General features: G+C 66.4%; 44 protein-coding genes, 1 tRNA gene and 6 pseudogenes (2 of these 51 cut by a window edge). 30 read left to right on the plus strand and 21 right to left on the minus strand.

The window, feature by feature from the left end:
• The 3 genes and pseudogenes from RGU41_RS20760 to RGU41_RS06125 all read left to right on the plus strand — a co-directional run.
• Window positions 1-448, plus strand: a pseudogene (locus RGU41_RS20760) (glycoside hydrolase); its annotated part reaches 290 nt to the left of the window's first position; the annotation flags it as partial.
• Between the two features lie 5 nt (window positions 449-453).
• A complete protein-coding gene (locus RGU41_RS06120; RefSeq protein WP_322135791.1) occupies window positions 454-1,947 on the plus strand; it encodes a glycoside hydrolase domain-containing protein in 1,494 nt (497 codons plus the stop codon).
• Window positions 1,944-3,233, plus strand: coding sequence for a glycosyltransferase (locus RGU41_RS06125; RefSeq protein WP_134561145.1), 1,290 nt, complete (start codon window positions 1,944-1,946; stop codon window positions 3,231-3,233). The genes RGU41_RS06120 and RGU41_RS06125 overlap by 4 nt, the downstream gene beginning before the upstream one ends.
• A 232-nt stretch (window positions 3,234-3,465) precedes the next feature.
• Here the strand turns inward: RGU41_RS06125 and RGU41_RS06130 are convergent, their stop codons facing one another.
• The 7 genes from RGU41_RS06130 to RGU41_RS06160 all read right to left on the minus strand — a co-directional run bounded on the left by RGU41_RS06130 (window position 3,466) and on the right by RGU41_RS06160 (window position 10,918).
• Window positions 3,466-5,223: an HNH endonuclease signature motif containing protein gene (locus RGU41_RS06130; RefSeq protein ID WP_322135792.1), complete on the minus strand. Its 1,758-nt coding sequence runs from the start codon at window positions 5,221-5,223 to the stop codon at window positions 3,466-3,468.
• A gap of 93 nt (window positions 5,224-5,316) precedes the next feature.
• A complete protein-coding gene (locus RGU41_RS06135) occupies window positions 5,317-6,939 on the minus strand; it encodes a CDP-alcohol phosphatidyltransferase (RefSeq protein WP_322135793.1) in 1,623 nt (540 codons plus the stop codon).
• The gene (locus RGU41_RS06140; RefSeq protein WP_322135794.1) at window positions 6,936-7,682 is read right to left on the minus strand and encodes a RibD family protein; all 747 of its coding nucleotides are present in this window, start codon (window positions 7,680-7,682) and stop codon (window positions 6,936-6,938) included. The genes RGU41_RS06135 and RGU41_RS06140 overlap by 4 nt, the downstream gene beginning before the upstream one ends.
• A complete protein-coding gene (locus RGU41_RS06145; RefSeq protein WP_322135795.1) occupies window positions 7,679-8,668 on the minus strand; it encodes a lysylphosphatidylglycerol synthase transmembrane domain-containing protein in 990 nt (329 codons plus the stop codon). Before RGU41_RS06145 ends, RGU41_RS06140 begins: the two co-directional genes overlap by 4 nt.
• Window positions 8,665-9,486, minus strand: coding sequence for an SAM-dependent methyltransferase (locus RGU41_RS06150; protein ID WP_134448712.1), 822 nt, complete (start codon window positions 9,484-9,486; stop codon window positions 8,665-8,667). Before RGU41_RS06150 ends, RGU41_RS06145 begins: the two co-directional genes overlap by 4 nt.
• On the minus strand, window positions 9,483-10,517 hold the full coding sequence (locus RGU41_RS06155) for a glycosyltransferase family 4 protein (protein ID WP_166791015.1): 1,035 nt from the start codon (window positions 10,515-10,517) through the stop codon (window positions 9,483-9,485). The genes RGU41_RS06150 and RGU41_RS06155 overlap by 4 nt, the downstream gene beginning before the upstream one ends.
• A 2-nt stretch (window positions 10,518-10,519) precedes the next feature.
• A complete protein-coding gene (locus RGU41_RS06160) occupies window positions 10,520-10,918 on the minus strand; it encodes a 6-pyruvoyl trahydropterin synthase family protein (protein ID WP_134448710.1) in 399 nt (132 codons plus the stop codon).
• A gap of 232 nt (window positions 10,919-11,150) precedes the next feature.
• On the opposite strand from RGU41_RS06160, the gene RGU41_RS06165 reads away from it, so the two are divergent.
• The 3 genes from RGU41_RS06165 to RGU41_RS06175 all read left to right on the plus strand — a co-directional run bounded on the left by RGU41_RS06165 (window position 11,151) and on the right by RGU41_RS06175 (window position 14,093).
• Window positions 11,151-11,588: a hypothetical protein gene (locus tag RGU41_RS06165; protein WP_322135796.1), complete on the plus strand. Its 438-nt coding sequence runs from the start codon at window positions 11,151-11,153 to the stop codon at window positions 11,586-11,588.
• A 381-nt stretch (window positions 11,589-11,969) separates the two neighbouring features.
• A complete protein-coding gene (locus RGU41_RS06170) occupies window positions 11,970-12,692 on the plus strand; it encodes a CDP-alcohol phosphatidyltransferase family protein (RefSeq protein ID WP_134448708.1) in 723 nt (240 codons plus the stop codon).
• A gap of 180 nt (window positions 12,693-12,872) precedes the next feature.
• A complete protein-coding gene (locus tag RGU41_RS06175; RefSeq protein ID WP_322135797.1) occupies window positions 12,873-14,093 on the plus strand; it encodes a DUF2235 domain-containing protein in 1,221 nt (406 codons plus the stop codon).
• Here the strand turns inward: RGU41_RS06175 and RGU41_RS06180 are convergent.
• From RGU41_RS06180 to RGU41_RS06205, 6 genes are all read right to left on the minus strand, one after another.
• Window positions 14,083-14,754 (minus strand): hypothetical protein, encoded by a 672-nt coding sequence (locus tag RGU41_RS06180; protein WP_322135798.1) that lies wholly within the window; start codon window positions 14,752-14,754, stop codon window positions 14,083-14,085. The genes RGU41_RS06175 and RGU41_RS06180 overlap by 11 nt on opposite strands.
• Entirely contained in the window at window positions 14,751-15,053 is a 303-nt protein-coding gene (locus RGU41_RS06185; RefSeq protein WP_322135799.1) for a hypothetical protein, read from the minus strand. The genes RGU41_RS06180 and RGU41_RS06185 overlap by 4 nt, the downstream gene beginning before the upstream one ends.
• A gap of 306 nt (window positions 15,054-15,359) precedes the next feature.
• Window positions 15,360-16,544: a hypothetical protein gene (locus RGU41_RS06190; RefSeq protein ID WP_322135800.1), complete on the minus strand. Its 1,185-nt coding sequence runs from the start codon at window positions 16,542-16,544 to the stop codon at window positions 15,360-15,362.
• Entirely contained in the window at window positions 16,505-17,425 is a 921-nt protein-coding gene (locus tag RGU41_RS06195; protein WP_322135801.1) for a hypothetical protein, read from the minus strand. Before RGU41_RS06195 ends, RGU41_RS06190 begins: the two co-directional genes overlap by 40 nt.
• Before the next feature lie 125 nt (window positions 17,426-17,550).
• Window positions 17,551-18,966, minus strand: a complete 1,416-nt coding sequence (locus RGU41_RS06200) for a glucose-6-phosphate dehydrogenase (protein WP_322137309.1) — start codon at window positions 18,964-18,966, stop codon at window positions 17,551-17,553.
• Window positions 18,967-19,103: 137 nt separating this feature from the next.
• Window positions 19,104-19,189, minus strand: a tRNA-Leu gene (locus tag RGU41_RS06205).
• A gap of 38 nt (window positions 19,190-19,227) precedes the next feature.
• On the opposite strand from RGU41_RS06205, the gene RGU41_RS06210 reads away from it, so the two are divergent.
• Complete coding sequence (locus RGU41_RS06210) at window positions 19,228-19,833, plus strand: ANTAR domain-containing response regulator (protein WP_134366651.1); 606 nt, start codon at window positions 19,228-19,230, stop codon at window positions 19,831-19,833.
• An 81-nt stretch (window positions 19,834-19,914) separates the two neighbouring features.
• Here the strand turns inward: RGU41_RS06210 and RGU41_RS06215 are convergent, their stop codons facing one another.
• On the minus strand, window positions 19,915-20,340 hold the full coding sequence (locus RGU41_RS06215; protein ID WP_134448704.1) for a hotdog fold thioesterase: 426 nt from the start codon (window positions 20,338-20,340) through the stop codon (window positions 19,915-19,917).
• Between the two features lie 53 nt (window positions 20,341-20,393).
• On the opposite strand from RGU41_RS06215, the gene polA reads away from it, so the two are divergent.
• From polA to RGU41_RS06290, 15 genes and pseudogenes are all read left to right on the plus strand, one after another.
• Window positions 20,394-23,066: a DNA polymerase I gene (gene polA / locus RGU41_RS06220; RefSeq protein WP_134448703.1), complete on the plus strand. Its 2,673-nt coding sequence runs from the start codon at window positions 20,394-20,396 to the stop codon at window positions 23,064-23,066.
• 53 nt (window positions 23,067-23,119) lie between these two features.
• On the plus strand, window positions 23,120-24,796 hold the full coding sequence (locus tag RGU41_RS06225; protein ID WP_322135802.1) for a DUF885 domain-containing protein: 1,677 nt from the start codon (window positions 23,120-23,122) through the stop codon (window positions 24,794-24,796).
• Window positions 24,797-24,965: 169 nt separating this feature from the next.
• Complete coding sequence (rpsA, locus tag RGU41_RS06230) at window positions 24,966-26,423, plus strand: 30S ribosomal protein S1 (RefSeq protein ID WP_134448701.1); 1,458 nt, start codon at window positions 24,966-24,968, stop codon at window positions 26,421-26,423.
• A 91-nt stretch (window positions 26,424-26,514) separates the two neighbouring features.
• On the plus strand, window positions 26,515-27,153 hold the full coding sequence (gene coaE, locus RGU41_RS06235; protein WP_322135803.1) for a dephospho-CoA kinase: 639 nt from the start codon (window positions 26,515-26,517) through the stop codon (window positions 27,151-27,153).
• A 9-nt stretch (window positions 27,154-27,162) separates the two neighbouring features.
• Window positions 27,163-29,223: an excinuclease ABC subunit UvrB gene (gene uvrB / locus RGU41_RS06240; RefSeq protein ID WP_134448699.1), complete on the plus strand. Its 2,061-nt coding sequence runs from the start codon at window positions 27,163-27,165 to the stop codon at window positions 29,221-29,223.
• 101 nt (window positions 29,224-29,324) lie between these two features.
• A pseudogene (gene uvrA, locus RGU41_RS06245) lies at window positions 29,325-32,191 on the plus strand (excinuclease ABC subunit UvrA).
• Window positions 32,192-32,242: 51 nt separating this feature from the next.
• Window positions 32,243-34,143, plus strand: a pseudogene (gene uvrC / locus RGU41_RS06250) (excinuclease ABC subunit UvrC).
• A gap of 63 nt (window positions 34,144-34,206) precedes the next feature.
• On the plus strand, window positions 34,207-35,079 hold the full coding sequence (gene rapZ, locus RGU41_RS06255) for an RNase adapter RapZ (RefSeq protein ID WP_134448696.1): 873 nt from the start codon (window positions 34,207-34,209) through the stop codon (window positions 35,077-35,079).
• Between the two features lie 95 nt (window positions 35,080-35,174).
• A pseudogene (whiA, locus tag RGU41_RS06260) lies at window positions 35,175-36,154 on the plus strand (DNA-binding protein WhiA).
• 101 nt (window positions 36,155-36,255) lie between these two features.
• Complete coding sequence (locus tag RGU41_RS06265) at window positions 36,256-36,882, plus strand: superoxide dismutase (protein WP_134561132.1); 627 nt, start codon at window positions 36,256-36,258, stop codon at window positions 36,880-36,882.
• 93 nt (window positions 36,883-36,975) lie between these two features.
• Window positions 36,976-37,983 carry a type I glyceraldehyde-3-phosphate dehydrogenase gene (gene gap / locus RGU41_RS06270; RefSeq protein WP_322135804.1) on the plus strand — a complete coding sequence of 336 codons (1,008 nt, stop codon included), beginning with the start codon at window positions 36,976-36,978 and terminating at the stop codon, window positions 37,981-37,983.
• A 12-nt stretch (window positions 37,984-37,995) separates the two neighbouring features.
• On the plus strand, window positions 37,996-39,210 hold the full coding sequence (locus RGU41_RS06275; protein WP_134448693.1) for a phosphoglycerate kinase: 1,215 nt from the start codon (window positions 37,996-37,998) through the stop codon (window positions 39,208-39,210).
• The gene (gene tpiA, locus RGU41_RS06280) at window positions 39,201-39,995 is read left to right on the plus strand and encodes a triose-phosphate isomerase (RefSeq protein ID WP_134448692.1); all 795 of its coding nucleotides are present in this window, start codon (window positions 39,201-39,203) and stop codon (window positions 39,993-39,995) included. The genes RGU41_RS06275 and tpiA overlap by 10 nt, the downstream gene beginning before the upstream one ends.
• 129 nt (window positions 39,996-40,124) lie before the next feature.
• On the plus strand, window positions 40,125-40,376 hold the full coding sequence (secG, locus tag RGU41_RS06285) for a preprotein translocase subunit SecG (protein WP_134448691.1): 252 nt from the start codon (window positions 40,125-40,127) through the stop codon (window positions 40,374-40,376).
• A gap of 77 nt (window positions 40,377-40,453) precedes the next feature.
• Window positions 40,454-40,822 carry an RNA polymerase-binding protein RbpA gene (locus RGU41_RS06290; protein ID WP_134560126.1) on the plus strand — a complete coding sequence of 123 codons (369 nt, stop codon included), beginning with the start codon at window positions 40,454-40,456 and terminating at the stop codon, window positions 40,820-40,822.
• Window positions 40,823-40,894: 72 nt separating this feature from the next.
• On the opposite strand, the gene pgl is transcribed toward RGU41_RS06290, so the two are convergent.
• The 6 genes and pseudogenes from pgl to tkt all read right to left on the minus strand — a co-directional run bounded on the left by pgl (window position 40,895) and on the right by tkt (window position 49,154).
• The gene (gene pgl, locus RGU41_RS06295; RefSeq protein WP_134448689.1) at window positions 40,895-41,665 is read right to left on the minus strand and encodes a 6-phosphogluconolactonase; all 771 of its coding nucleotides are present in this window, start codon (window positions 41,663-41,665) and stop codon (window positions 40,895-40,897) included.
• On the minus strand, window positions 41,662-42,627 hold the full coding sequence (locus tag RGU41_RS06300) for a glucose-6-phosphate dehydrogenase assembly protein OpcA (protein WP_134448688.1): 966 nt from the start codon (window positions 42,625-42,627) through the stop codon (window positions 41,662-41,664). Before RGU41_RS06300 ends, pgl begins: the two co-directional genes overlap by 4 nt.
• Window positions 42,624-44,164 (minus strand): annotated as a pseudogene (zwf, locus tag RGU41_RS06305) (glucose-6-phosphate dehydrogenase). The gene RGU41_RS06300 and the pseudogene zwf overlap by 4 nt, the downstream one beginning before the upstream one ends.
• Before the next feature lie 61 nt (window positions 44,165-44,225).
• The gene (locus tag RGU41_RS06310; protein ID WP_134448686.1) at window positions 44,226-45,830 is read right to left on the minus strand and encodes a glucose-6-phosphate isomerase; all 1,605 of its coding nucleotides are present in this window, start codon (window positions 45,828-45,830) and stop codon (window positions 44,226-44,228) included.
• Window positions 45,827-46,966 carry a transaldolase gene (tal, locus tag RGU41_RS06315; protein ID WP_134448685.1) on the minus strand — a complete coding sequence of 380 codons (1,140 nt, stop codon included), beginning with the start codon at window positions 46,964-46,966 and terminating at the stop codon, window positions 45,827-45,829. Before tal ends, RGU41_RS06310 begins: the two co-directional genes overlap by 4 nt.
• A 94-nt stretch (window positions 46,967-47,060) precedes the next feature.
• Entirely contained in the window at window positions 47,061-49,154 is a 2,094-nt protein-coding gene (tkt, locus tag RGU41_RS06320; protein ID WP_134448684.1) for a transketolase, read from the minus strand.
• Window positions 49,155-49,410: 256 nt separating this feature from the next.
• Here tkt and RGU41_RS06325 point away from each other — a divergent pair, with 256 nt between their 5' ends.
• On the plus strand, window positions 49,411-50,352 hold the full coding sequence (locus tag RGU41_RS06325; RefSeq protein WP_134448683.1) for a heme o synthase: 942 nt from the start codon (window positions 49,411-49,413) through the stop codon (window positions 50,350-50,352).
• 34 nt (window positions 50,353-50,386) lie between these two features.
• Here RGU41_RS06325 and RGU41_RS06330 read toward each other — a convergent pair whose 3' ends face one another.
• A complete protein-coding gene (locus RGU41_RS06330; protein WP_134560127.1) occupies window positions 50,387-51,328 on the minus strand; it encodes a COX15/CtaA family protein in 942 nt (313 codons plus the stop codon).
• A gap of 263 nt (window positions 51,329-51,591) precedes the next feature.
• On the opposite strand from RGU41_RS06330, the gene sufB reads away from it, so the two are divergent.
• The 7 genes and pseudogenes from sufB to RGU41_RS06365 form a co-directional block, all read left to right on the plus strand.
• Window positions 51,592-53,010: a Fe-S cluster assembly protein SufB gene (sufB, locus tag RGU41_RS06335; protein ID WP_134448681.1), complete on the plus strand. Its 1,419-nt coding sequence runs from the start codon at window positions 51,592-51,594 to the stop codon at window positions 53,008-53,010.
• Entirely contained in the window at window positions 53,011-54,240 is a 1,230-nt protein-coding gene (gene sufD, locus RGU41_RS06340) for a Fe-S cluster assembly protein SufD (protein ID WP_134560129.1), read from the plus strand.
• A 2-nt stretch (window positions 54,241-54,242) separates the two neighbouring features.
• Window positions 54,243-54,572 carry a non-heme iron oxygenase ferredoxin subunit gene (locus tag RGU41_RS06345; protein WP_134448679.1) on the plus strand — a complete coding sequence of 110 codons (330 nt, stop codon included), beginning with the start codon at window positions 54,243-54,245 and terminating at the stop codon, window positions 54,570-54,572.
• A 54-nt stretch (window positions 54,573-54,626) separates the two neighbouring features.
• Window positions 54,627-55,392, plus strand: a pseudogene (sufC, locus tag RGU41_RS06350) (Fe-S cluster assembly ATPase SufC).
• A 4-nt stretch (window positions 55,393-55,396) separates the two neighbouring features.
• On the plus strand, window positions 55,397-55,726 hold the full coding sequence (locus tag RGU41_RS06355; protein WP_134448677.1) for a metal-sulfur cluster assembly factor: 330 nt from the start codon (window positions 55,397-55,399) through the stop codon (window positions 55,724-55,726).
• Window positions 55,727-55,943: 217 nt separating this feature from the next.
• Complete coding sequence (locus RGU41_RS06360) at window positions 55,944-56,519, plus strand: TetR family transcriptional regulator (RefSeq protein ID WP_322137310.1); 576 nt, start codon at window positions 55,944-55,946, stop codon at window positions 56,517-56,519.
• A gap of 92 nt (window positions 56,520-56,611) precedes the next feature.
• Window positions 56,612-57,671 carry the 5' portion of an ABC-F family ATP-binding cassette domain-containing protein gene (locus tag RGU41_RS06365; protein ID WP_322135805.1) on the plus strand. Its footprint extends 539 nt past the window's final position, so 1,060 of the gene's 1,599 nt are visible here — the first part of the coding sequence; it begins with the start codon at window positions 56,612-56,614; its stop codon lies beyond the right edge, outside the window.

A 57,671-nucleotide genomic window follows, 5' to 3' on the forward strand; every position in this document is an offset into this window, starting at 1 on the left:
CTACAACTACTTCCGCGTCACGCCGATGATCGAACCACTCGACGTGCTCGGTCGGACCTGGGAGCTGACCGACGAACAAGCCGAGCCGGGCTGGTATTCAGGAACCCTCGACTCCGGCATCACCGCAGAGCTCACCGTCGGGCCGAAGAGTGCGGTGCACCGGTATACCTTTCCGGCACATTCCAAGGCGCGGGTGGTCATCGACTTCTCGCACGGTGGCCTGTCGATTCCGTACGGCGCCACGATCCCGGTGCGGGCCCATCTCGAGTGCCTCGAGCCCGGAGTCGCCAGCGGGGAGATCGTGGTGGAGGGCGCCCCTCTTTCGGTGTACATCGAGTGCGACAACCCCCAGTGGCGTCAGATGCTCTGGTACGACAGACGCCTGATGCCGGGTGGGACCCGGCTCGACTTCGACCACATCCGCCCGACGACCTTGCGCCCGTTCGGCCTGATGTGGGCCGGTCCGAGCGAGGAGGGCCAGACGATCGAGCTGCGGATCGGATTCTCCTGCGGGGCGTCGACCAGGCCAAGCGCAACCTCGAGGCGGATTGCGGAACCGGACCGGCGCAGTTCACGCCCCGCCGGGAGCGGACCCAGAAGGTCTGGCGCAAAAAGCTCAAGGGCATCACGGTCAGGACACCGTCTGCCGCTCGCCAGACGGTGTTCTCGACGGCGCTCTACCACGCCCTGATCAAGCCCTGCCTGGCCCCCTCGGAGAGCCCGTTCTGGCCGACGGACGGACCGTTCGTCTTCGACATCAGCACCATGTGGGACATCTACCGCACCCAGCTTCCCCTGATCACTGCGCTGATGCCGGAACGAGCGGTCGAGCTCGCGAACGCGATGATCACCATCTCGGAGGAGGAGGGCAACTTCCCCATCGGGTACCGGATGGCCCGCGGAAGCGACCGTTTCTCACGGCAGGCGAGTGCTCTCGCCCATACCTTCCTCGCCGACCTGTGCCAGCTCGGCCTCCCCGGAATCGACTGGGACTGGGCCCTCGTGCACATGTCCGACGACCTGCGCCGCACCTACGGCGAGGAGTTCCTGGTTCACGGGGAGGCGCATCCGATCAGCCACACCCTCGACCTGGCATTCGGATACTGGTGCACCGCGAAGGTCGCCGGGCACGTCGGCGACAGGGCCCTCGTCGAGCAGTTCGTCGCCCTCGCTGAACGCTGGGTGAATGCGTACGACCCGGTCACCGGTCTCCTGAAGGACTCCACGTACTATGAGGGCACCCGGCACAACTACTCGTTCCGGCTGGTTCAGGACATGGATGCCCGCATCGCTCTGAGTGGAGGGGCCGAGCGGTTCATCGCCCAGCTCGACGAGTTCTTCGGCTACGGCGCCGAGCCGGTGAAGCAGCTCGTCCGGGGCTCCGGCCCGGAGGAAGTCATCGCCGGCTACCGACTCGGCCGATTCGAGGGACTCAACAACGAGCCCGACATGGAAGCGCCGTGGTCGTACCATTACGTGGGCCGGCCGGACCGCACGGCCGAGATCGTGCACAACATCGTGCATCAGCAGTTCGGCACCGGCCGGGGAGGGCTGCCAGGAAACGACGACTCCGGCGGGCTCAGTTCCTGGTTCGTCTGGGCGTCACTCGGGCTGTTCCCGGTGGCCGGCCAGAACATCTTCCTCGTCAACGCACCCTCCTTCGAGAAGTCGACGTTTTCTGTCGGTAAGCACTCGTTCACCATCCGTACTCGTGGATTCATTGAACCGACACCGGGCGGACCCGTACAGTATGTGCAGGCTATGGAATTCAACGGGGAACCGCTCGGGCGCACCTGGCTCAGTGGAAATGAATTCCACGCCGGTGGCGAACTCGTCGTGGAGTTGGGGCCTGAGCCGGGCAGCTGGGGAACGACGGACTTCCCACCCTCGACGCCATCATCCTTGTCACCATCACGAGCGTCACGATCCACGGGAGAGACACCATGAATTCTGTTGAGAACCGGCTTGTCATCGTGGTCCGGGCCGATCCGGTCATCTGCGGCCACTCCGTCGAAGCGCGTAATCTCGCTGAGACCGCGCTCGAGCGCGGCTTCGACGAGGTGCGCATCGTGACGTGGCCGATCGACAAGCTCCAGGCCTCCGGACTGCCGCTCAAACCGCTCGATTCCGTGCTGCCATACAGTCCCGGGATCTTCGTCGACCGCCCCGCACCGGTCGGGGACTACAAGGTGCTCGACGGGCGCCACCTCGCCGGGGTCACCGGCCGGCTGATCGAGCTCTTCACCGATGGCGTGCCCACGGTCTGCCTCTCGCTCTACCTCACGCCGCACACGCTCGCGGTCTCCGACGCCGTGCGCGCTGCCTGGGGGACCGGGCTGCCCGTCAACGTGACCACGATCGCGGAAGCCGTGGGTTCGGACGTCACGAATGTCGTGCGCACCGCGGTCAACGAGGGACGATTCGGCGCCGCTGCGCACATCCTGTCGAGCTATCTCAGCCAGGATTACTGCGTCGCTGTGTCCGAGTACACCCGGCAGCTCATCATCACCGAGGCCGAACTCGTCGACCAGCACCACGGCACCCGCTACGCGGCCCAGTGCCGCGAACGGATCACGATCTCCTACCCGGCGATCGACGCAGACTCCTACCTGCACCTCGACGAGAGCGTGACGGACGACGTTCTCACCGCCCGCGGCCTCGAACGGGACGGGTACATCCTGTTCCTCTCCCGGCTCACCGCGGCGAAGGGCGTTGACGATCTCATCGCCGGTTACGCGATCAGCGCAGCCAGCCAGGACAAGATCCTCGTGATCGCAGGCCGCGGCCCGCAGTCCGAGGCACTCCGGGCCATCGCCGCGGCCTCGCCGCTCGCCGATCGCATCCGGTTCCTCGACGACGTCGGCGATGCGGAGAAGCCGTACCTGATGGCCGGATGCGCCGCCTTCGTGCTTCCGAGCAAGCCGCGGCCGGAGTTCGTGGAGACGTTCGGCATCGCACTGGCCGAGAAGATGCTCGCCGGCGGCGGTCCCGTGATCACCACCGTCACCGGTGGCATCGGCGAAGCCGTGGGCGACCACGCCCTGATCATCCCCGTCGAAGACCCGCAGGCGATCGCCGAGGCGATCGACCGCGCAATTCTCGAGACCACGGCGGAGGAGCGCAGGGACTGGGCTGACCGTGCGCGCGAGTACGCGATGCAGTTCGACCGGCGCAACGTCTTCGACCGGATGTTCGCCCCGCTGCGGGACACCGCCGAGGTCCCGCACCAGTAGGAGCGGATCCGGCGGTCGGACCCGCCGCGGGCAAGACGGTTGGTCTGAAACCGTGAAGTGTGAAGCGGTGAGGTCTGAAGCGGTGAGGTCTGAAGCGGTGAGGTCTGAAGCGCCGATGTCTGAACTGCCGGGTCCGAAACGTCCAGTTTCGAACACCATTAGTACGGAACAAGGAGACTCGGCGGTCGGTGCCGCTGCCGTCCCCGCTACACCGCCGATCTTCCTCGCCGACTCAGTCGTCGTCCCGGAGGATCGGGCTTTTGCTGGTAAGGACGATGGGTCTCTGTTCGGGGTCGAGTCCCGGGGGTGGTGTGAGCCAGTAGTGGCCGGTGTCGTCGCGTGTGATGCGCCAGTGTTCGTTGTGGAGTCTGAGGTGGTCGGCCCGGCAGAGCAGGATCCCGTCGGCGAGGTTGGTTGCGCCGGTGTCGTCTTTCCAGTGCTGGATGTGGTGGGTTTCGGTCCAGGAGGGTGGTCGGTCGCAGCCGGGCCACATGCAGCCGCCGTCGCGAAGGGCGAGGGCGTCGCGTTGGGCGGGGCTGAAGGTGCGTTGTTCGCGGCCGAGGTCGACGCCGCTGCCGTGGTCGTCGAAGGTGACGTCGAGGAGTCCGGTGTCGCACCGGTTCCGTTCTAGAGTCTCGGTGGAGACCGTAACCGCGGTTCCCTCGATCACGCCCGGCTGGAGCGCGGGTGCCTCGTCTCTGCGGCCTGCCTCGGCATCGGACGTGGGTCCGGTCACCGCGTCGGGAGTCGGCCAGCTCGGTTCAGTCCTGCCGGCTGCGGTCTCGATCGACGCGGTCCGGACCGGCGCGTTCCCGTGCGGTGCGACGCCGATGAGTGCGGTGCCGGTGGATGCGGTCCCCGTCGGTGTGGTGCTGGTCGGTGTGGTGCTCCTGGGGCGGATGGTGATCATGCGGACGGCGGGGCTTCGGCTTCCGGCGATGCGCTTGGGGTCGGCTTTGACGCCGAGTTTGGTCAGGGCCAGGAACGCGTCCGCGGTGAGCTGTTCGGTGGTGCACGGGTCGTCCTGCACGCGCTTCGCCCACGCGGCCTGCTCCTTGTCCACGAAGCGGACCCCGCCCCGGCGGGGGCTGGTGATGGCGTCGTAGGTACTCATCAGGTATTCGCCGTCTTCGGGTGCGAACAGGCCGACCATGCGCACCTGTCCCGTGTGGAGTCGCCAGAACCGTAGGGACCGGTCGTCGTAGGCGGCTTTCTCGCGGGCGGCGATGCCGGCTTCATCGAGCACGTCCCGTACCCTTCGGGCGCGCTTGAACAGCTGGTCAGCGTTCAGGGTTCGTGCTTCGGTGAGGAGCCGGGCCAGGGCGGTCGCGAGTTTCTCCGCGGTGATCGCCCGGTCCAGATCGCCCAGGCCCTTCCGGAGCGCGTCCGCCTTCTCGACACTGAGCCAGCCCTCGGCGAGGGCGCGGCCGATCGGGGCGTGCCACGGTGGTACCGCTGCCGACGGAACCGGCTGGTCGACCGGCGGCAGATCTGGAGCGGCCCCGTCGAGGGGCGGGGTGCCGTCGAGCAGCTTCTGGGCCTCGGCGGCGTCGCGGGCGGCCTTCTCAGCGGCGTCGATCTCGGCCACCAGCCGGCCCACCCCGAGGAGCTTGACCGCATCGCCCTTGCTCGACCCGGAGATCGACTGCAGCAGGTCCTCCGGGGAGCGGAACCCCTTCCGGGCCGCAAGACCCTTCCCGCCGAGGTCGGGCCGGGACCTGCGGGCCAGGGTCGCTGCGAACCATGCTGCCTGGGTGTCGAGGGCCCGCCGGGCTTTCGCGATCAGTGCGTGTCCCTCGAGCACCGCCTCGTCACTAAGCGTGTCGACGGCGGCGGACGAACCGCCCAACCCGGTGACGACATTTGCCATCGAGCGCAACCCGCCGAGCACTCCGCCGCCGAGCACTCCGCCGCCGAGCACCGGGTCGTCATGCTCCCGGTCGCCGTGCGGCTTTTCGGGTGAGGCGGGCGACTCCGGGAGGTTGGTCATGCCCCCACGTTACGACCGACCACCGACATTCTGTGAGCATGGCTCAGGTGTGTGGAAACTTACTCTGACCAGCACACTATTGAGGACAGGTCGTCACTCAAATGCCGCGAAAAACCGGTCACGGAACTCGTCCATCCGCCATTCGGGTGCCGCGCGATCCGGCAGCATTCCCGGTTGCCACTGCCAGGAAGCGATCCGACTCATGACCTCGGGATCCCGGGAGATGATGCTGATCGGCACGGTGTGGTTCGCGCCTTCGCCACTGACCACGGTCGCCGGTTGGTGGTCGCCGAGAACGACGAGGACGAGGTTCGGGTTGTCGTAGGTGGTGAGGAACGAGATGAGCGTGCTGAGCGAGTATTCAACGGATTGTCCGTAGAGCTGCTGTACCAGATGCGGGTTCTGCCACACCTCGCTCGGAGACAGTCCCTGGTCCGGCTGGGGGTCGTAGAGTGAGCCGTCCCCGACAGCGGTCCACGGCACCTCGTGGGGCAGGGGAGTCCACGGGGTGTGCGAGGACACCAGGTCGATCTCCGCCATCAGCGGACGGTGTGGTCCGGCCAGTTCGTGCTTCTGGAAGTATTCCCAGGTGTACTGGTCGGGTATCAGGGCATAGCTGAACGGAGGACCCTGATATCCGACGTTCTGGGAGGTGAGTTCTGTCCCGAAATGATAGAACGATCGGCCGATCGGCCACGACCCGGTGTCGGAGGGCACGTCACTGATGGTGTGCCAGCCCGCCCCGGCGAATGCCTTGCTGAGGGTGAGCCGGTTTCCGGCGGTCACCTGATCGTATTTCTGTTGTGAGTCGATCCAGAGCCCGGTTTGCAGGGTGGAGTGGGCGAGCCAGCTGATTCCGCCGAACGTCGGCGAGGTGAGAAAGGCGCTGCGTTCCTGGTAGCCCGTGGCCGCGAGCTCCGCGTTTCCCCTGCGCAGGACGTCGTCGACGCCGACGGAAAAGAACGTGTTCTGGACGGCGACCTGGCCATAGCTTTCGATGAACGCGACGACGACGTCCTTTCCCTTCAGCCCGGTGAGGAGAGAGGATGCCGGCAGTCGGGCGTATTCGTCGGTTGCGCTTGCGCGTGCGAATCTGGCCTGGTCGGCATCCGCGATCCTGACCTGCTCGGCTTTCACGACGACCGTGTGGATCGTGTCCGCAGCGGCGACGGATTCGCCGGGTACGACCTGGGCGCCGCTGAATCCGAGCGCGATCCAACTCGCTGCGATCACGAAGCCACCGATCGCTGCGGGGCGGCGGTGCCGACCCACTGCGTCCGTGATCCGAAGGAATGCACCAGCGAGAATGAGAGTGACAGCCGAAAACGATAGCGGCATCAGGATGAGCAGTGTGACCGATGCGACCGGGCCGGCAGAATCCCGGAGGACACCGTAGGCGTCCCGCACCTCCGGCCAGCCGGTCACCACGTTGAACGGCTGACCGACCGTGCTTCTGAACCCCCGATCGAGAGCCGCGAGAGCGATGGTTGCGACGAAGACCGTGGCGGCGAGGATCGAGACGGTCCGGCGCGGGAACGGACGCCGAAGTCCCGCCAGGATCAGGACGACGACGACCGATTCCAGGGGTACGCGCACCAGGGCCAGCAGCGACCCCGTGCTGATCCATCCAGGCGCGAGGACAGAGACGAATGCCAGGACGAGGGCGGCGGCCAAACCCACCCGTCGTCGAACCATCGGCGGACGGTTGGCGCTCACCGCATTCCCACCATGAGAGGCGCCGTGATCACAGCCGGGTGGGCTTCCGCGTCGTGCTCGGTGAACCGATCTGAGAGCGCGTAGCGCATCAGAACCATGTCACCGATCGGCCTGGCTTCTGCGAGGTGAGCCCGCCGGTCACTCGTCCAGGGAAACAGGGCGTCGCCGACGAAGCGGGCGCCCCCGGCTGAGCCGACAAAGAAGGGTGCCACGCATAGCTGGAGCTCGTCGACAAGATCGGCCGCCAGAAACTGCGTGTGGACTATCGCTCCTCCCTCGACCATGAGCGTGCCGATCCCACGCTGACCCAGGTCGGCGACGAGGTCGGCCATTCTCACTCCACCGTCCAGACCGACGACAACGGCGGCGGGTCCGAGTCGTCGCCGGAGGCCGCCGGCCAGCGGTGCGGGGCAGTACACGAGCCGTGTGGTGTCGCCGGATGTGAAGAATGCCGCGTTCGGATCGAGGTCGCCCGTTGCCGTCACCGTGACCTTCCACGGTGAGCGCGGCAGGCCGGCTGCCTCTCGACGGTTCTGGCAGGCAGCGCTCCTCACCAGCAATCGCGGGTTGTCGGCTCGCACGGTTCGTGCACCGACCAGGATTGCGTCGTTCCTTGCCCGCACGGCGTCAACACGATCGAGGTCGGCTGCATTCGACAGGGTGAGCCGCGGTGGACGCGCTGTGTCGAGATACCCGTCGAGGGAGATGGCGCAGCTCAGGGTGACGTATGGCGTGAGTGTCACGATGTCTCCTCTTGGTCGAGAGCGTGTGGAACGAGAATGGACTCCGGTCGGCGCAGACGAACGGCGACAGCGGCGGCGACGAGCGCGCCCGGCGTGATCGAGAGCATCGTGAGCACGCCGAACAGGGTGGATGCCGCCACCCCCGCCGGCGCGCCCGATCCCGCAACTGCGAATGCCCAGCCGGCGATGCCCTCGCGAGGTCCCCAGCCGCCGATGTTCAGCGGGATCGAGGCGCCGAGCAGGATGACGAGAGCGAGAGTGAGCATCCGCAGCCCCGGCATCCTCGCGCCAACGGCCGTAGTTGCGAGCGTGAGAGTGGCGACATGGCAGCCGACGACGATGACCGACGCGATCGCGACCTGCAGGGAGGTGCGCAGTGATCCGAGGCCGGCCCGGAGTTCGCGCGCCTCGCTGAGCAGCACCGCATGGGCGCGTGTGCTCAGCGCTATCGTCGCGGCAAGCCCGGCGACGACGACGCCGAATCCGATCCCGAGCGCCGGCAGCAGGTAGCCCTCGAACTCGGTTCCGAAGCACGCCAGCACTATCAGCGCCAGGCCGAGCTGCACGACCTGCCCCGACAGGCGCTCGACCGCGACAGCGCGCGCGGCGGGCCTGACGCTTGTGCCGCGCGGGCCGCTGTCGACTGCCCGGCGGATGTCCCCGACGATTCCGCCCGGAAGGATCGTGTTCAAGAACTGGGACTGGTAGTACATTCCGACGGCGGTCGACAAGCGGAGCGGAACTCCCAGGCGGGTCGCGATGAGCTGCCACCGCCACGAGGCAGCTACCGTTGCAACGGCCGAAAGAAGCAGCGCCGCGCCGATCGTCGGTCCGTCCAGGCTGACGATGCCCTGCAGGAACGGGCCCGTGCCCACCTGCCCGATGACGCTGATGAGGACCCCGGCGCCGAGGACCGGACGGATGGCACGGCGGAATCCCGCCGACCGCAAGACCTGGCGAATCAGGGCTCGGCTGCGGTGGGTCATCCGCGCGGCCAGGCCAGCAGGTCGACGTGGCGGATGCGCGCTGCCAGCTCCCCGCATCGGATCTGGGACATCCGAAGTCGCCGGAAGCGCGCGGCCTCAGCGCCCAGCCGGGGATCCTGCTCGACGGCGGCGTCCACCCATCCGCAGAACCAGTCGAGGAGCAGGCGGTGCCTGCTGTGGTCGAGCAGCCATTCCGTGGCGGTCTGGCGCACCTCCCAGCCGGCCTGTGTGAACAGTCCGCGCGCAATCGGCGCGCCATACGGACCGAGCTGCCTGCGATTGTCTGCCAGTCGAAGTTGATGTGCGTTGAAGGCTTCCTCGAATGCCGCGTCGAGGTGGTCCCGTGGGCTCAGGCGAACCCGGCCTGTCACGCTGAGGGTGAGAAGAGCGGGGCAGCTGGCGTCAACGCAGGCGTCCACGATGGTGTGGGTCTCGTGGGAGGTCAGCACATCGAGCAGGGCGGATGCCGTCACGAGGGACGCACCCTCAAGGTCGGATGCCCGCAGGTCGGCGAGGTTCCCCGGTCGGGCGAGAACGGAAATCGCTGCCGAGTTCCCGTCCCGCGGACGCATCCTGCCGATGGCCGATTCGATCAGGTCCGGATTCCAGTCGTGCAGGATCCAGGTCTGCGGACCGGGGAGGAGGGGAGCGAGCCAGCGCATCATCGAACCGGTCCCGCTGCCGAGATCGTGAACGATCACCGGTCCATCCGGGATTTTGGCGGCGGCGGTGAGCGCAAGATCGCGTGAGCGCGCAGCTGCGTCCTCCGGTTCACGCAGCGCCAGCCAGTCCGGACTGACCAGGGGAATGCCGGTCATGGGGAAACCGCCGTTTCACGGAATGCCACCTCGATGAGCGTTGACGCAATGGCGGCTACCGTCGCACTCCACGGCCTGGCCCGTCTGCTGGCCGCCACGGCGGCTGCCTTGAGCTGCGACCGCTGTGCCGGACTGGCTAACCAGTGGCGCAGCGCGACCTCGAGCGCCCGCGGATCCTCCGGCGCGACGAGGATCCCCGCCGACTCGTTCGAGAGCGCTTCCGGAATGCCACCGATACGGGAGGCCAGGACGGGGATGCCGCGGGCCTGGGCCTCTGCGACGACCATTCCGAAGCTCTCGTACCGGGATGGCACGACGACAAGGTCGGTCCTGGCGTATGCGCTGTCCAACCGTGTTCCGACCAGCGCACCCCTGAACGGTGCCCTGGCGGTGAGGCGTGCCCGGTGACGGGCGCGCGTCAGCTCGTCGACAAAACCTGGTGCACCGTCGAGTGATCCGACGAAGGTGCACGTCCAGCCGTCAACGTCGGTGAGGTGCGCCAAGGCGCCGATCAGCAGGTCCTGGCCCTTGTGCGGGGCAACCACGCCAATGCAGAGCAGCCGGTCGCCTGCTGGTGAAGCGTTCGTCGTGGCGGCGGGATCCGTTCCCGGGTAAGCGACGATGACGTCGTGGGCCGCGTGGGAGTGACGCGTGATGATCTCAGACCGGGTCCATCCGCTCGTGGCGATGATGCGTTTCGCAGCCCGGAATGCGTCTCGTTCACGGCTGTCGGCCGTGACCATGTGCGCGAGGACGATCAACCGGAGCCGGGTGGCCTGGAGGCCCAATGCCACCGATTCGCGTGCGGCGATCAGGCCGTCGACCAGGGCGAGGGCACCGTCCGGCAGCCTCGACAGGGTCAGGCCCGTGAGCATGCCGTCATCCGGCGGGATCGGAACCATGTGCACCTCCCAGCCGCTGCGTCGGAGCCCGTCGCGAACGTGCTGGTCGTAGACGTTGCCACCGCTGACCCTGGCGGGGTCGTCGATCGCTGCGGGCACGAAGAAGGAGACCCGACGTTCGGCGGACATGCTCATGCCGTCCTCGTGTAGCTTGCCCACGCGATGTGTGACTCATGAAGCGTGACCGTGATGGAGTCCAGCTGCTGAACGGGGCCGAGTGACCCTGCCTTCACCCCTTCGGCCAGCAGATCGGCGATCGCTGTGCAGAGCACTTCGGTGGTTGTGTTCCGGCCCCGGAACCGCGGGTCTTCGTCGAGGTTGCGATACGTGAGCGCCCCCGTGATCTCCGCGAGCGCGCTCGCCAGTCTGCCGATGTCCACGACCACACCGTTGGCGTCGAGGCCGCCCGACGCGACGGTCGCGTCGACGATGAATGTGGCTCCGTGGAGTCGCTGGGCAGCACCGAAGGCGTCGCCCGTGAGACTGTGGGCGATCATCAGATGATCGCGGACCGTGACCGTGTACGTCATTTTGGTTCTCCCCACGTGATGGTGTGACACAGGACTTCCGGAGCCCCCTGGCGAGGCTCGCCATCACCTCGGGAAGGTCGCGCCACGAGGATTCACCGGTCAGCACGGCGTCGAAGGCCGGGTCGTGCAGGAGCCGCATGGCCAGCTCCAGGCGTTCACGCCTCGACCGGTTACCCCGGCGACTCGCCGCCACCGCTCCGACCTGGCTCGACCGGATCGTCAATCGTCGCGAGTGGAAATCGGCGCCCAGCATGAGCGTGACCGGGCGATCGCCGTACCAGCTCGCCTCGAGGACCTCACCGTCGGTGACCACTGTTTCGAGGGCGAGCTGCAACCCGGCGGCCGAACCGCTCGTGTTGATTACGATGTCCCGGTCACCCGGCGGCCGCGCGACGTCGGCGAAACCAACGCCCAGTCGATCCGCAACCACCTGGCGCGCCGGGTTGACGTCGATCAGAGTGACCTCGACCCCGGGGATGCCGCGGAGCAGTCGTGCGACACAACACCCGATCATGCCGGCGCCGATGACGGACACCCGGTCGCCGATAAGTGGACGAGCATCCCAGAGCACATTGATAGCTGTTTCGACCGCGCCCGTGAGCACGGCGCGACGTGCCGGTATCCCGGCGGGAACCGGCACGACCGCATCGGCGGGGACGACGAACGCTGACTGGTGGGGGAACAGCGTGAACACGATCCGGCCCTCGAGGGATTCGGGTCCCTGGTCTACGACGCCGACATTCAGATAACCGTATTTGACCGGGCCCGGAAGCTCACCGTCCTGGTGGGGGGCACGCATCCGGTCGAACTCGCTCTGCGGGACGTGTCCGCTGAAGACCGAAATCTCCGTGCCTCGGCTGACCCCGGTGTAGAGGGTCCTTACGAGCACCTCTCCATCGCCGGGTTTCGGCACGGTTTCCCGGCGGAGCACCCCGACGTGGGGCGACTCCACCCAGAATGCGGATGACTCGACCACAGTCCCTCCCGTTCGTGAACGATTTATGCCGGAGTGCCGTCTTAACAGATGAGTTAACAAAGAAACGAGACAGGGATGCGCAGAGTTCAATTCGCGCCGATTTCCTCAGCAATCGCGGGGACGGCAGCCGCGACGGTCCTCGGCCTTGCCGCTGGGTCCTGGGACCGGTCGTGGGCGCCCGCTGTCGGCTGGCTGGTGGCCCTCAGCTACCTGGTCGTGTCGAATGCCCTGCTCGTGCGCGGGCTACGGAGCAGAAACTCGACACGATTTGGACCAGCAAACCGTGTCACGGCCGTGCGGTCGACGCTCGTCGGGATGATCAGCGGGATCGTCGTTGCATCGTTCGTCGCGCCGGTTCCCACCACCCTGATGATGGCCCTCGTCGTGCCTGCCCTCGTCCTGGACGCCGTCGACGGCTGGGTCGCGCGGCACACGAACTCCACGAGCGAGCTGGGCGCGCGGTTCGACATGGAAGTCGATGCGTTCCTGTTGCTCGTGCTGAGCGTTTATGTGTCGAAGAACCTGGGGACCTGGGTCCTCGCGATCGGCACCATGCGGTACCTCTTCGTCATCGCCGGGTGGATCTTTCCCTGGCTCCGCCGGCAGCTGCCATCCCGGTATTGGCGGAAGGTCGTCACGGCCGTGCAGGGCATCGCCCTGGCGACGGCCGCGACACGGCTTCTCCCCGGTCTTGATGCCCTGCTCGTCGCGCTGGCGCTCGTCCTGCTCCTCGAATCCTTTGGCCGCGACGTGCTCTGGCTCGCTGCACGACGGTCAGAGCCGGTCAGGTTCCGTTGATCCCGATCAGGAATGGCGAGCGGCGGAGGCGAACATTCACACGGAGGGGAATGCCGGGCACTTCGAAGCACGGTCCCGCTGCACCCATCCCGCGTGATCGCTCTGGTAACTGCGCTCAAACCACGGCTATCTTGTTACCCGTCCGGTTGATACCGCTACGCGAGCCAGGGGAGGAACTTCATGGCTAGGAATCTGGTCATCTGTCTTGATGGCACGGGCGCCCAGCCGCGAGCACGGGGTGACTCGAACGTCATCAAGGTGTTCGGGATGCTCGACCTCACCGACCCGACGAAACAGATCGCCTACTACGACCCGGGGGTGGGCACATTCTCGTCGTCGGCCTCGTGGGGTCCGCTCGCGCGTTGGCTCTCGCGCGTCGGCGGGCTTGCGTTCGGCAATGGGCTTCGCCAGAACCTGGGCGAGGCATACACATGGTTGATGCGGGAGTGGAATCCGGGTGACCGCATCTTCGTGTTCGGATTCAGCCGCGGCGCATACACCGCCCGCGCTCTATCAGGCATGCTGCGCACGATCGGCCTTCTTCATGCCGGCTCGGAGAACCTCGTGCCCTATGCAGTTTCCGAGTTCACCAAGCGCAGCAAGGATGACCGTCCCCAGGGACAGGACGGCGTCACCACCCCGAGCGGGAAGACCCCCACCAGCGCCGCACCTCGCACCCCGCAGACTGTCGCGTCGAGGGCATTCTGGGCAGGAATCGACGAGTTCTCCGAGAACTTCGCCCGCAAAGTCAACGGGCGGAGTACCGTGCGCGTCGCGTACCTCGGCGCATTCGACACGGTGAAGGCGGCTGGATTCCTCAAATGGGATATCAAATGGCCCTATACGCGCAAGCTGGACAATGATGTGCGCGTGCGTCATGCCGTGTCGATCGATGAGAAGCGCCGACCCTTCCGCGAATACCTCGTCACGCCGTCCCCTCAGTCCCAGCTTGAGGAGGTCTGGTTCGCGGGTGTGCACACGGATGTCGGGGGCACTTTCGAGGACGACCCGCGCCTCTCGAACGTCACCCTCAAGTGGATCGTCGAGGGCGCCCTTGAGGAGGGAATGCTCGTTGAACCTGGTCCGTACGCGAAAGCGTGCACCGTCACTGAGCTGAGCGCCGACGGAACCGTGCACGCGAATAGCTGGATGTGGAAGATCTTTATCGACCGAACACGCCCGATCCCGGCGAACGCGTTCATCCACTCCAGCGTCAGGCCCCGTATGGAGGCCCCGGGCCTCTATGAAACGCGGATCCCATCGGGCGTGCAGTGGGCTGACCCGAATTGGATCGACCTCGCGCCCGTCCCGGTCCGAGCCGCCAATCCGATCGAGTCCGCTCCGGCGCCTACGGAGCATCCCGCGCCAGTGGCCGTAGCGACCCGACCTACTACACCGTGAAGGTCACCTGACTCCACAGCAGTCCCGGGTCCACCACTACAGCCGGTGGCGCGGCGACTGGCGCATCCGCTCGAACCACATGCGTGTTGAGTTGAGCCAGGGCCGTGAGAAGTTCTGCCTTGGGAATGGTGTTCTCCCACTGTTTGACCAGTCCCCAGGGCAGCATCGCATAGGCCCCCTGCCCGAGCACGGACTCAACGAACGGCTTCGGAGTCGCGTTGTGCGATCCATGGTGCCCGATCTTGTAGAACGCGACACTGCTGCCCAGAGCCTTCGACACGGGGTCGTCGAGCACGTGCTCCCAGGCGCCTTCCTGCGAGTCGCCCACGAACAGCAACCGCGTCCCGGACACGTCGAGCACGAAGTACACGCTCGTGTTGTTGACGGAGCGTTCGAGAACGGCCGCTGCGTCGAGCAGCGCGTCGTCGTCGGTGCCGAGCTGGGTCAGGCGCAGGGAGGCGCGCGCGTCCCTCAGCTCCGAAGGGATCGACTGGACGTCCTCGTCCGCCACTACATAGATCGGATCGAAGATGGTCGGTGTTTCGTCGTCGTCGTCGGGGTGCTGGTCGGGATCGAGTTGCAGCCACTGTGCTGACACCGGCGGGTCCATCAACGCGAGCTGCTTCGGATCGCGCGACGGGCCGAGCAGGTGGATGCTCACCCCTCGATGGGCACGGCGATCACGTTCTTCGCGGGGTCCCGGCTGGGAACGAACATGACCGGCGGCGTGTTCTTGAACTGGGTGCCGTTGCGGCTGAGCAGCCGGTCGGTTGCTTTCGCGTTGCCCATCGAGTTGGCTGCCAGGGCGCTGGCCAATGCTAGCGGAGCCGGCAGATCCCCTGAGTTCGTCTGGGCCTTCGCCTCGATGAAACCGTGGATCTGGGTCGCTGTGGACACGAGTGAATTGCGCAGCGCCTGGGCAGCCGGATCGCTCGTGTCCTCCACGAACGGGACCAGCACCTGGCCGACATCGACGCTGGTCCACTCGTCGACCGCGAAGCCGCTGATGTGGTCCTGGTGGTGGTGGGTGGCGACGACAACGTCGAGGTGCGGGGAGAGCCGGCAGCGGCAACCGCTGTGAGGTCCGCGATGACCGTGTGGACCACATCGGAAATGTCCCGGGTGACACCGTTGATCGTCGCGCGGCCCTGACTGTGCACACCGCAATCGACGAGCATCCGCCACACCTGTAGACCTCGTGTGATCGTGACCAGGAAGCAGTCACCAAAGCCAACGTTGTACATCCGCACGGCAACGGTCGTCTGGTCAGGCATGGGGCACGACTTTCGGCATCGGGACCTCCTCTGCGGCGTGGAGAGACGCGAACGTCATGCGAAGCAGCGAGGGCTGGTCGGTCCAGGCCGCGAGCGCATCCGCCGACGTCACGTGGTCGCTCCACGTCTGCAGCGCTTTCGCCCGCTTCGCACCGATCGCAGCACTCGATTCCGCGAACGCTCGCACCGCGTCCGGTTTCCCGGTGAATGTCTCCGGCTTCGTCAACGCATCGGGGTTCGACAAGGGAAGTGGCTTGGCCACCACGTGCACGACTTGCCCGTCGACGCGGGCGATGACCGTCGTTCCCGCTCGGATCGCCATGCGTTTACCCGCGGGCAGGGACTGGTCTTCGAGCTCCTGATGGCGTTGCGCGAACTGCGCCACCACGATCGGCCGGGGCTGCAGGTCGGATGCTTGCACGAACACCGCGTGCACGCCCACCAATTCCAGAGGGAGGTCCGGATCCAGGCCGAGTTCGTACGCGTGATACCTGCCCCACTCGATGAGCGCCACGACCGTCGCGGAATTCGCTGTCGTCGCCGACGCCGGTTTCAGGGCTCCCGACTGTGCCGCCGGAACCGCCGGAACCGCCGGAACCGCCGGAACCGCGGGTCGCGCACGAGTGGATACCCGTGGCCGTGCATCCGACTTGTCCGGCCCCTCGATCTCCGGGTCCGCGTCCGCTCCGGTGATGGTCGTCGACGCCTCGCCGCCCAAGTCGAGGTTCTGCGTCGCCTCCAGGATGAGGGGCGCCAAGTCGACACTGTGTGCCCCGCGGGTCAGGCTGAGTGCCGGATCCGCCGGCCCCGGCCAGGTCAATGCTTCTTCTGTCAGCGAGGACACCGACGGCGGATAGATCCCGCGCCGCCGCAGAGCTTCCACGAGGTTCGTCCTCAAACGCATCGCATCATCCGGGTAGAGCGCCCGGTCGGCCGTCACGATACCGCGGACCACGTCCCCGAACGTCACGTCGACCACCGGCAGGTATTGGAAAGCCCGCACGACCATCCCGAGGATACGGTCTGCGTTCCGGATCGCCTCGACCGTCACCCGTTTCACCAGGTCGGTTGGCAAGGCCCCTGGTGGGAGGACTCCGGTTCCGCCGGTTGCCAGCCGGCGCAGATCGTTGATCTGTTTCAAATAGGTGTCGAGGTAGGCGTCGAAGACCGCCGCCACGAAGCACGCCCCCGCGCGTGCGGCTCGGTCGCCGCCAGGAACGCGTCCGGCGTGCGCGGCGACCCGATGGCCGACCGCAGCGCCGCACCGCGGCCTGTCGACTCCCCGAATTCGAGCGCCAGGTCGAGCAATGCCGACCCTTCCCGAAGGTCTGTGCTCGAGTTGGCCACCGCCTCAGCCACCACGTCCGGGAAGAGAAAGTGGTGAAACAGCGCCACCAGGTCGGCGAATGCCTCGTGCCACGCGAACACATCCGGATTCGATGCCTCCGAGAAGTACTTGCGGATGCGATGGACGATCGCATGCGTCACTTCGTGCGCCACAACATCGACGCTCAAGCACGTGAACATCACCTGGCCGGGCAGATTCGATCCCGGATCGCGTTCGTCGGCCTTGTAGTAGCCGAAGAGCACCGCACGCCGCGTTGGATCAAAGAACGCATTGCGGCCTTCAAACGCGTGCGGCACGATCCGCAACTCCCGCCCGCCCCGCCAGCGGAAACGCTGCCCACCGAAACGTTCGAACCGTTCGATCACGCTCATCGCGACGGCGTAGACAACCTGCTGGTGGGTGCGCGGATCGCTTTCGGACGGACGAAGCCCGCCCTGGGCCAGGATCGCCGGATCATTCAGATCGACCGGCCGATACCAGACATCGCGAGCCGCGTCGTAGTCGACGACCTGCACCAGCCGGCCCGATGGTCCCGGCTCCAAATCGCGCTCGAACGGAACATCGACCGTCAAAAATCGGCCGCTCAGTCGAGTTGACATCGGATCGAACGCGTAGACCGGCAACGGCCGCCGAGCGGGCAGCCGCACCGGCGGATCGTTACGCGGTCCCAGGCGCGCTGGCGGCTGGTCTCCTGGTGTGGCGACCCCCATCGGTGCCTTCTTCCTCCGCGACAATGTCAAACGGTGAGTGTTCGCGCTCGAGGTGTTGGCTCGATCATCCCCCGTGCGGTTCGGATTGGGAACCCCGGACGAGGCCGACCACGGGAGGAGTTCTTCTAGCGCCAGGTGGTTGGCCCCGCGGAGCCGGCTCGATAGTTGTCGAGAGGTACGGAGCTTTTGCGCCAGGCGGAGAGGATCGGAGTGACAATGCGCCAGCACTCTTCCACCGCGTCTGCACGCACCGAAAGGGTGGGGTCGTCGGAGAGGATTCCGTGCAGTACTTCGCCGTACGGGCCTAGTTCTCCCTGGGCGAATTGCACCTGAAGATTGACCCGGTCGAGAGCGAAAGGATCATCTTCGCCGTTGATGTTGAGGTCGAGATCGATACTGTCCGGGGTGAGCGAGATAGTGAGCCGCGCGGGACCGGGGTTGCCGGTGAAGCCGTAGGGCCGGTGCGGTACGTCCTTGAAAGTTACGACGATCTGTTGGCGGCGGTCGGCCATGGCTTTTCCCGACCGAAGTCGGAATGGAACGCCGGCCCAACGCCAGTTCTCGATCCCGACGGTCACTTCCGCGAGTGTTTCGGTGTCGAGTTCGGGAGTCACGCCGGTCTCTTTCACGTAAGCGGGAAGTCTTCGCCCGTCAATTGTGCCGGCGGTGTATCGGGCACGGCGGCTGCTGGCTACCGGGTCGCCCTTCCACGCGCGGGTGGCGCGGAGTACCTGGGCCATTGATCCGCGCAGATCGTCGGCGTCCAGACTCGACGGGGGCTCCATCGCAGTGAGCGCCATCACGAGAAGCAGGTGGCTCTGGATCATGTCAACGAGGGCGCCCGCCTTGTCGTAATACCCGGCGCGACCCTCGAGGCCAAGGGTCTCGTCGAAGACGATATCCACTCGCTCGATGTGCTCTGCGCTCCAGACCTGCTCGAACAAGCGGTTGGTGAAACGGAGGCCGAGCAGGTTGAGCACCGTGGACTTTCCCAGAAAGTGGTCCACCCGGTGGATGTGGTTCTCTGGCAGAAGCCTCACGAGCTGCCTATTGAGCGCCTGGGCGCTGCGCAAGTCGGTGCCGAACGGTTTCTCCATCCCGAGAACGGTGTTCTTAGGCAGCCTGACCTTCCCCAGTGCAGCGATCGAGAGAATCGTCACGTTCGGCGGCAGAGCGAAGTAGAGCGCCGGTGTGCCCGTTGCGGCAGCAAGCACGCGAGCGAGGTCAGCTGGTTTCGTCACGTCGGCCTGGAGGTATATCGAGTTGTTCGCCACCCTGGCAGACCGGGCGCTCTCGGATCCCCCTGCGGCGAAGGACTCGACGACACGGGAACGCCACTGCGCACTCGTCATGGGATCGGATCCCACACCGATCAGGCGAAGATCGTAGCCCCGGGAGCTACTGAGCAACTGGCCCAGGCCCGGAAGAAGCAACCTCCTTGAGAGATCCCCGCCCGCTCCGAATATGACGAGAGTTCCGATGCGGTCAGCCATGCGCACACGATACCTCGGCAAGACTGGCGAAACGGGACTAGTCGCCATCTGGCTGATGCAGAAGACCTCTTGGACGACGACGACCTGGACGCCGTCGCAGACCGCCTCGATCACACAATCGGAGCTTCACGTGTGGGCCACCGGCGCCTGATTCGCCCGAGTTCCGCATCATGACTGACCTGTGTTGGTACCGGTGGTGGGACTCGAACCCACACGTCCTCTCGAACAAAGCATTTTGAGTGCTCCGCGTCTGCCATTCCGCCACACCGGCTCACAACACCTGGTTCAGAATACCGTAGGCTTTGACCCGTGACCGACCAAGATTCAACCCCAGTACCTCCTCGCCGTGTTGTCGTGGCCGAGGATGAGTCCCTCATTCGTCTCGACATCGTCGAAATCCTTCGTGACGCCGGATTCGAGGTCGTCGGCGAGGCCGGCGACGGCGAAACCGCTGTGGCCCTGGCGACCGAGCTGCGACCCGACCTGGTGATCATGGACGTCAAGATGCCGCACCTCGACGGCATCTCGGCCGCGGAGCGGATCACCAAGGCGCACATCGCCCCGGTTGTGCTCCTCACCGCGTTCAGCCAGAAGGAACTGGTCGAGCGGGCGACGGAAGCCGGCGCACTCGCATACGTCGTCAAGCCGTTCACCCCGAACGACCTGCTGCCCGCGATCGAGATCGCGTTGTCCCGTTACAGCCAGATCATCACCCTCGAAGCCGAGGTCGCCGACCTCGTCGAGCGCTTCGAGACCCGCAAGCTCGTCGACCGGGCCAAGGGCCTGCTCAACGAGAAGATGGGCCTCACCGAACCGGAGTCGTTCCGCTGGATCCAGAAGGCGTCGATGGACCGCCGCCTCACCATGCACGATGTCGCCCAGGCGATCATCGAGCAGCTCTCCGCAAAGAAGTAGCACCACTGCACACACGAAAGGCGGGTCCGGTCAATGGCGACCGGGCCCGCCTTTGTCGTGGTGCACGGCGGGCGTGACAGATCAGGCGATGCCGGGGCGGTCAGTGATCAGGTTCGTGATCCGGATCGTCGAGCAGCGCCTGCCTTGATCGTCGTCGATCTCGATCGAGTGGGTCGTCAGGGTGCGCCCGAGGTGGATCGGCGTGCAGACGCCGGTGACCCAGCCGCTCGTCGCCGAGCGGGTGTGCGTCGCGTTGATCTCGATGCCGACGGCGAGCTTGCCCGGTCCCGCGTGCAGGTTCGCGGACATCGATCCGAGGCTCTCGCCGAGCACCACGAAGGCGCCCCCGTGCAGGAGCATGGCCGGCTGGGTATTGCCGAACACCGGCATCCGTGCCACCGCCCGCTCGAGGCTGAACTCGAGGAATTCGATGCCCATCTTGTCGGCGAGGGCCCCGCCGCCGCGCTGCTGCACCCAGCTGAGGGCGTCTTCGGTCTTCTGGGTCATGGTCACCTTGGATAGGGCCCTGCGCCGTCGGACGACGCTTGTAGGCTGTCTGTGTGTCGGATTCCGAAAAGCCTACCCTGATGATCATCGACGGCCATTCACTGGCCTACCGGGCGTTCCATGCGCTCCCGGTCGACAGTTTCCAGACCCGGGACGGCCAGCACACCAACGGCATTCACGGGTTCATCTCGATGCTGCTGAGCCTGCTGCGCACCGAGAACCCCTCGCACATCGCCGTCGCTTTCGATATCTCGCGCGCCTCTTTCCGCACCCGCGAATACCCCGAATACAAGGGAACCCGGGCGAGTACCCCTCCGGAATTCAAAGGTCAGGTGCCGCTCCTGCAGGAGGCCCTCGCGGCCATGAACATCACGACCATCACGAAGGAAGACTTCGAGGCGGACGACATCCTCGCGACCCTGTCCGTCCGCGGAACCGCGGAGGGGTACCACGTCTTCGTCGTCTCCGGCGACCGGGATTCGATCCAGCTCGTCAACGACAACGTGACCCTGCTCTACCCGGCGAGCCAGGGCGTCTCGGCGCTCACCCGGTACGACCCGGCACGTGTGCGCGAGAAGTACGGCATCGATCCGGCCCAGTATCCCGATGTCGCGGCCCTCGTCGGCGAGACGAGCGACAACCTGATCGGCATCAGCAAGGTCGGCGAGAAGACCGCCGTCAAGTGGCTCGGCCTCTACGGCAGCCTTGCCGGCATCCTCGAACACGCGGACGAGATCAAGGGTGTCGTCGGAAACAACCTGCGCGAGCAGAAGGAGAACGCGATCCGCAATCGCCGCCTCAACCGGCTCGTGACCGACCTCGACCTCCCCGTCGAACTGCCAGACCTCGTCCGCGCCCCGATCAACGAAGCCGCCGTGCGCGAGGTCTTCGGTCGCCTCGAGTTCAAGAACCTGCTCGAACGCGTGATCAAGCTCGAGGGCGGCGCGGACGAGTCTGGCGCGACCGTCGTGCCGGTCGAGCGTGACGATGCGCCCTCCGCGCCGGTCGCCAAGGACCTTCTCGACGAGGAGCTGGATGCCTGGCTCACCCGGGTCGTAGCGGCCAACCCGGGCGGACTCGGCCTCCAGGTCGAGGTGCAGGACGGCAAGGCGATCGGTTTCGGTGTGTCCGGGCTCGAGGAGTCCGTGAACCTTCCGTGGCAGCCGGGACGCACGGACTACCTGCCCTTCGAGGACTGGCTCGCGAGCGACGCGCCCAAGATCATGCACGACGCCAAGCACCAGCTCAAGGCCCTGCGCCGCAGTGGCCTCGGCTTCGGTGGGCTCGTCACCGACACCCTCGTAGCTGCCTGGCTGCTGCGCCCGGGCGGGCCGGACAAGACCCTCGCCGACCTCGTCACCCGCTACCTCGACGAGACGCTCCCTGTCGCAGACCCCAACCAGCTGGTGCCGGACGAGTCGGAGTCTGGCGGCGTGCCCACCGAGGCCTGGTACGCCTACCGGCTCTCGGCCGCGCTCGGGGCCTTGCTCGATCCGGGTTCCCAGTCTGTGCTCACCGACATCGAAATGCCGACCCTGCTGACCCTCGTCGACATGGAACTCACCGGCGTCGCCGTGTCACACGAGGAGCTGTCCGTCCTGTCGGCCCAGCTCGGCGAGCGGGCGGCGGAGTACGCGGCGGGCGCGTTCGCCGAGATCGGCCGCGAGGTCAACCTCGGCTCGCCCAAGCAACTCCAGGAGGTCCTGTTCGAGCAACTGGGCATGCCGAAGACCCGCGCGAACAAGACCGGATACACGACGGATGCCGGCGCCCTCGCCGATCTCCAGGCGAGCAACCCGCATCCCTTCCTCGGTCTCCTCCTGCAGCACAGGGACGCGACCAAGCTCCGCCAGATCGTCGAGACCCTTGACAAGGCGATCGACGCGACCGGGCGCATCCACACCAATTACGTGCAGATCGGCACTGCCACAGGCCGGATCTCCTCGGCCGATCCGAACCTTCAGAACATCCCCGTGCGCACAGAGGAAGGCCGGCGGATCCGGGCAGCCTTCCACTCCGGCCCGGACGCCGAGTGCCTGCTGACGGCCGACTACTCCCAGATCGAGATGCGCATCATGGCGCACCTCTCCGAAGACGCCGGGCTGATCGAGGCCTTCAACGCCGGAGAAGACCTGCACCGCTTCGTCGGCGCATCCGTCTTCGGGGTCACGCCGGAGGAGGTCACGAACGAGATGCGCAGCAAGGTCAAGGCCATGTCCTACGGACTCGCGTACGGGCTGAGTGCCTTCGGCCTCTCCAAGCAGCTCCGGATCGACCAGAAGGAAGCACGCCAGCTCATCACGGACTACTTCGCCCGGTTCGGCGCCGTGCGCGACTACCTGCGGCACGTCGTCGAACAGGCCAAGGTCGACGGGTACACGGCGACGATCTTCGGGCGCCGCCGCCCGTTCCCCGAACTGCACAGTTCCAACCGCGTGCTCAGGGAGAACGCGGAGCGGGCTGCGCTCAACGCCCCGATCCAGGGCTCGGCCGCCGACATCATGAAGATCGCAATGAACAACATCGCGGAGGACATGCTCGAGGAAGGCCTCGAGTCCCGGATGATGCTCCAGGTGCACGACGAATTGATCTTCGAGGTCGCGCCCGGCGAGTGGGACGCTCTCCGCACCGTCGTCACGCACCGGATGGAGACCGCCGCTGCGCTGCTCGTGCCCCTGGACGTGCAGGTCGGCAGGGGTGCGAACTGGGACGCCGCGGCGCACTGAGGTCCCGGCTCGCTCCCTGTGTCGCTGCCGGTACGGTGATCTAGGCTCGGTCCATGAGCCAAGACACCGTGCGTACGCCCACAGCGATTGATGCGATCGCGGAAGACTGGGTCGACACCCTCGTCGACCTCGATCCCACGATCGGCACCTACATCGGCCGCAGCGTGGGCGCCGACCGGTATGGCGACTACTCCCCGGCGGGCCTGGAACGGCATCGCCTCGCGTCTCTCGCAACGATCAGGCGCCTCGATGCCGCTGTCGTCGTCGACGCGGTCGACGAGGTCACCCGCACGGATCTGCGCAGCGAACTCGCCCTCAGCGTCGAGAGCGCCGATGCGGGCCTGCCGCTTCGGGACCTGAACAATCTCGCCTCGCCCGCGCAGGACATCCGCGCGGCCTTCGACCTGATGCCGACGGAAACCGTCGAGGACTGGCGCACCATCTCCACGCGGCTCGGCGCCGTGCCCGAGGCCGTCGCGGGTTACATCGAGACCCTGCGCCTCGGCATCCGCGAAGGCATCATGCCCGCGAAGCGCCAGGTGCGCGAGGTCGCAGTTCAGGCACGCCGGCACGCGGCGAAGACGGGCTTCTTCGCCACGCTCGCCGCGGAGGCGAGTCCCGTGACGGGCAGCCTGCCCGCGAGTCTCGCGACCGACCTCGGGTCCGGCGCCCGCGCCGCCGCCGCCGCATACTCCGCGCTGGCCGCATTCCTCGGCGACGAGCTCGAACGGTCCGCGCCAGAGGCGGATGCGGTCGGCCGGGAGATCTATGCGCTCCAGTCCCGCCGGTTCCTCGGGGCCGCTGTCGATCTCGACGAAACCTACGAGTGGGGGATCGAGGAACTCGCCAGGATGGTCGCGGAGCAGGAGGGCATCGCCAGGCAGATTCTCCCGGGAGCGAGCGTGCAGGAGGCCATCGCCCACCTCGACGCCGACCAGAGCCGCACCCTGCACGGCACGGCGGCCTTGCAACGCTGGATGCAGGAGACGAGCGACCGCGCCGTCGCCGAACTGTCGGTGAGTCACTTCGACATCCCCCAGGAGATCCGCGCGCTCGAGTGCCTGATCGCCCCGACGCAGGACGGCGGCGTGTACTACACCGGGCCGAGCGACGACTTCTCCAGGCCGGGCCGGATGTGGTGGTCGGTTCCGGCAGGCGTCACCGAGTTCTCCACCTGGCGCGAACTGTCGACCGTCTATCACGAGGGTGTTCCTGGCCACCACCTGCAGATCGGACAGGCGGTGCATAACCGCGGCATCCTGAACACCTGGCGTCGCCAGCTCGCGGGCACGTCAGGGCACGCAGAGGGCTGGGCGCTCTACGCCGAACGCCTGATGAGCGAGCTCGGCTACCTCGACGACCCGGCCGACCGTCTCGGCATGCTCGACGGCCAGCGGATGCGCGCCGCCCGCGTCGTGATCGACATCGGCGTGCACCTCGGCAAGACCCTGCCGGATGGAAGCGGCGTCTGGACGGCCGAGCACGCCTTCGACTTCTTCCGCCGCAATGCCAACGTCGACGAGAGCACGGTGCAGTTCGAAGTCAACCGGTACCTCGGCTGGCCGGGACAGGCGCCCTCGTACAAGATCGGCCAGCGCATCTGGGAGGAACTCCGCGACGCCAGCACGGCCAGGGAGGGTGCGGCGTTCTCGATCAAGGACTTCCACAGGCGAGCCCTCGACCTCGGCGGCGTCGGCCTCGACACCCTCCGCGCGGCGCTGCTGTCCTGACGTCTCTCCGCGTACACGACGTGACAAGCGGATGTTGCCGGTGGCCCCTGCAAACAGCTAAGCTTGACTGTCACGTTTGTGACGAACTATCCGCTGCCATGCGCGGAGTCCACAATCCCCACCCGTTCGCGTATGGCCCGACTTATGTCCATCCTGGAGCAACTACTACATGACAATCGCAACGACCGATAGGGCACCTAAGCAGGTCGCCATCAACGACATTGGATCTGCTGAAGACTTTCTTGCCGCGGTCGAAAAGACTCTGAAATTCTTCAACGACGGAGACCTCATCGAGGGCACCGTTGTGAAGATCGACCGCGACGAGGTCCTCCTCGACGTGGGTTACAAGACCGAGGGCGTCATTCCCTCCCGCGAACTTTCCATCAAGCACGACGTTGACCCTTCCGAGGTTGTCAAGGTCGGCGACCTGGTCGAGGCCCTTGTTCTCCAGAAGGAAGACAAAGAAGGCCGCCTCATCCTCTCGAAGAAGCGCGCCCAGTACGAACGTGCGTGGGGCGACGTCGAGAAGATCAAGGAATCCGATGGCGTTGTCACCGGTTCGGTCATCGAGGTCGTCAAGGGCGGGCTCATCGTCGACATCGGCCTCCGTGGCTTCCTGCCGGCCTCGCTCATCGAGCTTCGCCGCGTTCGCGACCTGACCCCGTACCTGGGCCAGGAGATCGAAGCGAAGATCCTCGAGCTCGACAAGAACCGCAACAACGTTGTGCTGTCCCGTCGTGCCCTGCTCGAGCAGACGCAGTCCGAGAGCCGCACCACGTTCCTCAACAACCTCCAGAAGGGACAGGTCCGCAAGGGCGTCGTCTCCTCGATCGTCAACTTCGGTGCGTTCGTCGACCTCGGTGGCGTTGACGGCCTGGTTCACGTCTCCGAACTCAGCTGGAAGCACATCGAGCACGCCAGCGAGGTCGTCGAGGTTGGCCAGGAAGTCACCGTCGAGATCCTCGAGGTCGACCTCGAGCGCGAGCGCGTGTCGCTGTCGCTCAAGGCCACCCAGGAAGACCCGTGGCAGGTCTTCGCCCGCACCCACGCCATCGGCCAGGTTGCACCGGGCAAGGTCACCAAGCTCGTCCCCTTCGGCGCGTTCGTTCGCGTTGCAGAGGGCATCGAGGGCCTGGTCCACATCAGCGAACTCTCCGGCAAGCACGTCGAGCTCGCCGAGCAGGTCGTTTCGGTCGGCGACGAGGTCTTCGTCAAGGTCATCGACATCGACCTCGAGCGTCGCCGCATCTCGCTGAGCCTCAAGCAGGCCAACGAGGGTGTCGACCCCGAGGGCACCGAGTTCGACCCGGCGCTCTACGGAATGCTCACCGAGTACGACGACCAGGGCAACTACAAGTACCCCGAGGGCTTCGACCCGGAGACCAACGAGTGGCGCGAAGGCTTCGAAAACCAGCGCGAGAAGTGGGAGCAGGACTACGCTGCAGCCCAGGCTCGCTGGGAAGCCCACAAGAAGCAGGTCGCGTCCGCGAACGACGAGATCATCGCCGTCGGCGACGTTCCCTCCGCAGCTGGCAACTCGTTCTCGAGCGAGACGGCCGGAGCCGGAACGCTTGCTGACGACGAGGCACTCGCCGCACTGCGCGAGAAGCTCAGCAGCAACAACTAGCACGCAGCTCCACCGCAACACCAGAACCGGCCGGACCCTTCGGGGCCCGGCCGGTTTTCTGCGCCCTGGCCACATCGGTAGCATTGCCGGGGTGTACCTCATTGGACTGACCGGCGGGATCGCATCCGGCAAGAGCACCGTTGCGAGCGCCCTCACGGAACACGGGGCCGTCGTCATCGATGCGGATCGCCTCGCCCGCGAGGTCGTCGAACCGTGCAGCCCCGTCCTGGCGGCGATCGCGGCGGAGTTCGGCACCGCTCTCGTCGGACCGGACGGTGCGCTGGACCGGCCCAGACTCGGCGCGATCGTCTTCGGCGACCCGGCGGCCCTGGCGAGGCTCAACGCGATCGTGCACCCCGCAGTGCGGTCGCTCACGAACGCACGCATTCGTGCAGCCGGGCTCGCGAATCCCTCGGCGGTGGTCGTCTACGACGTACCCCTTCTGGTCGAGGCGGCCGTCGAGCATCCGTTCGACCTCGTCGTCGTCACCCAGGCGACTCCGGAGACCCGGATGCAACGGATGGTCGACCTGCGCCGGATGAGCCAGGAGGACGCGGCCATGCGCATCCGCGCCCAGGCCGATGATGCCGAACGGCTTGCGATCGCCGACGTCGTGATCGACACCGATGGCACCCTGGAACACACCCTGCGACAGGTCGACGCGCTCTGGGAACGCGTGCGGAGCGCCGGAAACTCAGCCGGCACCGAGAGTGTCGGTGGTCGAATCTAGACTGGAGGGATGGAACCCACGCGATCCGTACATCCCTTTGAGGTCGTGAGCGAATACACGCCGAGCGGCGACCAGCCGACCGCGATCAAAGAACTCGCCGAACGCATCAACGCCGGTGAAACCGACATCGTGCTCCTCGGAGCCACCGGAACCGGCAAGTCCGCGACGACCGCCTGGCTGATCGAACAGGTGCAGCGCCCGACGCTCGTGCTCGCGCACAACAAGACCCTCGCAGCCCAGCTCGTGAACGAGTTCCGCGAGCTGATGCCGAACAACGCCATCGAGTACTTCGTGTCGTACTACGACTACTACCAGCCGGAGGCGTACGTCCCGCAGACGGACACCTTCATCGAGAAGGACTCCTCGATCAACGCCGAGGTCGAGCGGCTCAGGCACTCCACCACGAACTCGCTCCTGAGCCGCCGCGACGTCGTCGTCGTCTCCACCGTGTCCTGCATCTACGGCCTCGGCACACCCGAGGGATACATGGAGGCCATGATCGCCCTCCAGGTGGGCCAGAAGGTCGACCGTGACTGGCTGATCCGCAAGTTCGTTGCGATGCAGTACCAGCGCAACGACGTCGACTTTTCCAGAGGCCACTTCCGGGTGCGCGGCGACACCATCGAGATCATCCCGATGTACGAGGAACTCGCGATCCGGATCGAGATGTTCGGCGATGAGATCGAGGCGCTCTACAGCCTGCACCCGCTCACCGGTGACATCGTCCGCAAGCTCGAATCCGTGTCCGTTTTCCCCGGCTCGCACTACGTCGCGAGCACCGAGACCATGCAGCGGGCCATCGTCACCATCCAGGAAGAACTCGCCGAACGGCTCGGCCAGCTCGAACGGGAAGGCAAACTGCTCGAGGCGCAGCGACTTCGGATGCGCACGACCTTCGACCTCGAGATGATGGAACAGATCGGCTTCTGCTCCGGCATCGAGAACTACTCCCGGCACATCGACCAGCGGTCACCGGGGGAGGCGCCGCACTGTCTCCTCGACTACTTCCCCGACGACTTCCTGATGGTCATCGACGAATCCCATGTCACCGTCCCGCAGATCGGGGCGATGTACGAGGGGGACTCGTCCCGCAAACGCACGCTCGTCGAGCATGGCTTCCGGCTCCCGAGCGCCCTCGACAACCGGCCGCTCAAGTTCAACGAATTCAAGGACAGGGTCGGCCAGACCGTGTACCTGTCCGCCACGCCCGGGAAATACGAGATGGGCATCGCAGACGGCATCGTCGAACAGATCATCCGCCCGACCGGGCTCATCGACCCGCAGATCATCGTCAAGCCGTCCAAGGGACAGATCGACGACCTCCTCGAGGAGATCCACAAGCGCGTCGCACTCAACGAGCGGGTACTCGTCACGACCCTCACCAAGAAGATGGCCGAGGAACTCACGGACTTCCTCACCGAGGCCGGCGTCCGGGTGCGCTACCTGCACTCCGACGTCGACACCCTGCGCCGGGTCGAGCTCCTCACCGAGCTCCGCGCGGGCGTGTACGACGTCCTCGTCGGCATCAATCTCCTCCGGGAGGGCCTCGACCTGCCCGAGGTGTCGCTCGTCGCAATCCTCGACGCCGACAAGGAAGGGTTCCTGCGCTCCGCAACCTCCCTCATCCAGACGATCGGCCGGGCCGCCCGGAACGTCTCCGGCGAGGTGCACATGTACGCCGACCGGCTGACCGCCTCGATGGAACGCGCGATCGACGAGACCGACCGCCGCCGCGAAAAGCAGGTCGCCTACAACACCCTGCACGGCATCGACCCCACTCCGCTCCGCAAACGGATCGCCGACATCACCGACATCCTCGCACGGGAAGAGGCCGACACCGCCGAGCTCCTCGCCGGTCGCGACGCCCGGCGCAAGGTCGCGGCGACCCCGCTCCGCACCGGCATCGCCGCGAACGGAGCCAACGACCTCGAGTCGATCATCGCCGACCTCAGTGGCCAGATGCTCGAGGCCGCGGGCGAGCTCAAGTTCGAACTCGCTGCCCGGCTCCGGGACGAGGTCTCCGAACTCAAACGCGAACTCCGCCAGATGGAGAAGGCCGGGCACATCTGATCAACAACCGCCCAACGTCGCGGTCGGAATTCGAACGTTTGTTCGCTCAGGGCGTGCGTCCGGGGCGCAGGAGTGTCGGTGGCACTCAATAGACTCGAACGGTGTCAATTTCCAAGGTAACGTCCGGGTCCAAGCTCAGTGTCCGCGGTGCGCGTGTGCACAACCTGCACAACGTCGATTTGGAGATCCCCAGGGATTCCCTGGTCGTCTTCACGGGACTGTCCGGTTCGGGCAAGTCCTCACTCGCGTTCGACACCATCTTCGCGGAGGGGCAACGCCGCTACGTCGAGTCGCTCTCCGCGTACGCACGCCAGTTCCTCGGCCAGGTCGACCGGCCGGACGTCGACTTCATTGAGGGGCTCAGCCCCGCCGTCTCGATCGACCAGAAGTCGACCAACCGCAACCCGCGGTCGACGGTCGGCACGATCACCGAGGTCTACGACTACATGCGCCTGCTCTGGGCGCGCATCGGAGTGCCGCACTGCGCCGTCTGCGGCGAGGTCATCCAGGCCCAGACCGTTCAGCAGATCGCCGACCAGCTCATGGAACTTCCGCAGGGCACCCGGTACCAGATCCTGAGCCCGGTCGTCTCCCAGAAGAAGGGCGAGTTCGTCGACCTGTTCAAGGAGCTCGCCGCCGGCGGCTACTCCCGCGCCATGGTCGACGGCACCCAGATCCAGCTCAGCGAACCGCCGACGCTCAAGAAGCAGCTCAAGCACGACATCTCCGTGGTCGTCGACCGCCTCGTCGCGGCGCCGGAACTCCTCAGCCGCCTGACCGACTCCCTCGAGACCGCGCTCAAACTCACCGACGGCATCGTCCAGATCAACTACGTCGACGGGGAGGGTGACGCGGCGTGGCAGAGCTACTCCGAGAAGCTCTCCTGCCCGAACAACCACCCCGTGCAGCTCACCGAGATCGAACCGCGCACCTTCTCCTTCAACGCGCCCTTCGGCGCCTGCCCCGAGTGCTCCGGCCTCGGCACGCGAATGTCCGTCGACCAGGATCTCCTTCTCGGCGACCCTGACCTCAGCATCGCGGAGGGCGTCGTGCTGCCCTGGACCACCCAGGGCAAGGGACTCTTCCAGTACTACGAGAAGCTGCTCGACGGCCTCGCGCACGACCTCGACTTCTCACTCGACACCCCCTGGGGCGAACTCACGCCCGACGTGCAGAATGCCGTGCTCCGCGGCGACAACTTCGAGGTCCGCGTGAAGTGGAAGAACCGCTACGGCCGTGAGATGAGCTACACCTCCGGCTTCGAAGGCGTCGTGCCGTACATCGAACGCCAGTACCTGCAGGCGGAGTCCGACACCCAGCGGGCCCGCTGGGGCGAGTACCTCCGCGAGATCGACTGCCCGGTCTGCTCGGGCACCCGGCTCAAGCCCGAGGTCCTCGCCGTGCTGATCCACGGCTCCAGCATCGCGGATGTCTGCAACCTGAGCCTCGCGGACGCCCGGTCGTTCATGGACCTGCTCGAACTGACCGACCGTGAGGCCATGATCGCGGCCCAGGTCCTCCGCGAGATCAAGGCGCGGCTGGACTTCCTGATCCGGGTCGGCCTCAACTACCTGAACCTGGCCCGCGCAGCCGCGAGCCTCTCCGGCGGAGAGGCCCAGCGCATCCGTCTGGCCACGCAGATCGGCTCCGGGTTGACCGGGGTGCTCTACGTGCTCGACGAGCCGAGCATCGGCCTGCACCAGCGGGACAACCGGCGACTCATCGAGACCCTCGTCGCCCTCCGCGACCTCGGAAACACCCTCATCGTCGTCGAACACGACGAGGACACCATCAAGATGGCCGACTGGATCGTCGACATCGGTCCCGGCGCCGGCGTGAACGGCGGCCACGTCGTGCACTCCGGCTCCTACGCGAGCCTCCTGGAGAACCGGGAGTCGCTCACGGGAGACTACCTCGCCGGCCGCAAGTCGATAGAGACGCCTGAGACGCGCAGGCCGATCGACCCTGACCGCCAGATCAACGTGATCGGGGCGGAGGCGAACAACCTCAAGAAGGTCTCCGTGACGTTCCCGCTCGGCACCTTCACCGCCGTCACCGGCGTGAGCGGCTCCGGAAAGTCCTCCCTCGTCAACGACATCCTCTACCGGGTGCTCGCCAACCGGCTGAACGGCGCCCGCAAGCTCCCCGGCAAGCACACCAGGGTCACCGGGCTCGAGCAGCTGGACAAGGTCATCCACGTCGACCAGGCCCCGATCGGCCGCACCCCTCGGTCCAACCCGGCGACGTACACGGGCGTGTTCGACAAGATCCGCACCCTCTTCTCGGAGACGATCGAGGCGAAGGCGCGGGGCTACCTGCCCGGCCGGTTCAGCTTCAACGTCAAGGGCGGCCGCTGCGAAGCCTGCTCCGGCGACGGCACGATCAAGATCGAGATGAACTTCCTGCCCGACGTCTATGTCGCGTGCGAGGTCTGCGGGGAGCGCGGTACAACCGCGACACCCTCACCGTTCACTACAAGGGCAAGAACATCGCCGAGGTCCTCGACATGCCGATCAGCGAGGCTGCGGAATTCTTCGAGCCGATCTCGGCGATCCACCGCTTCCTGAAGACCCTCGTCGAGGTCGGACTCGGCTATGTGCGCCTCGGCCAGAGCGCCACGACGCTCTCCGGAGGTGAGGCGCAGCGCGTCAAGCTCGCCACCGAACTCCAGCGTCGCTCGAACGGCCGCAGCGTCTACGTGCTCGACGAACCCACGACCGGGCTGCACTTCGAAGACGTGCGCAAGCTCCTGCTGGTGCTCAACAGTCTCGTCGACAAGGGCAACACCGTGATCGTGATCGAGCACAACCTCGACGTGATCAAATCGGCCGACTGGGTGATCGACCTCGGGCCGGAGGGCGGGTCCGGCGGCGGGCGCGTGCTCGCGACCGGAACACCGGAGCACATCGCGACCGTCAAGAAGAGCCACACGGGCACCTTCCTCAAAGAGATCCTGGCGGCGCGCTAAAATTCTGTTCGGCCGGTTTCTGTCCGGCGCGGGGAAGTACCAGGAGAGTTCATGTCGGACGCGTTGAGCTATCGGCCGAAGGCGGGGAGATCCCCACGGTCCCTGGCGTGTACCGCTTTCGCGACGAGACCGGGCGGGTGCTCTACGTCGGCAAGGCCAAGAACCTGCGCGCCCGCCTCAGCAACTACTTCGCGCCGCTCAGCAGCCTGCACGAGCGCACCCGGCGCATGGTCACGACGGCCGCGTCCGTCGAGTGGACCACAGTCGGAACCGAGGTCGAGGCCCTCCAGCTCGAATGGACCTGGATCAACGAGTTCGACCCGCCGTTCAACGTGCAGTTCAAGGACGACAAGTCCTACCCATACCTCGCCGTGACCCTCGCAGACGAGGCGCCGCGCGCCCTCGTCACCCGCACCACCGGCATCCGCGGCGCGCGTTATTTCGGCCCGTACCCCAAGGTCTGGGCCGTTCACGAGACGATCGACCTGATGCTCAAGGCCTTCCCGATCCGCACCTGCAACAACGCCAACTACAAACGCGCCATGCAATCGGGGAAACCGTGTTTCGCCGGCCAGATCGGCCGCTGCTTCGGCCCGTGCTCCCAGAAGGTCTCGATCGAGGAGCACCGCGTCATCGTCGACGAATTCGTGAGTTTCATGGCGAGCCAGGACCGCACCATGATCAACCGACTGACCAACGAGATGAAGGCCGCTGCCCTCGGCCAGCAGTACGAGCTCGCGGCCAAGCGGCGAGACCAGGTCAAGGCGCTCACGAACGTGCTCGAGAAGAGTGCGGTCGTGCTGCGTGACAACGTCGACATCGACCTGTTCGCCGTCGAGGAGGACGAGCTCGCTGCGGCTGTGCAGCTGTTCATCGTGCGCGGCGGCCGGATCCGCGGTGTCCGCGGCTGGGTCGTCGACAAGGAGCTGGACCTGACAACAGGGGAGCTTATCGATTCCCTGCTGCAGACCGCATACTCCAGGGACGCCGTGCCGCCGCGGGAGGTCGTCGTCCCGTTGCTTCCTGACGACTCCGCAGCGCTCGAAGAATGGCTCGGCGGCATCGCCGGGCGCAAGGTGCACCTCGTGGCCGCCCAGCGCGGCGAGAAGGCCGCTCTGCTCGCGACGGCCACCCAGAACGCACGGCAGGCACTGATGCTCTACAAGACCCGCCGCAGCTCCGACTTCGTCGCACGCTCCAAGGCGCTCGAGGACATCCAGGAGGCGCTCGGTATGGACTCGGCGCCGCTCCGAATGGAGTGTTATGACGTCTCGCACCTGAGCGGCACGAACATCGTCGCCTCGATGGTGGTCTTCGAAGACGGGCTTCCACGCACGGACGAATACCGGCGCTTCAGCATCCCGGAGTCCACAGACGACACCGACTCGATCTACCGCACCCTGACCAGGCGCCTCGCCTACCTCGTGCCAGACGACGGCCCTGCAACGGATGCCGGCACGGAGCCCGCACCGGATCCCGCGGGTGCGTCGCCGGACTCGCCGGCCAGACGCAAGAAGTTCCGGTACCAGCCGAACCTCCTGATCGTCGACGGCGGCCAGCCGCAGGTCGCTGCGGCGGCCAGGGCGCTTCGCGAATCCGGGGTCACCGGCATCCAGCTGTGCGGCATCGCCAAGCGCCTCGAGGAGATCTGGCTGCCGGACTCGGACTATCCCGTCATCCTGCCGCGCAACAGCGACGCACTCTTCCTCATCCAGCGGATCCGGGACGAGGCCCACCGCTTCGCGATCACCCACCAGCGCGCCCGCCGCAAACGCGACATCGCAACGGTCCTCGGCGAGATCGCCGGCCTCGGCCCGGCACGGGTCAAAGTGCTGTTGCAGCATTTCGGATCCGTCGCCCGGCTCAAAGAGGCCCCCATCGAGGCAATCGCGGAGGTCCGCGGCATCGGACCAGGCCTCGCGGCGACGATCCACCAGCACTTTCGCGCCTGAAACCGATCTCGGTCGGTAGGCTGGACTGACAGGCCCACCACCGACAGAAGGCGCACCCCCAGGATGACGGAGAACGACAAGCAGGAAATGCTTATCGTCACGGGAATGTCCGGGGCCGGGCGTTCGACAGTGGCCAACGCCCTCGAAGACCTCGGCTGGTACGTCGTCGACAACCTTCCGCCGCAAATGCTGCGCCCGCTCGTCGAACTCGCCGGCAAGGCGGGCACGAGCCTGCCCAAGATCGCCGCCGTCGTGGACATCCGCGGCCGTGACTTCTTCGCGGACTTCCAGGAGATCGTGCAGTCCCTCCGCAACGGCTCCCAGTTGCGCGTGATCTTTCTCGAGGCCAGGGACGACGTCCTCGTGCGGCGTTTCGAGTCCGTGCGCCGTCCGCATCCGCTGCAGGGCGACGGCACCATCCTCGATGGCATCGACGCCGAACGCACCCGGTTGCGCGCCGTCCGTGAATCGTGCGACATGGTCATCGACACGTCCGACCTCAACATCCACCAGCTCGCGACGACCATCAGCGAACGCTTCGCGGCCGAAGATGCCGCAGGCGTGCACGTCACGGTCATGAGTTTCGGCTTCAAGTACGGTCTTCCCACGGATGTCGACATGGTCGCCGATGTCCGCTTCCTGCCGAATCCGTTCTGGGTGCCCGAACTCCGCTCCCACACCGGACAGGACCCCGAAGTGCGGGACTACGTGCTGGCCCAGGAAGGCGCCCTGGACTTCATCGAGCACTACTCCCTGGCGCTCGCACCGGTGCTGGCGGGCTACCAGCGCGAGAACAAACGCCACGCCACCATCGCCATCGGCTGTACGGGCGGCAAGCATCGCTCGGTGGCGATGGCCCGCGAAATCGCTCGCCGGATCGGCGATCTGCCCGGAGTCGCGATAAGCCTCAAGAATCGCGACCTCGGCCGGGAGTAAGACCCCGCCCGGTGCGCCGCCCCGCGGGCTGCGCCGGGCCACACAGACCACAGACCGACCCATTTTGGGGTCAGTACGACAGAATGGACAAACGATTGGCACTCACGGCCGACGTCAAAGATGAACTTGCACGGGTTGACGTGTCGAAGACCACGGTGCGGGCGGCGGAGCTCGCGACGATCCTGCGATTCTCCGGCGGCCTGCACATGATCAACAGCCGGATCGCGATCGAATCCGAGCTCGACACCGCACTCCTCGCCCGCCGGGTGCGGAAGGACCTCGCCGAACTCTACGGCGTCCGCAGCGAAGTCTCCGTGATTTCGGCATCCGGCCTGCGCCGCACCAGCCACTTCCTGGTGCGCGTGCTCGATGGGGAGAAACCCTGGCCAGACAGACCGGCCTGCTCGACGCCCGGCGACGCCCCATCCGTGGTCTGCCGAACCGGCTGACCACGGGGTCCAAGGAAGAGATCGCCGCCGTCTGGCGCGGTGCGTTCCTCGCGAACGGCTCCCTCACCGACCCAGGTCGCTCGGCGGCCCTCGAAGTGACCTGCCCGGGCAACGAGGCCGCGATGGCCCTCGTCGGTACGGCCGGTCGACTCGGCGTCGTCGCCAAGGCCCGTGAGGTGCGGGGCGTGCACCGGGTCGTGATCCGCGACGGCGACGCCATCGGCGCCATGCTCGTGCACATGGGTGCGGCGGAGACCGTGCTCAACTGGGAAGCGCTCCGACAGCGCCGTGAGGTGCGCGCAACGGCCAACCGCCTCGTCAATTTCGACGACGCCAACCTCCGCCGCAGCGCGCAGGCCGCCGTTGCGGCGTGCGCCCGCGTGCAGCGCGCGATGGAAATCCTCGGCAGCGATATTCCGGAACACCTCCGTTACGCAGGCGAGTTGCGCCTCTCGTTCCGCGACTCCAGCCTCGACGAACTGGGCCACCACGCCGATCCGCCCATGACGAAGGACGCCGTCGCCGGACGCATCCGCCGCTTGCTCGCCATGGCGGACAAAAAGGCCGTCGACCTCGGGATCCCCGGAACCGATGCGAACCTTCCGGCTGACCTCGACGATGTTTGAGGCCCCCTCGTCAGCGGGGCACCCTGACCTGAGTAGACTTGAAACGTCGCTTACACACTCGTGGCGGAGTACTTCGCGCCAACTCGACAGAGGAGATATGAATGGCTGAATACACTTTGCCCGCTCTCGCCTATGACTACTCGGCGCTCGCGCCGAGCATCAGCGGCACCATCATGGAACTTCACCACAGCAAGCACCACCAGGCCTACGTGACCGGCGCGAACACCGCCCTCGCGCAGCTTGCGGAAGCTCGCGACTCCGGCCAGCTGGCCAACGTCAACAAGCTTGAAAAAGACCTCGCCTTCAACCTCGGCGGTCACGTCAACCACTCCATCTTCTGGACCAACCTCTCCCCGGACGGCGGCGACAAGCCCACAGGCGAGCTTGCGAGCGCCATCGAGGACTTCTTCGGTTCCTTCGACAAGTTCCAGGCGCACTTCACGGCGGCAGCCCTCGGTGTGCAGGGATCCGGCTGGGCGGTGCTCGCCTGGGATTCGATCGGGCAGCGCCTGATCATCCAGCAGTTCTTCGACCAGCAGTCGAACTTCGCAGCCGGCACGATTCCGGTACTCATGCTCGACGTCTGGGAGCACGCGTACTACCTCGACTATCGCAACGTGCGTGCGGACTACGTGAAGGCATTCTGGAACATCGTCAACTGGGCGAACGTCCAGGACCGATTCACGATCGCTCGCGAAAAGACCAACGGGCTTCTGCTGCTCTCATAGCGCAGCCGTAGGACGGGCCCCGTGAGGGGCCCGTCCCCCGTGTATTTCACCCACAAGAAACCGCGCTTCGGCGCACAAGATTAGGAGACATTCGTGTCTGTAAAGATCGCTATCAATGGCTTTGGCCGCATTGGCCGCAATTATCTTCGCGCCGCCCTGGCGCAGGGCAGCGACATCGAGATCGTCGCCGTCAACGACCTGACCGACACGAAGACGTTGGCCCACCTTCTTAAATATGACTCCATCACCGGACGCCTGAACGCCACCGTTTCCGTCGAGGGCGACTCCATCCTCGTCAACGGCAAGCCGATTAAGGTTCTCGCCGAGCGCGACCCGGCCAACCTTCCCTGGGGCGCCCTGGGCGTCGACATCGTCATCGAGTCCACCGGCCGCTTCACCAAGGCAGAGGATGCGCGCAAGCACATCACCGCAGGCGCCAAGAAGGTCATCGTTTCCGCTCCCGCCTCAGGCGACGCAGCGACGATCGTCATGGGTGTCAACGAGCAGGACTACGACCCGGCCAAGTTCGACATCATCTCCAACGCGTCCTGCACCACGAACTGCCTCGCGCCCTTGGCCAAGGTCTTCAACGACAACTTCGGCATCAAGTCCGGCCTGATGACGACGATCCACGCGTACACCGCCGACCAGAACCTCCAGGACGGCCCGCACTCCGACCTGCGTCGCGCCCGCGCCGCAGCCATCAACATCATCCCGACCTCGACCGGTGCGGCCAAGGCCCTCGGCATCGTCCTCCCCGAGCTCAAGGGCAAGCTTGACGGCTTCGCACTGCGCGTTCCGGTTCCCACCGGTTCCATCACCGACCTCACCGTCATCGCGGAGCGCCCCGTCACGATCGAAGCGATCAAGGCTGCCTACAAGGCTGCTGCGGAGTCCGGTCCCCTCAAGGGCATCCTGATGTACACGGAGGACGAGATCGTCTCCAGCGACATCGTGACGGACCCGCACTCCTCGATCTTCGACGCCGGCCTGCTGCGCGTCATCGGCGACCAGGTCAAGCTGTCGTCCTGGTACGACAACGAGTGGGGCTACTCCAACCGCATGGTTGACCTCACCGCGCTCGTCGCCAAGAGCCTGTAGCAGGGGCCCGCAGTGACGCTTCGTACAATCGAATCGCTGGGGCTGCTCACCGGAAAACGCGTCATCGTCCGCTGTGACCTGAACGTGCCGTTGAAAGACGGCGAGATCACGGACGATGGTCGCGTTCGCGCGTCCCTCCCGACCATCAAGGCGCTGCTCGAACAGGGCGCCCGCGTGGTCATCGTCTCCCACCTCGGACGGCCGAAGGGTGCACCGGAAGAGAAGTACAGCCTCGCGCCCGTCGCAGTGCGCCTTGCGCAACTGCTCGGACACGACGTCGCCTTCGCGACCGACACCGTCGGTGACGCCGCAAAGGCCGCCGTCGGCGCGCTGTCCAACGGCGACGTCGTCGTGCTCGAAAACCTCCGGTTCAACCCGGGGGAGACGAGCAAGGTCGACGCAGAGCGGGTCGCCTTCGCGACCGAGCTCGCCGCCCTCGGCGACGTCCTCGTGTCCGACGGCTTCGGCGTCGTTCACCGCAAGCAGGCAAGCGTGTACGACCTGGCAGCAATCCTGCCGAGCGCTGCCGGCCTGCTGATCGCTGCCGAGCTCGACGTGCTCGACCGTCTCACCGAAAAGCCGGAGGCGCCGTACACGGTCGTCCTCGGCGGCTCGAAGGTCTCGGACAAGCTCGGCGTGATCGGTCACCTCCTGCCGCGGGTCAACTCGCTGCTGATCGGTGGCGGAATGCTCTTCACCTTCCTCGCAGCTCAGGGCCACAAGGTGGGCGCAAGCCTGCTCGAGGCCGACCAGATCGAAACCGTTCGCGGTTACCTGGTCGAGGCCGAGCGCCTGGGCGTGAAGATCGTCCTGCCGACGGATGTCGTCGTCGCCTCCAAATTCGGAGCTGACGCCGAGCACGTGGTCACCGCTGCCGACTCGATCGAGGACACCGCATTCGGTGCCACCGGTCTGGGCCTCGACATCGGACCGGACACGGCGGCGGCATTCGCCGCGATCATCCGCGCATCGAAGACGGTGTTCTGGAACGGCCCCATGGGCGTGTTCGAGCTCGCACCGTTTGCTGAGGGCACCCGTGTGGTGGCCGCCGCACTCACAGAGGTTGACGGTCTCAGCGTCGTCGGAGGTGGCGATTCCGCCGCCGCCGTGCGCACGCTCGGATTCACGGACGACCAGTTCGGTCACATTTCTACCGGTGGCGGCGCGAGCCTTGAGTTCCTCGAAGGCAAGCGTCTCCCAGGACTGGAGGTCCTCGGATGGCAGTAAACACTCAGCGCACCCCGCTGATTGCAGGCAATTGGAAGATGAACCTGGATCACCTCCAGGCCATCGCGTTCGTGCAGAAGCTCGCCTGGAACCTCAAGGACGCCAAGCACGACTTCGCGGCCGTCGAGGTTGCGGTGTTCCCGCCGTTCACCGACCTTCGCTCCGTGCAGACGCTCGTGTCAGCCGACAAGCTGCCCGTCGTCTTCGGCGCGCAGGACGTCTCGGCGCACGATTCCGGCGCCTTCACGGGTGAGATCTCCGGCGCGTTCCTCGCTCAGCTCGAGTGCACGTACGTGCTCATCGGGCACTCCGAGCGTCGCACGCTGCACGGTGAGAACGACGAGGAGGTGGCCGCGAAGGTCACCGCCGCCGTCAAGCACGGACTCGTTCCGATCATCTGCGTCGGCGAGACCGCCGCGGACCTGGAACTGCACGGTCCGAGCGCCGTCCCTGTCGCCCAGCTGCGCACCGCACTGTCCGGCATCGACAGCGCGGCCGACATCGTAGTGGCATACGAGCCCGTGTGGGCCATCGGCTCCGGCCAGGCGGCAACGCCTGAGCAGGCCGAACAGGTCGCAGCCCAGCTGCGCCTGGTCCTCAGCGAGACCCTCGGACAGGATGTGGCCGACAAGACCCGCATCCTCTACGGCGGTTCCGTGAAGGGCGTCAACATCGCGGGCTACATGCGCGAACCCAACGTCGACGGAGCGCTCGTCGGCGGGGCAAGCCTGGATATCGACGAGTTCTCGAGCATCGTCCGATTCCAGAAGCACGTGGGCGTCTAGCCCGAAGTTCCACCTGATATCACCGCTCCAGCCCGCCACCCCGACCAGGGGAGGCGGGCTGGTTCGTCAGTCAGGCTATGATGATCACTGATCCCGGTGGAGAAACTCCACCATTCTGAAAGGTTTCGCGTGCAGATTCTCCAGGTCGTGTTGCAGGTTGTCCTCGGACTGACGAGCCTCCTGCTCACCATGCTCATCCTCCTGCACAAGGGCCGTGGTGGTGGCCTCTCCGATATGTTCGGTGGCGGCGTCACCTCGAACCTCGGCGCCTCCGGCGTTGCGGAACGAAACCTCAATCGCATCACCGTGATCCTCGCCGTCCTCTGGATCGCGTGCATCGTCGTCCTGGGCCTCATCACCAAGTTCGACACGGCACTGTAACTCCCTCACCCCCTTCGCTTTTCCCACACCCGTGGCCGTGCGGCCACAAGCACAATCGCCTTTCATGGAGGAACACAATGGCATCTGGTGGCAGCGCAATTCGTGGATCCAGGGTCGGAGCCGGCCCCATGGGGGAGCAGGACCGCGGTTTCCAGGCGGACCGGATCCGCGTCTCCTACTGGGACGCTCTCGGCAACGAGACCGTCCGCTACTTCGCGGCGAACCTGCCCGATGATGAAATCCCCGAGACGATCGACTGCCCGTCCTCTGGGCTTCCGGCCGGCCGCGACAAGGAGAACCCGCCGTCCGTCGTGAAGCTCGAACCGTACAAGACGCACCTCGCCTACGTGAAGGAGCGCCGCACGGAAGAGGAAGCGGACTCCCTTCTCGAGGAAGCCCTGCTGCAGCTGCGCATTCGCCGCGGCAAGCTCTCCGCCACCAACTAGCTCCGGTCCTTTCGTCCATCGGACACGAAAAAGCCCCGACCTCGGTCGGGGCTTCTTCGTGCGCGAACGGTGTCAGAACGACGACGCGGTCAGGTTCTCCGGTACCTCTGCGGCCGCTTCCCGGTCCACGAAGAAGTTCGTGTAGCGGCGCCCCTTGATGCCCGCAACAGGAACCTCGTCCCTGCTGGCACCGGCGAGTGCGAGCCCGAGGGCGGATGCCTTGTCCGGCCCTGCGAGGACCAGCCAGATGCAGCGCGACGAGTTCAGGGCAGGGCGGCTCAGGGTGAGCCGTTCGGCCGGGGGCTTGGGGGAGTTGCGCACCGTGAGCACGCTCGCGGTGTCCTCGCGGATTCCCGGGAGGTGCGGGAACAGCGAGGCGATGTGCCCGTCCGGGCCGACGCCGAGGAAGGTGATATCGAAGCGCGGCAGCACGGTTCCGTCGTTCGAGGCTGCTTCGAGCTCCTCCGCATAGGCCGCTCCGGCCGCGTCGAGGTCGAGCGGTCCGTCGGAGGACGCAAACGGGTGGATGTTCTCCGCGGGGATGTCGAGGTGGTCGAGGAGTGCGGTACGGGCCTGGAGTTCGTTGCGTTCCGGGTCGGCGTACGGCAACCAGCGTTCGTCGCCCCACCAGAAGTTCACGTGCTCCCAGTCGACGGTGTCCCTGGCCGCGGAAGCGTTGACAGCGTCGAGCACCTCTGTCGCGACGCTTCCCCCGGTGAGGACGACATGGATGTCGCCCTCCTCGTGGAGGAGGTCGACCGCGGTGGTGATGAATCGTGCCGCGACCGATGCGGCGAGGGCCGCCCGGTCTGCATGCACTAGTACGCGTCGTTCGTGTGTCACGGTCGTCCTCCGGTTTTGTCTGCAACCGCGTCCAGGTTCGGCAGTCCGCGGGTGATCACTTCACCATACAACTCGTCGGGATCGAGCCGGCGAAGCTCGTCGCTGAGGCAATCCCGGAGGCTGCGGCGCTTGAGGGTGAGGTCCTGCACGGGCTGGCCGGGCTGGGTGAGGGTTGCGATGCCCGGCAGTTCACGCTCGAGCGAGATCACACCGGATGCACGGGTGAAGTGCACGCCGTGGATTCCGCTCGCTTTGGCCCCACCGGTGAACTCGTAGTCGACGTCCACGGCGAGCTGGAGCTGCAGCCAGGCGGCGAGCAGCGTCGTCGAGGGGGAGTCGGCCGCGCCGGAGACCTGGACGGCTGTGACGGCCTCGTACGGCGGCTGGTCGAGAACGGCGGCGAGCTGTGCCCGCCAGAGCGTGAGCCGCGTCCAGGCGAAGTCGGTGTCGCCGGGGCGGTACGAGGAGCACAGCCGGTGCAGGGCGGCCTGCGGGTCCGGCTGGGCGGAGGAATCCGTGATCCGCCGGTAAGCGAGGCGCCCGAGCGGAGAGTCCGCCGGGATGACGGGGGCGACGCCCGGCCACCACGTCACGACGGGGGCATCGGGCAGCAGGAGGCCTGTGACCAGGCTCTCCGGGTCGCTCGCGGCTTCGCCGTACGCGCGCAGCACGATGACTTCGCTCGCCCCGGCGTCTCCGCCGACGCGGATCTCCGCGTCGACCTTCGCGTCGACGGGGGTCTCCGATTCGGTTTCTTCCTGGGTGGAGACGACGATGACGCGCATCGGATGTTCACGGGATGCGTCGTTTGCGGCCTCGATGGCCTCCTCCTCGCGTCCCATGGTCGACGCGATGATCAGGGTCAGCACCCGGCCGAGGGCGACGGCGCCGCCCTCTTCCCGGATGCGGACGAGGGCCTTCGAGATCTTCGAGGTGTTCGTGTCTGGCAGATCGACGATCATGGGCGCCTCCATTGACGGCCGTCCCTGGCCAAGAGCTCGTCCGCGGACGAGGGGCCCCAGGTTCCGGGGCGGTACTGTTCGGGCTGGCCCTGCTCGGACCAGAACTTCTCGACCGGGTCGAGGATCTTCCACGAGAGTTCGACCTCTTCGTGACGGGGGAACAACGGCGGGTCGCCGAGGAGCACGTCGAGGATCAACCGTTCGTACGCCTCCGGGCTCGCCTCGGTGAAGGCATGGCCATAGCCGAAGTCCATCGTGACGTCGCGCACCTGCATGCCGACGCCGGGGACCTTGGAGCCGAATCGGATCGTGACGCCCTCGTCGGGCTGCACCCGGATCACGAGTGCATTGGATCCGAGGGCAGCCGTGTTCTCCTTGGCGAACAGATGCTGGGGGCGCGCTTGAACACGACAGCGATCTCGGTCACCCTGCGGCCGAGTCGCTTGCCTGCCCGCAGATAGAACGGCACGCCGGACCAGCGGCGCGTCTCGATGGTGAGGCGCAGCGCCGCGTAGGTTTCCGTGAGCGACTCCGGGTCCATTCCGTCCTCTTCGAGGAATCCGAGAACCTTCTCACCGCCCTGCCAACCGCCGGCGTACTGGCCGCGGGCGGTTCCGGTCGCGAGGTTGTCCGGGAGCCGGACGGATGCGAGGACCTTCTCCTTCTCGGTGCGCAGGTCGGCCGCGTCGAAGGAGATGGGCTCCTCCATCGCCGTGAGGGCGAGGAGCTGCAGGAGGTGGTTCTGGATCACGTCCCTGGCGGCACCGATTCCGTCGTAGTAGCCCGCGCGTCCTCCGACGCCGATGTCCTCGGCCATCGTGATCTGCACGTGGTCGACGTTGTTCGAGTTCCAGATCGGTTCGTAGAGCTGGTTCGCGAAGCGCAGCGCGAGGATGTTCTGCACCGTCTCCTTGCCCAGATAGTGGTCGATCCGGAACACGGAGTCGGGCGGGAACACGGATTCGACGACGTCGTTGAGCTCACGGGCGGTTTTCAGGTCGCTGCCGAAGGGCTTTTCGATCACGACACGACGCCACTGGCCGTCCTTCTGCTCGGCGAGGCCGGACCGGCGCAACTGGCCGACGACCTGCGGGAACGCCTTCGGCGGGATCGACAGGTAGAACGCATGGTTGCCCATCGTGCCCCGCTCGCGGTCGAGCTCGGCGATGGTGTCCTTGAGCCGTTCGAAGGAGTCGTCGTCGTCGAAGGTGCCCTGCACGAAGCGGATGCCCTCGGAGAGCTGGGCCCAGACATCCTCGTTGAACTCGGTGCGGGCATACTGCTTGACCGAGTCGTGGACCACTTGGGAGAAGTCCTCGTCGTCCCAGTCGCGCCTCGCGAAGCCGACGAGGGCGAATCCGGGCGGAAGGAGTCCGCGGTTGGCGAGGTCGTAGACCGCGGGCATGAGTTTCTTCCGGGACAGGTCGCCGGTTACGCCGAAGATCACGAGGCTCGAGGGCCCCGCGATGCGATTCAGACGGTAATCAGAGGACGACCGCAGCGGATTGAACTCCGGGGTGATTTCCACCGGGGACATGCAACTCCTTTTCTGTGGCAACGAGGCCCGCCGGAGCAGGCCCCGCTGCAGGGGACGACTTCTACTTGAGGGCGCCGAACAGGGCGGCGATATTCGCCGCGGGGTCGGTGAGAGTGAGGGTGAGCACCGGACGGCCGTGCTGAGCGAGAACACTCGCGTCGCCGCTGGCCTGCGCCTGAATGAGTTCGCCGAAGGTGAACGGACGATCCGGAATCGACAGGTCCTCCTGTGCGGTCGCGAGGATCTGCAGGAACACACCGGATGGCTGACCGCCCTTGTGGAGCTGGCCGGTCGAGTGCAGGAACCGGGGGCCCCAGCCGAATGTGACGGGACGTTTCGAGAGCTTCGCGACCAGGTCACGGATGCCGGCGAGCTGTGGCAGCTCAAGGCGGTTCACGTAGGCCTGGACGGAGACGTACCCGTCGGGGCCGAGCTCCTCGAGGAGCGCGTCGATCGCTGAGGCGAGGTCGCTCGCCGCGCCGATGACGTGTGCGGTGCCGCGCACCTCGATGCCGTCGGAGATGAACGCCGCGGGCGCCGGCTCGGGTCGGCCGTCGAGCAGCGCGCGGGTGGCGACCTTGGCTGCCTCCACGTCCGGTTGGTCGAAGGGGTTGATCCCGAGCAGCCGTCCAGCGACCACGGTGGCGTATTCCCAGACCAGGAATTGTGCGCCGAGGGTGCCGCTCACGCGGATCTCATCGGTGCCGTCCGCGGGAAAGATCGTGGTGCCCGCGTCCTCGACGAGGCGCAGGACCTGCAGGTCCGGGAGGTTCTCGGTGAGTTCGGGGGCGCCGAGCTCGAGGACAACGGGGAGGATTCCGGTGCCGATCTTGCCGGTCGACTCCGCGATGAGCTGTTCCGCCCAGTCAGGGAACCCGACGATGTGGGTGCCGTCTGCGACGAGCGCGAGCTTGTCACGCCGTGGCTCCGTCGCAGCGATCGCGGCGCCGAGGATGAGCCCGGGGTTTTCCGGGCTGTCGACCGCGAGCGCGAGCGAAACGGCCTCCGCCTCGTCGAGCAGCTCACCGATGTCGACGCCGGCGAGTCCCGATGGAACCAGCCCGAACGCGGTGAGCACGGAGAAACGTCCTCCCACGGTCGGGTCCGCGTTGAAGACGCGGTAACCGGCCGCCCGAGCGGAGGTGTCGAGCGGCGAACCGGGGTCGGTCACGACGACGATGCGGCCGATGGGGTCGATGCCGGCTTCCCGGAAGGCGCGTTCGAACACGCGACACTGGCTGTCGGTCTCCGCGGTCGACCCGGACTTCGAGGAGACGACCAGCGCCGTCTCCGCGAGGTGGTCGTCGAGGGCCGCGAGTACCTGGCCGGGGTCGGTCGAGTCGAGCACGGTCAACGCGACGCCGGCCGTGCGGGTGATGACCTCCGGTGCGAGCGAGGAACCGCCCATGCCGGCGAGCGCGATCCGGGTGACACCGGCCGAGGCCAGGGTCGCCCGGAGAGCGAGGATCTCCGGGACGAGCGGGCGTGAAACGGCAACGGACTCGGTCCAGCCGAGACGCTTGGCCGCCTCGGACTCGGCCTCAGGGCCCCACAGTGCGGGGTCGAGGGCCGTGATCCCCGAGGCGACCAGGTCGGACACCAGGGTGGGAACGGTTCGGCGTGCCGCATCGGCCGCCGCCCCGGTCACCGCGATGCGGAAACTCACAGGGCCGACGGGGCTTCCGCGTTGTTCTTGGCTGCGTCCAGGGCAACCGTCACGGTGTCGAGGAGTTCGTTCCAGGAAATGATGAACTTCGCAACGCCCTCGGACTCGAGGACCTGCGTGACGTCGACGTAGGAAACGCCTTCGTTCGCAAGGGCGTCGAGGACAGCGTTCGCCTCGTCGTATGCGCCCGTGATCGAGTCCGCCGGGATGACCCCGTGGTCGAAGGTCGCGTCGAGGGTCTTCTCCGGCATGGTGTTGACGACCTCGGGCGCGACGAGGTTCGTCACGTAGAGGGTGTCGGGGAGCGCTGCATCCTTGACGCCCGTCGACGCCCAGAGCGGACGCTGCTTGTTGGCGCCGGCCGCGAGGAGGCCGAGGGCGCGCTCGGTGGAGAAGGCCTGCTGGAAGACCTCGTATGCGAGCTGCGCGTTCGCGACGCCGGCCTTGCTCTTGAGGGCGATCGCCGTCTCGGTGCCGATGGCCTCGAGGCGCTGGTTGATCTCGGTGTCCACGCGGGAGACGAAGAAGGACGCGACGGAGTGGATCGTGCTCAGGTCGATCCCGGCGGCCTTGGCCTTTTCGAGGCCGGACAGGTACGCGTTGATGACCTCGCGGTGACGCTGCAGGCTGAAGATCAGGGTGACGTTCACGCTGATGCCGAGGGCGATCGTCGCGGTGATGGCCTCGAGGCCCTCGATGGTCGCGGGGATCTTGATCATGGCGTTGGGGCGGTTGACCTTGGCCCACAGCTCCTGGGCCTGGGCGACGGTTCCGGCGGCGTCGTGGGCGAGGCCGGGCTCGACCTCGATCGAGACGCGGCCGTCGACACCGTTGGTGCGGTCGTAGACGGGACGGAAGATGTCGCTCGCTGCGGTGACGTCGTCGGTCGTGATCTCGAAGACGGCTTCCTGCACGGTCGCGCCGGACGCGGCGAGGGCGGCGACCTGGTCGACGTAGGCTTCGCCCTTGCTGAGCGCGCCGGCGAAGATGGTCGGGTTCGTCGTGACGCCGACGACGTTCCTGGTGTCGATGAGGTCCTGCAGCCCGCCGGAGGCGATGCGCTGGCGGGAGAGGTCGTCGAGCCAGATGCTGACGCCGGCGGCGGAGAGCTCGGCGGTGGGGGTGGTATCGGTCATGGGAACAATCTCCTTGTGATACATGGTGTGTGACGTGTGCGGGAGTCGGGCGGGGAGCTCAGCGTTGCCGCAGGTTCCCCGCCCGGCGGGGAGCTCAGTGAGCGGCGAGCGAGTCCTTCGCGGCGGCGACGACGGCCTCGGTGGTGATTCCGAATTCACGGAACAGCGTCTTGTAATCTGCGGAGGCGCCGAAGTGCTCGATCGAGATGCTGCGGCCGCGGTCGCCGACGTAGCGGTCCCAGGTCAGCGCGATACCGGCCTCGACGGACACGCGGGCGGTGATGCCGGCGGGCAGCACGGACTCGCGGTACTCCGCTGTCTGCTCCCGGAACCACTCGAGGCTCGGCGCAGACACGACGCGGGCGTTGATGCCCTCGGACGCGAGCGCCGCACGGGCGTTCACGGCCAGCTGGACCTCGGAACCCGTGGCGATCAGGATGACGTCGGGGGTGCCGTTCGGCGCTTCGGCGAGAATGTACGCGCCCTTGGCGACGTTGCGGGCGGAGGCGAAGACCTCGCCGCTCGCGTCGCCGTCGCCGCGCTCGAACACGGGGATGTTCTGGCGGGTGAGGACGATGCCCGCGGGGCCTTCGCGGCGCTCGAGGATCGTCTTCCACGCCCAGGAGACCTCGTTGGCGTCGCCGGGGCGCACGACGTCGAGCCCGGGGATGGCGCGGAGGGTCGCGAGCTGCTCGACCGGCTGGTGGGTCGGGCCGTCCTCGCCGAGGGCGACGGAGTCGTGGGTCCAGACGAAGATCGACGGCGCCTTCATCAGCGCAGCGAGGCGAACGGCCGGGCGCATGTAGTCGCTGAAGATCAGGAAGGTGCCACCGAACGGGCGGGTGTTGCCGTGCAGCACGATGCCGTTCAGGATCGCGCCCATCGCGTGCTCGCGGATCCCGAAGTGCAGGACGCGGCCGTACTCGTTGCCGGTCCACTCGTGGGTCGAGTGCTCGGCCGGAATGAAGGACCGGGCACCGCCGATGGTGGTGTTGTTCGACTCGGCGAGGTCGGCGGAACCGCCCCAGAGCTCGGGGATCACGGCGCCGAGCGCGGTGAGGACCTTGCCGGAAGCTGCACGGGTGGAGACCTCGGTGCCGGCCTCGAAGACGGGCAGCGCGGCATCCACGCCCTCGGGCAGGTCGCCGGCCAGGATCCGGTCGAGGAGGACCTTGCCGTCCGGGTTCGCGGCGGCCCAGGCGTCGAACTGCACCGTCCACCGGGCATGCTCGTCGGAGCCGCGGGTGAGCGCCTCGCGGGTGTGCTCGATGACATCGGGGGCGACGAAGAAGTTCTCGGCCGGATCGAAGCCGAGGACCTCCTTCACGGCTGCGAGTTCCGCGGCGCCGAGCGCCGAGCCGTGGATCTTGCCGGTGTTCTGCTTCTTCGGGCTCGGCCAGCCGATGATCGTCTTGAGGATGATCAGCGACGGCTTGTCCGTGACGGCCTTCGCCGCGTCGATCGCGTCGTTGAGAGCGTGGAGGTCTTCGACGTATTCGCCGGTCTTCTTCCAGTCCACGGTCTGCACGTGCCAGTGGTAGGCCTCGTACCGGGCGGCGACGTCTTCGGTGAAGGCGATGTTGGTGTCGTCCTCGATCGAGATCTGGTTGGAGTCGTAGATCGCGATCAGGTTGCCGAGCTGCTGGTGGCCGGCGAGGGAGGATGCCTCGCTCGTGATGCCCTCCTGCATGTCGCCGTCGCCCGCGATGACGTAGACGAAGTGGTCGAAGGGGCTCTCGCCCGCCGCGGTCTCAGGGTCGAACAGTCCGCGTTCGAAGCGGGACGCGTATGCGAAGCCGACGGCGGACGCGAGGCCCTGGCCGAGCGGGCCCGTCGTGATCTCGACACCGTCGGTGTGGCCGTATTCCGGGTGACCGGGGGTCTTGGAACCCCAGGTGCGGAGAGCCTTGAGGTCGTCGAGCTCGAGGCCGTAACCGCCCAGGTAGAGCTGGACGTACTGGGTCAGGGAGCTGTGGCCGACCGAGAGAATGAAGCGGTCGCGGCCGATCCATTCATTGTCAGAGGGATCGCGGCGCATGACCTTCTGGAAGAGAAGGTATGCGACGGGGGCGAGGCTCATCGCCGTGCCCGGGTGGCCGTTCCCGACCTTCTCCACGGCGTCCGCCGCGAGAATGCGAGCCGTGTCGACCGCCCTGTTGTCAATCGAATCCCACTGCAGTGCTGCCACTTCGTAGTTACCCTTCGTCAAGCTAGGGCAGGCCTTGGAAACCCGCACCCGTTGGATTGAGCGCGCCCGTGGACATCGACGTCATCCGGCGCGGCAGGCGAATGCCCATTTTCCAGGACGCACCGACACGCGCCATGATTGGCGAGCACCCCCAAGTATAGGCAGTCGGCATGGCCGGGTGAGGTTGACCGGCGTAAAGCTGAACGATCCTCGAATGGGCTTCCGCCCGGCCGGGACTGGTTAGACTCAATCCACTATGCAGATCTCCCAGGACGCGACCCCCGCGGGCGTGCAGGCGCCCGGCGGCAGGGGAGCGCGAGGCTTCCGTCGGACCTTCCTCGCCTACCTCTCCCTGACCAAGCCGCGGGTCGTCGAACTGTTACTCGTTGTGACAGCGCCGACCATGCTGCTCGCCGAACGCGGGATTCCGAGCCTGTGGCTCGTGCTCGCGACCCTCATCGGCGGGGCGCTCAGCGCAGGATCCGCCGGCGCGTTCAACTGCTACATCGACCGCGACATCGATCGCGTGATGAAGCGCACGATGAACCGGCCGCTCGTCACCGGCGAGCTCAGCGACCGGGAGGCCCTCGTCTTCGCGTGGGTGCTCGGTGCCGCGTCGATCGTGTGGCTCCTGGTCTTCACGAACTGGGTCGCCGCGGCTCTCTCGCTCGGCGCAATCCTGCTATACGTCGTTTTCTACACGATCATCCTCAAGCGCCGCACCGCCCAGAACATCGTCTGGGGCGGAATCGCCGGCTGCATGCCCGTACTGATCGGCTGGGCCGCCGTCACCGGCGACCTGTCCTGGCCGCCGCTGATCCTGTTCGCGATCATCTTCCTGTGGACCCCGCCGCACTACTGGCCGCTCTCCATGAAATACCGCGCCGAGTACCAGGCCGCCGGCGTCCCGATGCTCGCCGTCGTGCGCGGACGCGCCCAGGTCGGCCTCCAGGTCATCCTCTACGCGTGGGCGACCGTCGCGTGCTCACTGCTCCTGATCCCGGTCGCTTCGATGGGCCTGCTCTATACCGGGGTCGCGCTCGTCACCGGCGGCTGGTTCATCTACGAGACCCACCGCCTGTACAACCTCGCTATCCGTCACGAGGTGGTCTCGCCGATGCGGGTGTTCCACGGTTCGATCACGTACCTGACACTGCTCTTCGTCGCCGTGGGCGTCGACCCGTTGCTCCCCTTCTAGGTCGCGCGGGGGCTTCCCAGCAGAGCCGGGTGCGTCAGCGTGCGGTTGCCTGGTGCGGAACCGGGGGAGTGGCGTCGACGGGCTGCGCCACCGGCTCTTTGAGGTGCAGTACGACGGCGGTCATCGCGGCCGCGAGTACGCACGCGAGGACCATGTGGATTCCGACGAGGCCGGTCGGTAGTCCGGTGTTCGCCTGAACGAGCCCCACGACGACCTGGACGGCCTCGACACCGAGCAGGGCCAGGGTCCAGGTGCGGAGCGACCGGCCGAGGCCCCAGGCGCCGATGACGAGGGCGATGGTGAGCGCGACGGTCAGGTAGGCGGGCCAGCTGTGCACGTGCTGCAGGAACTCCGAGTCGAGCCCGTTTCGCGGTGCGTTCTCGTCACCGGCGTGCGGCCCGGAACCGGTCGTAAGGATGCCGACGACGATTGTGACGGCGACCACGGCGCTCGTCACATGCGTGAGGATCGCGTACCAGCGGGGCACGACGGCAGCCCGCTGGCCGTTGCCGGTGTAGACCCGGTAGACGAAGGCCGTGCAGAGCGCCACGAGCACTGCGGAGATGACGAAGTGCAGTCCGACGACGGTGGGGTCGAGCTGCGTGAGCACGCTGATGCCCCCGATGACCGCCTGGGCGGGGATGCCGAGCCCGGCGAACAGGGCGAGGCGGAACAGGTCGGGGCGTTCGCGACGCAGCCGCACGACGGCGAGGAAGGCAAGGACCGCGACGAGGCCGAGTACGGCACCGAGCAGGCGGTTGCCGAACTCGATGACGCCGTGGATGCCCATCTCCGGCGTGTTGACGAGCGAACCGTCGGTGCATTTCGGCCAGGTCGGGCAACCGAGCCCTGAGCCTGTCAGGCGGACGAGGCCGCCCGTGCCGACGAGGAGGATCTGCGCGGCGAGGTACACCCACGCGATCAGGCGGACCCTTCGGTCAACGCTCGTGGGCAGCCATTCCGAAATCCGTTTCACGGGTTCTGCTTCCTCTCGGGCCTGGTGCATGTGAAATCGCCGGGTCCGGCCACTTAACGCATCGGGAACCTGTAGAATTAGGTGTTTCTGGGCGGTGATCACGCGGTTGTACAAACCGCGGTTCGACACCTCGCCGCCTCTAATCATCTTAGGTACGCAACGTAGCCGCCCACGCAACCCGTTCATCGCACGTCTTCGCCTGGAGCCGTGCGGGAATGACCGGACTAATATCCGGGTTGTCGTGGATGGGAGAAGAGGTAAATATGTCTGACGTCCTGCTCGACCGACCCGAACTCGCGGGCCTGGGAACGTACGAATTCGGCTGGTCCGATTCCGACGCGGCCGGCGCATCCGCCCGCCGTGGCGTCTCGCCAGAGGTCGTGACCGACATCTCGAAGCTCAAGAACGAGCCGGACTGGATGCTGCAGCGCCGGCTCAAGGCCCTCGAACTGTTCGAGCGCAAGCCGATGCCCACGTGGGGCGCCGACCTGTCCGGAATCGACTTCGACAACATCAAGTACTTCGTGCGTTCAACGGAGAAGCAGGCCCAGACCTGGGAAGACCTGCCTGACGACATCAAGAAGACCTACGAGAAGCTCGGCATCCCCGAGGCGGAGCGCCAGCGCCTCGTCTCCGGCGTCGCGGCCCAGTACGAGTCAGAGGTCGTCTACCACCAGATCAATGAGGAGCTCGAAGCCCAGGGCGTCATCTTCATGGACACGGACACCGCGCTCAAGGAATACCCCGAGGTCTTCAAGGAGTACTTCGGCACCGTGATCCCCTCCGGTGACAACAAGTTCGCCGCGCTCAACACCTCGGTCTGGTCTGGCGGCTCCTTCGTCTACGTTCCGCCCGGCGTGCACGTCGAGATCCCGCTCCAGGCGTACTTCCGGATCAACACGGAGAACATGGGCCAGTTCGAGCGCACGCTCATCATCGCCGACGAGGGCAGCTACGTGCACTACATCGAGGGCTGCACCGCCCCGATCTACTCGTCGGACTCGCTGCACTCCGCCGTCGTCGAGATCATCGTGAAGAAGAACGCCCGAGTTCGGTACACGACGATCCAGAACTGGTCGAACAACGTCTACAACCTCGTCACGAAGCGCGCAACAGCCGCAGAGGGCGCGACCATGGAATGGATCGACGGCAACATCGGCTCCAAGGTCACCATGAAGTACCCGTCGATCTACCTGATGGGCGAGCACGCCAAGGGCGAAACCCTGTCCGTGGCCTTCGCCGGTCCCGGCCAGCATCAGGACGCCGGCGCCAAGATGATCCACATGGCCCCGTACACGCAGTCCTCGATCGTGTCCAAGTCCATCGCCCGCGGCGGCGGCCGCTCGGGGTACCGCGGTGAAGTCCGGGTGGATGCCGGTGCGCACCACTCCGCGAACACCGTGCGCTGCGACGCGCTGCTCGTCGACACCCAGTCCCGCTCCGACACCTACCCGTCCATCGACATCCGTGTCGACGACGTGCAGCTCGGCCATGAGGCCACCGTCTCCCGCGTCAGCGAGGAGCAGTTGTTCTACCTGATGAGCCGCGGTATGCCCGAGGACGAGGCCATGGCCATGATCGTCAGAGGATTCATCGAACCGATCGCACGGGAGCTCCCGATGGAGTACGCCCTCGAACTCAACAAGCTCATCGAAATGGGCATGGAAGGATCCGTCGGCTAAATGTCCGCCGCCCCGACTTCAACAACAGCAGCACTGCCCACCAGCGAACAGCACGGCATCAAGGCGCACTCGGACGGACGCTTCGGCTTCGTCCCCGTGCAGACCAGGAACGACCGCTTCAAGAGCGTCGACGTCGCCGACTTCGCCCCCGTCACGGGGCGCGAGGCCGTATGGAAGCTCTCACCGGTCGCCAAGTTCACCGACCTCACGGCCGGCGAGCTCGACGGCGCAGCCTACGACGTCGACTCGACCCCGACCGACGGTGTCGCGATCGACTGGGTCGGGCGCGATGACGCCCGCATCGGTTCGGTCGGCGCCCCGGAGGAACGAGCCGCCGCCAACGCCTGGACGAGCTTCGAGAAGGCCCTGGCCATCACCGTCACCGGTGAAGAGGACAAGGAGATCACGATCACCCGGGCCCGTCTCGGCACCGGCCCGCGCGGCGCCCACACGATCATCGAGGCCAGGCCGTTCAGCCGGGCGACGATCATCCTCGAGAACACCGGCGACGCACGCCTCACCGAAAACCTCGAGATCATCGTCGGCGAATCCGCGCACCTCACGGTCGTCACGCTGCAGGAGTGGAACACCGGTGCCGTTCAGCTGGCCAACCACTTCGCATCCGTCGGCCGCGACGCCTACCTCAAGCACGTCGTCGTGTCCCTCGGCGGCAGCATCGTGCGGGTCAACCCCTCGGTGCGCCTCGCCGGTCCCGGCTCCGACACCGACCTCTACGGTCTCTACTTCGCGGATGCCGGCCAGCACCTCGAACAGCAGGTGTACGTGCACCACGACGCCGCGAACAGCCGCAGCCGGGTGACCTACAAGGGCGCCCTGCAGGGCGCAGGCGCTCGGACGGTCTGGATCGGCGACGTCCTGATCGGGCGCAATGCTCCCGGAACCGACAGCTACGAACAGAACCGCAACCTCGTGCTGACCGAAGGCACCCGCGCGGACTCGATCCCGAACCTCGAGATCGAGACGGGTGACATCAAGGGCGCCGGGCACGCGAGTGCGACCGGCCGCTTCGACGATGAGCAGCTGTTCTATCTGCAGTCCCGCGGAATCACGGAAGACGAGGCCCGGCGACTCGTCGTGCGCGGCTTCCTGAGCGAGATCGTGCAGCACATCGGATCCCAACCGCTCGAAGACCGCCTCCAGGCGGCCATCGAAGCCGAACTGCGCAGCACCGACGAGGTCCGCGCACCCGCAACAACCAAGGAGAACTGACCATGGCGTCCACGAAGATCTGCGCCTTCGACGAACTCGAAGAGAATCAGGCCGTCAAGGTTGAGATCGACGGAGTCCCCATCGTCGTGGTGCGGGACAGCGCCGGCGACGTCTTCGCGATCGGCGACACCTGCACGCACGGCGACATCTCCCTCTCCGAGGGATTCGTCGAAGACGACACGGTCGAATGCTGGGCACACGGCTCCAAGTTCTCCCTGAAGAGCGGTCGCCCGCTCAACCTGCCCGCCTACGAACCCGTTCCGGTGTTCACGGTCGAGCTGATCAACGGCGACGTCTTCATCGACCCGACCCCGCACTACGTCACCGCGTAACCCCCACACGTACCGGCGCCTGCGCGCCGTTGAATGAAAGAGACCAGAGAATCCATGTCAGTTCTTGAGATCAAGGACCTGCACGTCAGCGTCGAGACCGACCAGGGCACCAAGCAGATCCTGAAGGGTGTCAACCTCACGATCAACGAGCGGTGAGATCCACGCCATCATGGGCCAAAACGGTTCCGGCAAGTCGACCCTCGCGTACACGATCGCCGGCCACCCCAAGTACCACGCCGACAGCGGCTCGATCCTGCTCGACGGTGAGGAAGTCCTCACCATGACCGTCGACCAGCGCGCCCGCGCCGGCCTCTTCCTCGCGATGCAGTACCCGGTCGAGATCCCCGGAGTCACCGTCACCAACTTCCTGCGCACCGCCAAGACCGCGATCGACGGCGAAGCGCCCGCGATCCGTTCCTGGATCAAGGACGTCCGCCAGTCCATGACGAACCTGCGCATGGACAAGAGCTTTGCGGAGCGCAACGTGAACGAGGGCTTCTCCGGTGGTGAGAAGAAGCGCAACGAGATCCTGCAGCTCGAACTGCTCAAGCCCAAGTTCGCGATCCTCGACGAAACCGACTCCGGCCTCGACGTCGACGCGCTCAAGATCGTCTCGGAGGGCGTCAACCGCGCCAAGGCGAACACCGGACTCGGCATCCTCCTGATCACGCACTACACCCGCATCCTGCGCTACATCGAGCCCGATTTCGTGCACGTGTTCGTCAACGGGCGGATCGCGGAGCAGGGCGGACCCGAGCTTGCCGACCGGCTCGAGGACGAAGGCTACGATCGCTTTCTCGTCGATTCGAACGTAGGCTGACCGCATGGTTTCAACGCTGTCACCCGAGCGATTCGATGAGATCGAAGAGGCGCTCAAAGACGTCATGGACCCCGAGCTCGGCATCAACGTCGTCGACCTCGGCCTCATCTACGACCTGGGCTGGGACGACGAGAACGACGCCCTGATCATCCACATGACCCTGACCTCGGCAGGCTGCCCGCTGACCGACGTGCTCGAGGAGCAGACCGCCGAAGCGCTCGACGGGGTCGTCGACCAGTTCCGGATCAACTGGGTCTGGATGCCGCCGTGGGGCCCTGAGAAGATCACCGACGACGGCCGTGACATGATGCGCGCCCTCGGCTTCGCGATCTGACCGTCGCCCCAGTATCACCCGCCCAGTGTCGCCCCGGATTTCGATCCGGGGCGACACTGCGTTAATCGGCGGATGCCGTCGGCCGGCGGCATCCCCGCGCCCGCGACTGAATTAGTATGCTCCTCCACTCATTGGAACGCTATGCTAATGAGATGGATTCCCCGGAAGGACGCGGCCGAGCCGTCGATCGGCGCAAAGCGAGGCGACCAGGACGGTCATCCTCGACGCGGCCGAGCGCCTCATGCTCGAGCGCGGGTACATCGCGGCATCCATCGCGGCGATCGCCGCGGAGGCCGGTGTCGCGGTGCAGACCATCTACAATTCCGTGGGCCTCAAGGCCGACGTGCTTGCGGCGGTACTCGAGCGTGGTGCCACGGAGCCGTCGGGCAGTGGGGAGTCCGCGCTCCAGGATCCGGTTGCGTCACCCCGGGAGGCGAGCGGACCGCGCTCGGCGACCGACATCATCCGCCTCCTCGTCGACTGGTGCGTCGAGACGAACGTGCGCACCGCCGCCCTGCGGAGGGTCGTCGCGCAGGCCGCGGGGGTCGATGCCGACGTGGCGCGTCTCGAGCTGCGCCAGTCCGCACGGTTGCTGCACAACTTCAGCGAGACGGCAACGGCGTTGCGCGACCGCCATGCGTTGCGCAGCGGCCTCAGCGACCACGAGGCGGCCGCGGCGATCTGGGCGCTCGCCCACCCGCAGGTCTACCGCTCCCTCGTGCTCGATCTGGACTGGTCCCTCGGGGCCTACCGGGAGTGGCTCGGGAACACGCTCCGGGCCACACTTTTCTGAGCGTCCCTCCCCGTCGCCGCGCGAGAATATACTAGATAGCTGGCCCGGTCGGGCCGAACCCCTCCCACGAACCTTCCGAACGGACTATTGCTGTGCTCAGTGTGCAAAACCTCGAAATCAGAGTCGGGGCGCGCGTGCTCATGGAAGACGTCAGTTTCCGCGTCTCCGCCGGCGACAAGATCGGCCTCGTCGGCCGCAACGGTGCGGGAAAGACGACCCTCACGAAGACGCTCGCGGGCGAGACGATGCCGACCCACGGCCAGATCGACCGCTCCGGCCAGATCGGCTACCTTCCGCAGGACCCGCGCTCCGGTGAACCGACCATGCTCGCGCGCACCCGTATCCTCGACGCCCGCGGCCTCGGCACGATCTCCCTCGGCCTCTACCAGGCCGGCCTCGACATGGGCAGCGACGACCCCAAGGTCGCCGCGAAGGCCATGAAGGTCTACGGCAACCTCACCGACCAGTTCAACGCCCTCGGCGGCTACGCAGCGGAGGCGGAGGCGGCCTCGATCGCGAGCAACCTGAACCTCCCGGACCGGATCCTCGACCAGGAGCTGCAGACCCTCTCCGGCGGCCAGCGCCGCCGCATCGAGCTCGCCCGCATCCTGTTCTCCGCCGCGGAGACGATGATCCTCGACGAACCGACCAACCACCTGGACGCCGATTCCGTCGCCTGGCTGCGCGAGTTCGTCAAGAACTACCGCGGCGGCGTCATCATCATCTCCCACGACATCGAACTCGTCGGCGAGACCGTCAACCGGGTGTTCTATCTCGATGCCAACCGCATGGTCATCGACATCTACAACATGAACTGGAAGAACTACCAGCGCCAGCGCCTCGCAGACGCCGACCGTCGTAAGAAGGAACGCGCCAACGCCGAGAAGAAGGCGTCCACCCTGCAGCTGCAGGCCGCAAAGTTCGGCGCCAAGGCGAGCAAGGCGGCAGCGGCCCACCAGATGGTCGCCCGGGCTGAGAAGCTGCTCTCCGGACTCGACGCCGTGCGCGCCGTCGACCGCGTGGCCAAGCTGCGCTTCCCCGTGCCGGCCCCGTGCGGCCGCACCCCGCTGATGGCGAACGACCTCTCGAAGAGCTACGGTTCCCTCGAGATCTTCGCAGCTGTCGACCTCGCGATCGACCGCGGGTCCAAGG

It is taken from the genome of Cryobacterium sp. 10C3, from assembly GCF_034314285.1.
GTDB lineage: Bacteria > Actinomycetota > Actinomycetes > Actinomycetales > Microbacteriaceae > Cryobacterium > Cryobacterium glucosi.

What these genes read in the sequence shown, in the direction of transcription:
- RGU41_RS06125 (WP_134561145.1), top strand. Translation starts at nt 1,944, where the DNA reads ATGAATTCTGTTGAGAACCGGCTTGTCATCGTGGTCCGGGCCGATCCG.
- RGU41_RS06130 (WP_322135792.1), bottom strand. Translation starts at nt 5,223, where the DNA reads ATGACCAACCTCCCGGAGTCGCCCGCCTCACCCGAAAAGCCGCACGGC.
- RGU41_RS06145 (WP_322135795.1), bottom strand. Translation starts at nt 8,668, where the DNA reads ATGACCCACCGCAGCCGAGCCCTGATTCGCCAGGTCTTGCGGTCGGCG.
- RGU41_RS06150 (WP_134448712.1), bottom strand. Translation starts at nt 9,486, where the DNA reads ATGACCGGCATTCCCCTGGTCAGTCCGGACTGGCTGGCGCTGCGTGAA.
- RGU41_RS06155 (WP_166791015.1), bottom strand. Translation starts at nt 10,517, where the DNA reads ATGTCCGCCGAACGTCGGGTCTCCTTCTTCGTGCCCGCAGCGATCGAC.
- RGU41_RS06160 (WP_134448710.1), bottom strand. Translation starts at nt 10,918, where the DNA reads ATGACGTACACGGTCACGGTCCGCGATCATCTGATGATCGCCCACAGT.
- RGU41_RS06170 (WP_134448708.1), top strand. Translation starts at nt 11,970, where the DNA reads ATGCGCAGAGTTCAATTCGCGCCGATTTCCTCAGCAATCGCGGGGACG.
- RGU41_RS06175 (WP_322135797.1), top strand. Translation starts at nt 12,873, where the DNA reads ATGGCTAGGAATCTGGTCATCTGTCTTGATGGCACGGGCGCCCAGCCG.
- RGU41_RS06195 (WP_322135801.1), bottom strand. Translation starts at nt 17,425, where the DNA reads ATGGGGGTCGCCACACCAGGAGACCAGCCGCCAGCGCGCCTGGGACCG.
- RGU41_RS06200 (WP_322137309.1), bottom strand. Translation starts at nt 18,966, where the DNA reads ATGGCGACTAGTCCCGTTTCGCCAGTCTTGCCGAGGTATCGTGTGCGC.
- RGU41_RS06215 (WP_134448704.1), bottom strand. Translation starts at nt 20,340, where the DNA reads ATGACCCAGAAGACCGAAGACGCCCTCAGCTGGGTGCAGCAGCGCGGC.
- RGU41_RS06225 (WP_322135802.1), top strand. Translation starts at nt 23,120, where the DNA reads ATGAGCCAAGACACCGTGCGTACGCCCACAGCGATTGATGCGATCGCG.
- rpsA (WP_134448701.1), top strand. Translation starts at nt 24,966, where the DNA reads ATGACAATCGCAACGACCGATAGGGCACCTAAGCAGGTCGCCATCAAC.
- uvrB (WP_134448699.1), top strand. Translation starts at nt 27,163, where the DNA reads ATGGAACCCACGCGATCCGTACATCCCTTTGAGGTCGTGAGCGAATAC.
- rapZ (WP_134448696.1), top strand. Translation starts at nt 34,207, where the DNA reads ATGACGGAGAACGACAAGCAGGAAATGCTTATCGTCACGGGAATGTCC.
- RGU41_RS06265 (WP_134561132.1), top strand. Translation starts at nt 36,256, where the DNA reads ATGGCTGAATACACTTTGCCCGCTCTCGCCTATGACTACTCGGCGCTC.
- tpiA (WP_134448692.1), top strand. Translation starts at nt 39,201, where the DNA reads ATGGCAGTAAACACTCAGCGCACCCCGCTGATTGCAGGCAATTGGAAG.
- RGU41_RS06290 (WP_134560126.1), top strand. Translation starts at nt 40,454, where the DNA reads ATGGCATCTGGTGGCAGCGCAATTCGTGGATCCAGGGTCGGAGCCGGC.
- RGU41_RS06300 (WP_134448688.1), bottom strand. Translation starts at nt 42,627, where the DNA reads ATGATCGTCGATCTGCCAGACACGAACACCTCGAAGATCTCGAAGGCC.
- tal (WP_134448685.1), bottom strand. Translation starts at nt 46,966, where the DNA reads ATGACCGATACCACCCCCACCGCCGAGCTCTCCGCCGCCGGCGTCAGC.
- RGU41_RS06325 (WP_134448683.1), top strand. Translation starts at nt 49,411, where the DNA reads ATGCAGATCTCCCAGGACGCGACCCCCGCGGGCGTGCAGGCGCCCGGC.
- sufB (WP_134448681.1), top strand. Translation starts at nt 51,592, where the DNA reads ATGTCTGACGTCCTGCTCGACCGACCCGAACTCGCGGGCCTGGGAACG.
- sufD (WP_134560129.1), top strand. Translation starts at nt 53,011, where the DNA reads ATGTCCGCCGCCCCGACTTCAACAACAGCAGCACTGCCCACCAGCGAA.
- RGU41_RS06345 (WP_134448679.1), top strand. Translation starts at nt 54,243, where the DNA reads ATGGCGTCCACGAAGATCTGCGCCTTCGACGAACTCGAAGAGAATCAG.
- RGU41_RS06355 (WP_134448677.1), top strand. Translation starts at nt 55,397, where the DNA reads ATGGTTTCAACGCTGTCACCCGAGCGATTCGATGAGATCGAAGAGGCG.